At 39.5% G+C, this 44,129-nt stretch carries 41 protein-coding genes; 21 read left to right on the top strand and 20 right to left on the bottom strand.

What is annotated here, in order from left to right; translation table 11 throughout:
• Nucleotides 1–234 precede the first annotated feature (234 nt).
• The 12 genes from atpC (at nucleotide 235) to leuB (ending at nucleotide 13,857) form a co-directional block, all read left to right on the top strand.
• Nucleotides 235–483 carry an ATP synthase F1 subunit epsilon gene (gene atpC, locus VGE44_RS04090; RefSeq protein ID WP_331076479.1) on the top strand — a complete coding sequence of 83 codons (249 nt, stop codon included), beginning with the start codon at nucleotides 235–237 and terminating at the stop codon, nucleotides 481–483.
• A gap of 308 nt (nucleotides 484–791) precedes the next feature.
• Nucleotides 792–929: a hypothetical protein gene (locus tag VGE44_RS04085; RefSeq protein WP_331076478.1), complete on the top strand. Its 138-nt coding sequence runs from the start codon at nucleotides 792–794 to the stop codon at nucleotides 927–929.
• 110 nt (nucleotides 930–1,039) lie between these two features.
• Nucleotides 1,040–2,719: a dihydroxy-acid dehydratase gene (gene ilvD, locus VGE44_RS04080; protein ID WP_331076477.1), complete on the top strand. Its 1,680-nt coding sequence runs from the start codon at nucleotides 1,040–1,042 to the stop codon at nucleotides 2,717–2,719.
• 60 nt (nucleotides 2,720–2,779) lie between these two features.
• The gene (gene ilvB, locus VGE44_RS04075) at nucleotides 2,780–4,516 is read left to right on the top strand and encodes a biosynthetic-type acetolactate synthase large subunit (RefSeq protein WP_331076476.1); all 1,737 of its coding nucleotides are present in this window, start codon (nucleotides 2,780–2,782) and stop codon (nucleotides 4,514–4,516) included.
• 38 nt (nucleotides 4,517–4,554) lie between these two features.
• On the top strand, nucleotides 4,555–5,175 hold the full coding sequence (gene ilvN, locus VGE44_RS04070; protein ID WP_331076475.1) for an acetolactate synthase small subunit: 621 nt from the start codon (nucleotides 4,555–4,557) through the stop codon (nucleotides 5,173–5,175).
• Nucleotides 5,176–5,250: 75 nt separating this feature from the next.
• Complete coding sequence (ilvC, locus tag VGE44_RS04065; RefSeq protein WP_331076474.1) at nucleotides 5,251–6,306, top strand: ketol-acid reductoisomerase; 1,056 nt, start codon at nucleotides 5,251–5,253, stop codon at nucleotides 6,304–6,306.
• Nucleotides 6,307–6,418: 112 nt separating this feature from the next.
• Complete coding sequence (locus VGE44_RS04060; protein ID WP_331076473.1) at nucleotides 6,419–7,426, top strand: aconitase family protein; 1,008 nt, start codon at nucleotides 6,419–6,421, stop codon at nucleotides 7,424–7,426.
• 75 nt (nucleotides 7,427–7,501) lie between these two features.
• Nucleotides 7,502–9,010: a 2-isopropylmalate synthase gene (locus VGE44_RS04055; protein WP_331076472.1), complete on the top strand. Its 1,509-nt coding sequence runs from the start codon at nucleotides 7,502–7,504 to the stop codon at nucleotides 9,008–9,010.
• 114 nt (nucleotides 9,011–9,124) lie between these two features.
• On the top strand, nucleotides 9,125–10,522 hold the full coding sequence (gene leuC, locus VGE44_RS04050; protein ID WP_331076471.1) for a 3-isopropylmalate dehydratase large subunit: 1,398 nt from the start codon (nucleotides 9,125–9,127) through the stop codon (nucleotides 10,520–10,522).
• Nucleotides 10,523–10,551: 29 nt separating this feature from the next.
• Nucleotides 10,552–11,148: a 3-isopropylmalate dehydratase small subunit gene (leuD, locus tag VGE44_RS04045; protein ID WP_324488055.1), complete on the top strand. Its 597-nt coding sequence runs from the start codon at nucleotides 10,552–10,554 to the stop codon at nucleotides 11,146–11,148.
• A gap of 15 nt (nucleotides 11,149–11,163) precedes the next feature.
• Entirely contained in the window at nucleotides 11,164–12,681 is a 1,518-nt protein-coding gene (locus VGE44_RS04040; RefSeq protein ID WP_331076470.1) for an alpha-isopropylmalate synthase regulatory domain-containing protein, read from the top strand.
• A gap of 117 nt (nucleotides 12,682–12,798) precedes the next feature.
• A complete protein-coding gene (gene leuB / locus VGE44_RS04035; protein ID WP_331076469.1) occupies nucleotides 12,799–13,857 on the top strand; it encodes a 3-isopropylmalate dehydrogenase in 1,059 nt (352 codons plus the stop codon).
• 356 nt (nucleotides 13,858–14,213) lie between these two features.
• On the opposite strand, the gene VGE44_RS04030 is transcribed toward leuB, so the two are convergent.
• From VGE44_RS04030 to VGE44_RS04005, 6 genes are all read right to left on the bottom strand, one after another.
• Nucleotides 14,214–14,612, bottom strand: a complete 399-nt coding sequence (locus tag VGE44_RS04030; protein ID WP_331076468.1) for a GxxExxY protein — start codon at nucleotides 14,610–14,612, stop codon at nucleotides 14,214–14,216.
• Nucleotides 14,613–14,894: 282 nt separating this feature from the next.
• A complete protein-coding gene (locus VGE44_RS04025; protein ID WP_331076467.1) occupies nucleotides 14,895–15,890 on the bottom strand; it encodes an ABC transporter ATP-binding protein in 996 nt (331 codons plus the stop codon).
• A gap of 74 nt (nucleotides 15,891–15,964) precedes the next feature.
• Nucleotides 15,965–16,774, bottom strand: a complete 810-nt coding sequence (locus VGE44_RS04020; protein ID WP_331076466.1) for an outer membrane beta-barrel protein — start codon at nucleotides 16,772–16,774, stop codon at nucleotides 15,965–15,967.
• Between the two features lie 24 nt (nucleotides 16,775–16,798).
• The gene (locus VGE44_RS04015) at nucleotides 16,799–17,584 is read right to left on the bottom strand and encodes a hypothetical protein (protein ID WP_331076465.1); all 786 of its coding nucleotides are present in this window, start codon (nucleotides 17,582–17,584) and stop codon (nucleotides 16,799–16,801) included.
• Complete coding sequence (locus VGE44_RS04010; protein WP_331076480.1) at nucleotides 17,565–18,134, bottom strand: RNA polymerase sigma factor; 570 nt, start codon at nucleotides 18,132–18,134, stop codon at nucleotides 17,565–17,567. Before VGE44_RS04010 ends, VGE44_RS04015 begins: the two co-directional genes overlap by 20 nt.
• Before the next feature lie 187 nt (nucleotides 18,135–18,321).
• On the bottom strand, nucleotides 18,322–18,618 hold the full coding sequence (locus VGE44_RS04005) for a hypothetical protein (protein ID WP_331076464.1): 297 nt from the start codon (nucleotides 18,616–18,618) through the stop codon (nucleotides 18,322–18,324).
• 400 nt (nucleotides 18,619–19,018) lie between these two features.
• On the opposite strand from VGE44_RS04005, the gene VGE44_RS04000 reads away from it, so the two are divergent.
• From VGE44_RS04000 to VGE44_RS03985, 4 genes are all read left to right on the top strand, one after another.
• Nucleotides 19,019–19,912 (top strand): J domain-containing protein, encoded by an 894-nt coding sequence (locus VGE44_RS04000; protein WP_331076463.1) that lies wholly within the window; start codon nucleotides 19,019–19,021, stop codon nucleotides 19,910–19,912.
• Between the two features lie 4 nt (nucleotides 19,913–19,916).
• The gene (locus tag VGE44_RS03995) at nucleotides 19,917–20,225 is read left to right on the top strand and encodes a chaperone modulator CbpM (RefSeq protein ID WP_331076462.1); all 309 of its coding nucleotides are present in this window, start codon (nucleotides 19,917–19,919) and stop codon (nucleotides 20,223–20,225) included.
• Between the two features lie 104 nt (nucleotides 20,226–20,329).
• Nucleotides 20,330–20,566: a hypothetical protein gene (locus tag VGE44_RS03990; RefSeq protein WP_331076461.1), complete on the top strand. Its 237-nt coding sequence runs from the start codon at nucleotides 20,330–20,332 to the stop codon at nucleotides 20,564–20,566.
• Nucleotides 20,567–20,693: 127 nt separating this feature from the next.
• A complete protein-coding gene (locus VGE44_RS03985; RefSeq protein ID WP_331076460.1) occupies nucleotides 20,694–21,056 on the top strand; it encodes a DUF1304 domain-containing protein in 363 nt (120 codons plus the stop codon).
• Here VGE44_RS03985 and VGE44_RS03980 read toward each other — a convergent pair.
• The gene (locus tag VGE44_RS03980) at nucleotides 21,043–22,182 is read right to left on the bottom strand and encodes a hypothetical protein (protein WP_331076459.1); all 1,140 of its coding nucleotides are present in this window, start codon (nucleotides 22,180–22,182) and stop codon (nucleotides 21,043–21,045) included. The genes VGE44_RS03985 and VGE44_RS03980 overlap by 14 nt on opposite strands.
• Before the next feature lie 89 nt (nucleotides 22,183–22,271).
• Nucleotides 22,272–22,517, bottom strand: coding sequence for a hypothetical protein (locus tag VGE44_RS03975; protein ID WP_331076458.1), 246 nt, complete (start codon nucleotides 22,515–22,517; stop codon nucleotides 22,272–22,274).
• 451 nt (nucleotides 22,518–22,968) lie between these two features.
• Here VGE44_RS03975 and VGE44_RS03970 point away from each other — a divergent pair, with 451 nt between their 5' ends.
• From VGE44_RS03970 to VGE44_RS03955, 4 genes are all read left to right on the top strand, one after another.
• Complete coding sequence (locus tag VGE44_RS03970; protein ID WP_331076457.1) at nucleotides 22,969–24,264, top strand: ATP-binding protein; 1,296 nt, start codon at nucleotides 22,969–22,971, stop codon at nucleotides 24,262–24,264.
• Nucleotides 24,248–24,892, top strand: coding sequence for an RloB family protein (locus VGE44_RS03965; RefSeq protein WP_331076456.1), 645 nt, complete (start codon nucleotides 24,248–24,250; stop codon nucleotides 24,890–24,892). The genes VGE44_RS03970 and VGE44_RS03965 overlap by 17 nt, the downstream gene beginning before the upstream one ends.
• A 164-nt stretch (nucleotides 24,893–25,056) precedes the next feature.
• A complete protein-coding gene (locus VGE44_RS03960; protein ID WP_331076455.1) occupies nucleotides 25,057–26,943 on the top strand; it encodes a hypothetical protein in 1,887 nt (628 codons plus the stop codon).
• A 66-nt stretch (nucleotides 26,944–27,009) separates the two neighbouring features.
• On the top strand, nucleotides 27,010–29,214 hold the full coding sequence (locus VGE44_RS03955) for an AAA family ATPase (protein ID WP_331076454.1): 2,205 nt from the start codon (nucleotides 27,010–27,012) through the stop codon (nucleotides 29,212–29,214).
• Between the two features lie 137 nt (nucleotides 29,215–29,351).
• Here the strand turns inward: VGE44_RS03955 and VGE44_RS03950 are convergent, their stop codons facing one another.
• From VGE44_RS03950 to ispG, 12 genes are all read right to left on the bottom strand, one after another.
• On the bottom strand, nucleotides 29,352–29,765 hold the full coding sequence (locus VGE44_RS03950; RefSeq protein ID WP_331076453.1) for a hypothetical protein: 414 nt from the start codon (nucleotides 29,763–29,765) through the stop codon (nucleotides 29,352–29,354).
• A gap of 96 nt (nucleotides 29,766–29,861) precedes the next feature.
• On the bottom strand, nucleotides 29,862–30,401 hold the full coding sequence (locus tag VGE44_RS03945) for a CopD family protein (protein ID WP_331076452.1): 540 nt from the start codon (nucleotides 30,399–30,401) through the stop codon (nucleotides 29,862–29,864).
• A gap of 159 nt (nucleotides 30,402–30,560) precedes the next feature.
• Nucleotides 30,561–31,586: a uroporphyrinogen decarboxylase gene (gene hemE, locus VGE44_RS03940; protein ID WP_324488077.1), complete on the bottom strand. Its 1,026-nt coding sequence runs from the start codon at nucleotides 31,584–31,586 to the stop codon at nucleotides 30,561–30,563.
• A gap of 14 nt (nucleotides 31,587–31,600) precedes the next feature.
• A complete protein-coding gene (locus VGE44_RS03935) occupies nucleotides 31,601–32,116 on the bottom strand; it encodes a tetratricopeptide repeat protein (RefSeq protein WP_305364141.1) in 516 nt (171 codons plus the stop codon).
• Nucleotides 32,117–32,119: 3 nt separating this feature from the next.
• Nucleotides 32,120–32,824: a response regulator transcription factor gene (locus tag VGE44_RS03930; protein ID WP_305364142.1), complete on the bottom strand. Its 705-nt coding sequence runs from the start codon at nucleotides 32,822–32,824 to the stop codon at nucleotides 32,120–32,122.
• A complete protein-coding gene (locus tag VGE44_RS03925) occupies nucleotides 32,814–33,689 on the bottom strand; it encodes a HAMP domain-containing sensor histidine kinase (protein WP_331076451.1) in 876 nt (291 codons plus the stop codon). The genes VGE44_RS03930 and VGE44_RS03925 overlap by 11 nt, the downstream gene beginning before the upstream one ends.
• A 4-nt stretch (nucleotides 33,690–33,693) precedes the next feature.
• Entirely contained in the window at nucleotides 33,694–35,073 is a 1,380-nt protein-coding gene (gene hemL, locus VGE44_RS03920) for a glutamate-1-semialdehyde 2,1-aminomutase (protein WP_331076450.1), read from the bottom strand.
• 252 nt (nucleotides 35,074–35,325) lie between these two features.
• Nucleotides 35,326–36,294 (bottom strand): porphobilinogen synthase, encoded by a 969-nt coding sequence (hemB, locus tag VGE44_RS03915; protein ID WP_331076449.1) that lies wholly within the window; start codon nucleotides 36,292–36,294, stop codon nucleotides 35,326–35,328.
• A 36-nt stretch (nucleotides 36,295–36,330) separates the two neighbouring features.
• On the bottom strand, nucleotides 36,331–37,947 hold the full coding sequence (gene hemC / locus VGE44_RS03910) for a hydroxymethylbilane synthase (RefSeq protein WP_331076448.1): 1,617 nt from the start codon (nucleotides 37,945–37,947) through the stop codon (nucleotides 36,331–36,333).
• 72 nt (nucleotides 37,948–38,019) lie between these two features.
• Nucleotides 38,020–39,246 (bottom strand): glutamyl-tRNA reductase, encoded by a 1,227-nt coding sequence (gene hemA, locus VGE44_RS03905; protein WP_331076447.1) that lies wholly within the window; start codon nucleotides 39,244–39,246, stop codon nucleotides 38,020–38,022.
• Between the two features lie 155 nt (nucleotides 39,247–39,401).
• Nucleotides 39,402–39,902, bottom strand: coding sequence for a signal peptidase II (gene lspA / locus VGE44_RS03900; protein ID WP_331076446.1), 501 nt, complete (start codon nucleotides 39,900–39,902; stop codon nucleotides 39,402–39,404).
• Nucleotides 39,895–42,003 carry a (E)-4-hydroxy-3-methylbut-2-enyl-diphosphate synthase gene (gene ispG / locus VGE44_RS03895; protein ID WP_331076445.1) on the bottom strand — a complete coding sequence of 703 codons (2,109 nt, stop codon included), beginning with the start codon at nucleotides 42,001–42,003 and terminating at the stop codon, nucleotides 39,895–39,897. Before ispG ends, lspA begins: the two co-directional genes overlap by 8 nt.
• Nucleotides 42,004–42,719: 716 nt before the next feature.
• On the opposite strand from ispG, the gene VGE44_RS03890 reads away from it, so the two are divergent.
• Nucleotides 42,720–43,982, top strand: coding sequence for a dienelactone hydrolase family protein (locus tag VGE44_RS03890; RefSeq protein ID WP_331076444.1), 1,263 nt, complete (start codon nucleotides 42,720–42,722; stop codon nucleotides 43,980–43,982).
• The last annotated feature ends 147 nt before the right edge of the window (nucleotides 43,983–44,129 follow it).

Here is a 44,129-nt window from a genome sequence, read left to right as displayed (position 1 = left end):
TTGACATCAAAGATACCATCAAAGGTTTCAACATGATTATGGACGGAGAAGTGGATGAGTATCCTGAAGCTGCGTTCAACCTGGTAGGTACTATCGAAGATGCAATCGAAAAAGGTAAAAAATTATTAGCTGAAGCAAACGCATAGATGTTATAAGCTATGAGATATGAGATATGAGACCTAAACGCTCTATCTCTTAGCTCATAGCCCGTAGCTAATAGCCCATAGCAGAAATATGAAACTAGAAATATTAACCCCTGATAAAAAAGTCTTTGAAGGCGAAGTAAGGTCTGTGACCGTACCGGGAACCATGGGTTCTTTCGAAGTACTTAAAGATCACGCGCCGGTAATTTCAACTCTGGAAGATGGCAAAGTGATCATCCGTACTGAAAAGGATGAAGAAACTATTTTTATCAAAGGCGGTGTTATTGAAGTACTCGATAATAATATCATGGTACTTGCCGAAGGAACACAGAATTCCTGATAGTAACATCAAAAAGAAGGCCCCTCTGATCAACAGATCGAGGGGCTTTTTTCATGCCAATAATTTTGATTTTTTTTCGGCTCTTGCCGGATTTCAGGCAGAAATCAGACAGTTTGATCTTAATAAAATTTTCATGAACCGAAAACCCAAAACCGTTTTGGTATATTTACACAAAATTTATTAAAGCTATTTATAAATAATACAGAATTTAATATCGATATATCAATATTAATAATATTTTATTCTAATTTAAAAAAAATGCATTGCCTATTGATACTTAAATCCGAAGACCTTAAATTGAGATTTAAATGAAACAGGAAATTATAAACGTTTGTATAATGAATGGCGCTTTGAATCTTAATTTTAATAAACTGACTATTCCGGGTATCCTTTCCCTCGTTTATATTCTGAATTATATTCTGCTCGTCCCTGCTCTTAAGGTGTAAAATCTTTTAAAATCAAATAAAAAGACCAGCGCCTTCCTTAACAGAAAGGCTTTTTTTTTTAGATAAAATATAGTCAAAAAAATAGAAATTAAGATACAAGAATCTGAACAATGGAACTTAATAAATACAGCAAAACAATCACCCAGGATCCAACACAACCAGCCTCACAGGCTATGTTGTACGGGATCGGATTGACAAGAGAAGATCTGGCCAAGGCACAGGTAGGCATTGTAAGTATGGGCTATGATGGCAATACCTGCAATATGCACCTGAACGAACTTGCCGCAGTAGTCAAGAAAGGCGTCTGGAATAATGATCTTGTGGGTTTGATGTTTCATACCATTGGTATCAGTGATGGTATAACAAATGGTACAGAAGGAATGCGTTACTCTCTGGTTTCCAGAGATTTGATCGCCGACTCTATCGAAACTGTCTGCGGCGGACACTATTATGACGGGCTTATTGCATTACCCGGTTGTGATAAGAATATGCCGGGAGCTATCATGGCGATGGGCCGCTTGAACAGACCGGCAATCATGGTTTATGGTGGAAGTATCCATTCGGGGAATTATAAAGGACAATCACTGAATATTGTTTCGGCCTTTGAAGCATTAGGTCAGAAAATGGCCGGTAACCTTGCAGAAGAAGATTTTCAGGGAGTTATAGAACGGGCTTGTCCGGGTGCAGGTGCATGCGGTGGTATGTATACTGCAAATACGATGGCATCAGCAATCGAAGCCATGGGAATGAGTTTACCTTACAGCTCTACCTATCTCGCATTGAGTGAAGAGAAAAAACAGGAATGCCTTGATGCCGGTAAATACATCAGGATATTGCTGGAAAAAGACATCAAGCCAAGGGATATCATGACAGAAAAGGCATTTCATAATGCCATAGTAACGGTAATGGTTCTGGGTGGTTCAACCAATGCAGTTCTGCATTTGATTGCGATGGCTAAATCGGTTGGAATCAAACTTGATCTTGAATATTTCCAGAAGGTTAGTGATGAAACTTCAGTTATCGCTGATCTAAAACCAAGCGGCAAATATATGATGGAAGACGTACATGCGATTGGCGGATTACCATCGGTTTTAAAATATCTGTTACAAAAAGGATTACTGCATGGTGATTGCCTGACCGTTACAGGAAAAACACTGGCAGAAAATGTAGCCGAAGCTGCTGATCTTAATTTTGAAAATCAGGATGTAATCTATCCTTATGAAAATCCGATTAAGAAAACAGGGCATTTACAAATGCTTTACGGCAACCTTGCACCACAGGGTTCTGTTGCTAAAATCAGCGGTAAAGAAGGTGAATCATTCACTGGTCCGGCGCGTGTATTTGACGGCGAATTTGAACTGATCCATGGCATCAGCAGTGGAAAAGTAAAGGCAGGTGATGTGGTTGTAATCAGGAATGTTGGACCTAAAGGAGCACCTGGCATGCCTGAAATGCTTAAACCAACCTCTGCGATCTTCGGAGCCGGCTTAGGTGCATCAGTTGCACTTATTACAGATGGACGTTTCTCAGGAGGAACTCATGGTTTTGTAGTTGGACATATTACCCCAGAGGCTTTTGAAGGCGGAAATATTGGTCTTGTGAAGGATGATGATATCATTCAGATCGACGCGAACAAAAACTCCATCGATGTGATGATTACAGCCGAAGAAATGGAACACAGAAGAAAACTCTGGCAGCAGCCGGCACCTCCTGTTAAGAATGGGGTGTTATTTAAATATTTTAAACAGGTAAAGAACGCCAGCGAAGGCTGCGTTACTGACGAAGAATAATGAAATGATCAGATGAACTGATTCATCTGATCGTTGATACAAACACATAAATAAATTATTATGGAAATTGAGCAGCAGGCATTGAGTAATCCTACAGGAGTTGAAACGATTGAAATTTCGGGTTCTGTTGCCGTTCTCGAAGCATTGATCGCCGAAGGAACCGAAGTAATATTCGGATACCCGGGTGGGGCAATTATGCCGATCTATGATGCATTGTACGATTACAAGGAAAAATTAGACCATATTCTGGTAAGACATGAGCAGGGCGGAATTCACGCCGGCCAGGGTTTTGCAAGAACTTCTGGCAAAGTAGGTGTGGTATTTGCTACCAGCGGTCCCGGTGCTACCAACCTGGTCACCGGATTAGCAGATGCTATGATCGACAGTACCCCACTGGTTTGTATCACCGGACAGGTATTTGCTCATCTTCTGGGTACTGACGCATTTCAGGAGACAGATGTGATCAATATCACCACTCCTGTCACAAAATGGAATTATCAGATCACTGATGCTACAGAAATCCCTGAAGTACTCAGCAAGGCTTTCTATATCGCGAGAAGCGGAAGACCAGGGCCTGTTTTGATTGATATCACAAAGAATGCTCAGATACAGAAATTTGATTATAGTGGTTATACCCCATGCAATCATATTCGTAGCTACCGGCCTAAGCCACTCATCCGCAATGAATATATAGAACAGGCGGCAGCCCTGATCAATCAGGCAAAAAAGCCATTTGTATTATGGGGGCAGGGAGTAATTTTGGGTGAGGCTGAATTGGAATTCAAAGCTTTCGTTGAAAAGAGTGGAATCCCCTCTGCCTGGACCATTCTGGGAGCCGGGGCTATCCCAACAGATCACCCATTGAATGTGGGAATGTTGGGTATGCATGGAAATTATGGACCTAACGTTCTGACCAATGAATGCGATGTAATGATTGCCATTGGAATGAGATTTGACGACCGGGTAACCGGCCGCCTTGATAAGTATGCCAAACAGGCAAAGATCATCCATCTGGATATCGACCCTTCAGAAATAGATAAAAACGTACAGACAACTGTTCCGGTTTGGGGCGATTGTAAAGAGACCTTACCTGCCTTAACAGCGCTTATTCAGCAGAAGACCTATCCTGAATGGCTGCAGAAATTCAAAGATTTCGGGCAGAAAGAAATCGAAGCGGTAATTAATGATGAACTACATCCGGCTTCCGGTGAACTGACTATGGGTGAAGTAATCAGTCATTTGAATGAATTAACTAATGGCGAAGCAATTATCGTTACCGACGTAGGCCAGCACCAGATGGTAGCCTGCAGGTATGCAAAACTGAACAAAACCAGAAGTAATGTAACCAGCGGTGGACTTGGAACTATGGGATTTGCCTTACCGGCAGCCATAGGGGCAAAATTTGGTGCACCTGAGCGTACAGTTGTTGCTGTTATCGGCGATGGTGGCTTTCAGATGACTCTTCAGGAATTGGGTACAATTATGCAAAGTAATATCGACGTGAAGATCCTGATTCTGAACAACAGATTCCTTGGCATGGTAAGGCAATGGCAGGAACTCTTTAATCAGCACCGTTATTCTTTCGTTGACATAGAAAGTCCTGATTTTGTTGCACTTGCTGCTGCCTACAGAATTAAGGGAAAGAGTATTTCAGAGCGTGGGGAGATTTCCTCTTCATTAAAAGAAATGCTTGAACACAAAGGTTCTTTCCTGCTTGAAGTGATGGTTACCAAGGAGAATAATGTCTTCCCGATGGTACCACAGGGATGTAGTGTGAGTGAGATCAGATTGAAATAATTATCAGCATTCAAACTGATCTGAAAAAAAGAGAAATTATGAGCAATCAAAACAATACAGAAAAAACGGAAGGTAAACAGGAATTCACAATTACTGTTTATACTGAGAACCAGATCGGGCTCCTTAACCGGATTGCGATCATCTTTACCCGTCGCAAAATAAATATACATAGTCTGAATACCTCCCCTTCTGAGATTGAGAGTATTCATCGCTTTAATATTGTGGTTCATGAAACCGAGGATGTGGTGAGAAAGCTTTCAAGGCAAATAGAGAAACAGGTTGAAGTTCTGAAAGTATACTTCAATACTAATGAAGATATTATCTGGCAGGAAATGGCTCTTTACAAAGTACCTACAGATATTATTGCAGAAAAAGCAAGTGTGGAGCGTTTACTTCGTGAAAATGGCGCCAGAGCAGTGGTAATCCGTAAGGACTATACAGTGTTTGAAACTACTGGCCACCGCGAAGAAACCGATGCCCTGATCAGGATACTTCAACCGTTCGGACTGATTGAGTTTGTTCGCAGTGCACGCGTAGCCATTATCAAGAACAGTGATGGCTTTAACCGCAAACTCCGTGAATTTGAAAAAGCAGAACCTGGCGACGATGTAGTTGAAAATGAGTACCTGAATAAAGGTCAGCGGATATTCACCATGTAAGCTCAATAAAAAGACAATTATTAATCAAAATCATTTAAATAAAAAACAAAAAGTAAAAAGTAAAAACAAAACAATATGGCAAAGATCAATTTCGGTGGAGTTACAGAAGAGGTAGTAACCCGCGAAGAATTCCCCTTAGACAAGGCTCGTGAAGTTCTGAAGGATGAAACTGTAGCAATTATCGGTTATGGTGTTCAGGGTCCGGGACAAGCATTAAACCTGCGCGACAATGGCATCAGAGTAATTATCGGACAGCGTAAAGATTCAAAAACCTGGGATAAAGCTATTGCTGACGGATGGGTTCCTGGCGAAACTTTGTTCGAAATTGAAGAAGCTGCCGAAAAAGGCACAATCATTCAATATCTGTTATCAGATGCCGGACAGATTGCACTTTGGCCAACAATCAAAAAATACCTTACTCCAGGAAAAGCACTTTATTTTTCTCATGGATTTGGTATCACTTACAAAGAGCAAACAGGTATTGTCCCTCCTGCTGATGTAGACGTGATCCTGGTTGCTCCTAAAGGATCAGGTACATCATTACGCCGTCTGTTTTTAGCTGGTAAAGGTTTGAATTCATCATTCGCTATCCACCAGGATGCTACAGGAAAAGGCAGAACACGTGCAATTGCATTAGGAATTGGTGTTGGATCAGGATACCTGTTCGAAACTGATTTCCGTAAAGAAGTTTACTCTGACTTAACCGGTGAGCGTGGAACTTTGATGGGTGCAATCGCAGGTATATTCGAAGCACAGTACAATACGCTTCGCAGAAACGGTCACTCTCCTTCTGAAGCATTCAACGAAACTGTCGAAGAACTTACTCAGAGTCTGATGCCATTGGTAGCCGAAAACGGTATGGACTGGATGTATGCAAACTGCTCAACTACAGCACAACGCGGTGCTTTAGACTGGAAAGGACGTTTCCGTGACGCCACCCAGCCGGTATTTGATGAATTATATGATAGCGTAGCATCAGGTAAAGAAGCTGAGCGTACAATTAAATTGAACAGCCAGCCTGATTACCGTGTAAAACTTGAAGCAGAGCTTAAAACACTTCATGACAGTGAGATCTGGCAGGCAGGTCAGGCAGTAAGAAGTTTACGCCCTGAGAATCAACCTGAGAAGTAATAAGTTATAAGTATTAAGTTATAAGTATTAAGTTATAAGTAAAAGTTGTAAGTTATAAGTAAAAAGCCCTTGTGCAGAAACTTAAAACTTACAACTTATAACCTACAACTAAATGGCACATACACTGTTTGATAAGATCTGGAATAAACATGTAGTCAGCAGAAATGCGGGATTTCCGGATACCTTATATATTGATGTTCATCTCATCAATAAGATAACGAGTGCAAGAGCTTTTGAGGGTTTACGGAAACGAAATATACCGGTTTTCAGACCTGCTCAAACCCTGGTTCTGAAGGATCCGGCTTATAGCCAGCATCTGCCGGTATCAGACCTGTCACGATTTCAGCTTGACCTCTTCAACAGGAATTGTCTTGATTTCGGATTGGAAAAGTTTGAACAGAATCTTGTTGATCAGACCGATATTTTGATCGCATCTCCGGGACAGTGCCTGGTTTTCGATCAGCATCATACGGATGATCTGGGTGCTTTTGGGGTATTATCTATCAATGTCAATGAATTATTGGTAGAACAGGTATTGGCAACTCAATGTTTGCTGATAAACAAGCCTAAGAGAATGAAGGTAGAAGTGAACGGGAGATTGGCTAAAGGGCTTGGGGCAAAGGATATTAATCATTTTCTGCTTTCAGAAATATCTGCAACAGAGGCAAATGGTTATTTTATTGAATATTCAGGAGATACCATCCTTCATCTGGATATGGAGGGGCGGATGGCTATCTGTAATATGAGCAGGGAGATTGGGGCTCTTGGCGGACTGATTGGTCCTGATGAAACCACTTTTGAATACCTGCGCAGCAATGGAATTATGCCGGAAAGTGAAGAAGAAACTCTTTCATTCTGGCAAAGTCTGTATTCTGATGAGGCTTCAGTTTTTGACGAAGTACTTGAGTTCGATGCAGAAGATATTGGCCCGGGGAATTATGGTATTGGTCTTTCGAGGCTAATCCAGTCTAAACCGGCAAATGAAAGATCAGAAATGATCACCCATGATGGAGCAGCAATAATTGCAGGTTATAACGATACTGATTATCTGTTAAGCCATCTGGATAGTATTGAAAATTTCGAAAGCACAACGATATATAAAGTTTACGATGGGGTATAATCCCCATATTTAAGATCAGAGCCTCTGAATTCAGGCAAAAAATGGAGCAAAATGCTCTGTTAAAGAAAAAAAAATATGTTACACGACCCAAACCGAATCTATATTTTTGACACCACCTTACGAGATGGAGAACAGGTACCCGGATGTCAGTTATCTACCGTTGAAAAGATCGAAATAGGCAAAGCCCTCGAAAAACTAGGCGTAGATATCATTGAAGCCGGTTTTCCGATTTCAAGTCCCGGTGATTTTCAAAGTGTGGTTGAACTCTCGAAAGCTGTTCGTGAGCCGGTAATTTGTGCATTAACACGTGCAAATAAGGGGGATATTGATTCGGCTGCTGAAGCCCTGAAGTTTGCTAAGCGACCAAGGATTCATACAGGCATCGGTTCATCGGATAACCACATTAAATATAAATTCAATAGTACCAGAGAAGCAATTCTTGAGCGTGCCATTGAGGCTGTGAAGTATGCCAAAAGCTTTGTTGAAGATATAGAATTCTATGCAGAAGATGCAGGAAGAGCTGATAATGTATTTCTGGCGCAAATGGTCGAAGCGGTTATTGCAGCAGGAGCCACAGTAGTAAATATCCCCGACACAAACGGCTATTGCCTGCCTGAACAATATGGTGAAAAGATCCGTTTCCTGAAAGAGAATGTAAAAAACATTGACCAGGCTATTATCTCAGTTCACTGTCACAATGATCTGGGGTTAGCTACCGCAAATAGTATTGCAGGTATTCAGAATGGAGCGCGGCAGGTAGAGTGTACGATCAATGGAATCGGCGAGCGTGCCGGAAACACGGCATTGGAAGAAATTGTAATGATTTTAAAAACTCATAAAAGCCTTAATTTCACTCATCAGGTAAATAGCCGGCACCTATACGAATTAAGTGGTATGGTGAGCCGCATGATGCGCATGCCTGTTCAGCCAAACAAAGCCATTGTTGGGAAGAATGCATTTGCACATAGCTCAGGTATTCATCAGGACGGTGTATTAAAACACCGTGAAACTTATGAAATCATCAATCCTGAAGATGTGGGTATTGACCAGTCTGAAATAATTCTTACTGCACGCAGCGGAAGACATGCCCTGAACCATCATCTTGAACGTTTGGGATATACTATTGAACGCATAGATCTTGATCAGGTTTATGATAAATTCCTGACCATGGCTGATGGTAAAAAAGAGATCAGGGATGATGATATTCTCCTGCTTATGGGCGATAAAGCTGAGTCAAATTATAAAGACGGTCTTTCTATCAAGAGCTTGCAGGTGAGCTGTGGTGATCAGGCAAGTCCGGAGGCAACTATTAAATTATTTTACAAGGGTGCTGTACATGAAGCTTTATCAGCAGGAAACGGGCCGGTAGATGCCACGATCAAAGCAATTGAAAAAATCATCGGCAGAAGCTTTAACATCAAAGAGTTTAATATCCATGCGATTCACAGCGGCAGTGATGATGTGAGTAAAGTGGATATGCTTGTAATAAATGAAGGTAAATCCTACAAAGGTTATGGTTTCAGTACAGATATAGTACGTGCTTCTGCAAATGCTTATCTGGATGCACTGAATAAGTTTGTTTAGGAGTTGTAAGTAGTAGGTTATAAGTTGTAAGTAATAAGTGATAAATCGGTTAATATCTAAATACTAAATACTGGGTACTATATATTAAGTACTGAGTACTAAATAAAAAAAAATATGAGCAATACATTGTTTGACAAAGTGTGGGATTCTCACGTGGTTCGTAAGATTGATGGTGGGCCTGATGTGTTATTTATTGACCGTCATATGGTTCATGAAGTTACAAGTCCGGTGGCCTTTCTTGGTCTTAAAAACAGAGGACTTAAGGTATTGTATCCAGAGCGTACATTTGCTACTGCAGATCACAATACCCCAACTATCAATCAGCATTTACCGGTTGCAGATCCTCTTTCAGCCAATCAGTTGAAAGCACTTGAATCTAATTCAAAAGAGCATGGCATAAGTTACTGGGGTTTAGGTCATCAGAAAAATGGTATCGTTCATGTGGTAGGTCCTGAGTATGGGATCACACAACCAGGTGCTACCATAGTTTGCGGTGATTCGCATACTTCAACTCATGGTGCCTTTGGTGCAATCGCTTTTGGTATTGGTACTTCTGAAGTTGAGATGGTTCTTACTACTCAGTGTATCATGCAGCCAAAGCCAATGAAGATGAGAATCAATATCAATGGCAAATTGGGTAAAGGGGTAACACCAAAAGACGTTGCATTATTTATCATTTCACAATTGACTACTTCGGGTGCTACAGGATATTTTGTAGAATATGCAGGTGAGGTATTCGAAAATATGAGCATGGAAGGCCGTATGACGGTGTGTAACCTGAGCATCGAAATGGGTGCCAGAGGTGGCATGATCGCACCTGATGAAACTACTATCAACTACGTGAAAGGCCGCGAATTCAGTCCGAAGGGCGAAGCATGGGACAGAGCACTGGCTTATTACAAAAGCCTTAAAACAGATGCTGATGCAATTTTTGATAAGGAATATACATTTGATGGATCTGCCATTGAACCGATGATCACCTACGGTACTAACCCTGGAATGGGGATGGGCATTTCGAATGCAATTCCTAAAGCAGATGAAGTTGAAGGCGGGGCTGCCACATTTGCCAAATCATTAAACTACATGGGTTTCCATGAAGGCGAGGCAATGATGGGAAAACCGGTTGATTATGTATTCATTGGCAGCTGTACGAACGGTAGAATTGAAGATTTCAGAGCTTTTGCTTCCATTGTAAAAGGAAGAAAAAAAGCAGACAATGTTACCGCATGGCTTGTTCCCGGATCACATATTGTTGAAAAACAAATTCAGGAAGAAGGATTATTGGATATTTTCACTGAAGCAGGATTTACTTTGCGTCAGCCTGGATGTTCTGCATGTCTGGCTATGAATGATGATAAAATACCTGCAGGAAAATATGCTGTAAGTACTTCGAACAGGAACTTTGAAGGACGTCAGGGACCGGGTTCAAGAACTATGCTGGCAAGTCCGCTGGTAGCAGCTGCTGCTGCAGTAACCGGAGTAGTAACTGATCCTAGAACATTAATCCAATAACTAGCGAAATTTCGCATAAGAATATAAAAATGGCTTACGATAAATTCAACATATTAAGGAGTTCTGCAGTTCCATTGTCAATTGAGAATGTGGATACTGATCAGATCATTCCTGCCCGCTTCTTAAAAGCAACAGAACGTGTAGGATTCGGGGATAACCTTTTCCGCGACTGGAGATATAATTCAGACAATAGTCCGAAAGCAGAGTTTGTATTAAATAACCCGCTTTACAGCGGCAAGATTCTGGTTGGAGGAAAGAACTTTGGTTCTGGTTCATCCAGAGAGCATGCTGCATGGGCAATCTATGATTATGGTTTCAGATGTGTGGTCTCCAGCTTCTTTGCAGATATTTTTAAAGGCAACTGCCTGAACATCGGAGTTTTACCGGTACAGGTTAGTCCTGAATTTGCTGACAAGATCTTCCAGGCAATTGAAGCAGATCCGAAAACAGAACTTGAAGTAAACTTGCCGGAGCAGACGATCAGCATTCTGTCTACCGGCGAAAAAGAATCATTTGACATCAGCTCATACAAGAAAAGTAATATGCTCAATGGCTTTGATGACATTGATTATCTGGTAAATATCAAGCCGGAAATACAAGAATTTGCATCCAACCTGCCGATATAACAAAAAACCATACAAATGGGAAAGAAGAAAATAGAAATAATGGATACAACACTCCGTGATGGTGAACAAACCTCAGGGGTGTCGTTTTCTATTTCGGAAAAACTTACCATCACTCAGCTTCTGCTGGAAGAACTCAGGGTTGACCGGGTTGAGGTGGCATCAGCCAGGGTGTCGGAAGGCGAGTTTGCTTCAGTAAAAGCCATTATGGATTGGGCAAATACCCATGGCCATACTGACAGGATTGAGGTACTTTCATTTGTAGACCAGGGAGTTTCCATTGAATGGATGGCAAAAGCAGGTGTAAAAGTGCAGAACCTGTTAACCAAAGGATCTTTAAATCACCTGAAACATCAGCTGAAAAAGACTCCTGAACAGCACTTTGCTGAAATTGCTGATATCTTTAAATTGGCCGCAAAACATGGTATTTCAAGTAATGTTTACCTTGAAGACTGGAGTAATGGCATGCGCAATTCTCCGGAATATGTTTTTCAGTATCTTGACTTTCTTTCAGGCCAGCCAATAAAAAGAGTTCTGCTACCCGATACGCTTGGCGTTCTGACACCTTCTGAAACCTTCGAATATATTTCGCAGATCAAAGCCAGGTATCCGAAAATCCATTTCGACTTCCATGCGCACAACGATTATGACCTCGCCAATGCCAATATTCTCGAGGCCATCAAAGCTGGGGCCGACGGCTTGCATTTGACTGTAAATGGTATGGGTGAAAGGGCAGGTAATGCCTCCATGGCGAGTGCGGTTGCTGCAATCAATGATTTTATGCCGGAAGTTGAGATCAATATTAATGAAGAAGCAATTTACACAGTAAGTAAACTGGTAGAAACTTTTTCAGGAATCAGAATCCCCTCAAACAAGCCTATTGTTGGTGAAAACGTGTTCACGCAAACTGCCGGTATTCATGCCGACGGAGACAGTAAGAACAACCTTTATTTTAATGACCTGCTACCGGAACGTTTTGGAAGAAAACGCACCTATGCCTTAGGAAAAACCTCGGGCAAAGCCAATATTGAAAAGAATCTTCAGGAATTAGGGCTGAAACTGAGTGATCAGGATCTGAAAAAAGTAACACAGCGTGTTATCGAACTGGGTGATATGAAAGAAACGGTAACAAAGGAAGACCTTCCCTACATCATTTCTGATGTCCTGAACAGTCCTTCAACTACCGATAAGGTTATTGTTGATTCCTATGTATTAACCCATTCAAAAGGACTAAGACCATCGGCAACAATTTCTGTACGTATTGACGGGGAGCTGTTTGAAGAGAATTCTCAGGGTGATGGACAATTTGATGCCTTTATGAAAGCCCTGGGTAAGGTCTATGAAAAAAAGAAGGCATGTCTTCCTAAATTAATAGACTATGCGGTAAGAATTGCACCGGGAAGTAATTCGGATGCCTTATGTGAAACGATTATTACCTGGGAAACACCAACTAAGAAATTCATTACCCGCGGCCTTGATTCAGACCAGACTGTATGCGCGATCAAAGCGACTCAGAAAATGCTTAATATAATTTAGTTGGTTGGTTGTTGGTTGTTAGTAGATTGGTATTAACATGTACAATTATCCTAATAGTAAAATTTCAACGTTATCAAAACTTAATACTTATAACTTACTACTTATAACTTTAAAAAAATGAAATTAAATATCGCCCTTTTAGCCGGAGATGGAATAGGACCTGAAGTAATTGACCAGGCTGTAAAAGTTTGTAATGCCATTGCAAAAAAGTTCGATCATGAAATCAACTGGACATCTGCATTAACAGGTGCCTGTGCTATTGATGCAGTGGGCGAACCTTACCCTGATTCAACCCATGAGGTATGTATGGCTGCTGATGCTGTCCTCTTTGGTGCGATCGGTGATCCGAAATATGACAATGACCCAAAAGCTCCTGTTCGTCCGGAGCAGGGCTTGCTTAAGATGCGTAAAAAACTGGGTCTGTTCGCAAACGTTCGCCCAACTTTTACCTTTCCTTCATTAATTGATAACTCGCCCCTGAAGAGAGAACGTATCGAAGGAACAGATCTGATCATTCTGCGTGAGTTAACAGGTGGAATTTACTTTGGTGAGCGCGGCAGAAAAGACAATGGCAATACTGCCTTTGATACCTGTACCTATACCCGTGATGAAATCATCCGACTGGCAAAGCTAGGCTTTGAAATGGCCATGAAGCGCTCTAAGAAATTATGCTGCGTAGATAAAGCAAACGTACTTGAAAGTTCACGTCTATGGCGCGAGACTGTTCAGGATATGGAAAAAGATTATCCGGAAGTTACTGTGAGTTATGAATTTGTAGATGCTGTGGCAATGCGTCTTGTTCAATGGCCAAGTTCATATGATGTAATGATCACTGAAAACCTTTTTGGGGATATTCTAACGGATGAGGCATCAGTTATTTCAGGATCAATGGGATTGATGCCATCTGCATCGATAGGCCTGCACACGTCCTTATTTGAGCCTATACACGGTTCGTATCCTCAGGCAGCAGGAAAAGATATTGCCAATCCACTGGCAACTGTTCTTTCAGCGGCTATGATGTTTGAAGATGCATTCGGATTGAAGAAAGAGGCAGAACTGATTAGGGCGGTGGTCAATAAATCACTCGAAGAAGGAATAGTAACTGAGGATATTGCGGGTAAAAATAAAGCGTATAAAACTTCAGAGGTTGGAGATTGGTTGGCCAATAAGATATAGGATTAGGATGGATTAGGATTATAGGATTTTAGGATTAAAGGATTGGAGATTAAGTACCATTTACTTTAATCCTAGCTCCTTTCGTAATCCTACCATCCTTTAATCCTATTACTTTTTTAATCCTATCATCCTCCAATCCTATTAATCCCAGCCCCTTTCTTAATCCTATCATCCTCCAATCCTATTAATCCTAGCTCCTTTCTTAATCCTATCATCCTCCCATCCTATTAATCCTAGCCCCTTTCTTAATCCTATCATCCTCCAATCCTATTAATCCTAGCCCCTTTCTTAATCCTACCATCCTCCAATCCTATTAATCCTAGCTCCCTTCTTAATCCTATCATCCTTTAATCCTATTAATTCTTTTTATAGTTTTTATTCTCCGCATGATTAAGATTATAAACCCGCTTAAATTCAAGGCTTTTTGCACCAAAATTTATCAATAATCCAATAGGCAAATTATAGGCCTGGCAATAATTCATCGCCTGCGCCAGGTGCACATCTTCCATTCTTACCAGGGCTTTCAATTCCAGCATAATAAGCTCTTCTACAAAAAAATCAACCCTCCTTGTCCCAAGCTTTATTCCTTCATAATAGATGTCCATGACCATTTCTTGTTTATAACGCAGACCTGATCTTTCTAATTCAATCGCTAATACCCTCTGATAAATGACCTCCTGAAAACCATTCCCAAGAACCCCATGGACTTTCATCGAGCAGGCAATAATTTCATGAGTAAGCTCTTCATATTTCATCTAAATTGATTTAATAAAGAAACTTACACAACCCCACTCCACTAAAATTATAGTAACAAAAAAATCCTCCAATCCTATAATCCTATTACTCCTTCAACCCTGTAATCCTAAAATCCTATAATCCTACTAATCCTAATCAAACTCAAAATAACGGCTGAATACAAAAGGCTGACAGGGTTCAGAACCCTGTCAGCCTTTCATTAAAATTATAGTAACAAAAAAATCCTATCATCCTATTACTCCTTCAACCCTGTAATCCTACAATCCTATAATCCTACAATCCTAGTCAAATTCAAGGTAGCGTCCTATTTGCACCTGCACCTTATCCCCCTTCTCATAACTCCCCGGTTTCTGATTAATCGCGATCAGTTCAATCCCATTCCTTTCCAGTAAAAGGTCTTCATAGAACCCTTTAAAAAATACCTCCTTAACCACATAGCTTCTACTGCTCCAGCCACTTTTGAGTTGTACCCATTCCGGATAGATCATCACAGTGTTTAGTTTAGTTTTTATACCTAAAACCCTCGCCTCTTCGGCAGGAAGCACAAAGGCGTTTCCTAATAGCTTTGCTGTATAAATATGTGAAGGATCAGCATAAATATCTTCCGGCCTGCCCGATTCAATAAGTTTACCCTCTTTCAGAATAATCATCCTATTGGCAAGGGTAAGCCCATCCACAGGATCATGAGAAACCATGATGATAGTGATACCTAATTGATCACATAAATGCTTTAAATCTGTCCGAAACTGGGTTTTCAGCAAGGCATCCAACTGACTGAAGGGTTCATCAAGCAGTAACACTTCAGGTTCAGTAATAATTGCACGGGCCAGAGCCACACGCTGCTGCTCTCCACCGCTCAGTTCAACAATCTTCTTATTTGCAAGATGCTCAATGCCAAGAAGTTTCATCATATCCAGAGCTTTTTGCTTCTTAGCCTTCAAATCTTCATTAGAAAGCATGCTCTCAATATTTTCATACACCCTGGCATAAATATTCAGATTAAAATCCTGGCTCAGCATTTTCATTGAATCGTGGCCGGGGATTAATTTTTCATGTGGTCCCTCAAGATGCCGGCCCTTAAAAAATACCTCTCCCGAATCCGGAGCAAGCAGGCCGTAGATGATTTTAAGCAGAGTACTTTTACCGCTTCCACTCTCACCTACTATGGCTACAAAATCTCCCTTCTTAATTGAGAAATCAATATCACTAACACCGGCTCTGGCATCTTCAGTATAATGCAGACTTACTTTTTCAAGGGAAATAAGAATATTTGACATGGAATCAAATATATAAAAAAAGCCCCGCCTCATGTTCTAAAAACAAAGACGGGGCCTCCTTATTGAATGGTTTTTTAGAATCCGAACATCAGTCCGAAGGAAAGATTTTTAAAGTCTTTAGGTCCTTGCCCATCCGCAAAAACATCATTACCATAATATTTTACATAAACTCCCATTCCACCATATCCCAGGCGGGCAAAGGCTCCGTAGCGGAATGGATTCAAGTTATAATCATCCTTGAACTTATCCTTTCCATTTTCACTGCTAACCTGTTTAACTTTACCATTCAGAAGGAATCCTATTTCCGGCCCGATGACAAAATTCAGCTTATCACCCTTCTTATCATCATTTGTGCGGAATTGAAATGATAATGGGATTCGCAGATACTGACTCGAGAAGCGGTTCTTCTTATAGTCAACAGCATCAGTGACATAAGTCAGGGTGGATTTATCCTGTTGAATTGTAATATTTTGTTTCAGACGCATGTGATTCCAGTCGAGCCCTGCACCAGTGTAGATTTTAAAGTGATTACTGAAACGATATCCCATCTGGAAGAACTCGAAACCAAAATTGCTGCTTTTCCAGGTCTCGCGTTCAAGGAAAGAGTTAGCAGGCGACAAGGTATAGCTTCCCTTATCGGTATAGGTACTCAAACCCAAATCAAAACGAGCAGCAATGAACTGAAATGTGATCTTAGAAGCCGGTTTTGAATCTTTTTCATCATTTTTATCATCATCATTATCGTCACCAATTTTGATGGATATACTTGCTTTATTCTTATCCAGCGTATCCCGGGTAATCGTCAAAAGTGTATCCTTTGTGCTCTGTGCAAATCCACCTGCCGCAAACATTGACAAGAGGCAGTAAACTAATAATCTTTTCATTTTTGTAATTGTAAACGGGTTAATCTATTTTTTGCCTTTAATTTTTACTAATCCTAAATTGATACCTGAAACTTCAGATCCTTCATCACTATCCTTGAATTCGATGAGCTTATCTTCACGTTTATCAACCTTTGCAATAACAAAGTTGACCAGGCTTCCTATGCTTCTGATCTTCTTTTGCCCCCTGATCTCTGATTCATCAGGAATGATCTTGTCTTCAGAAAAATCAGCTATAGCCATCATATCGGGTTGAGTCACATCCAGTGCCGACTGATCTCCTGAATATCTGTTAGGAACCTTAATGGCTTTCTTTGGCTGTACCTGATTGACCTTTTTAACCGGCTCAGCTGCAATTAAGACAGGCTCAGCTGCGGGTACTTTAATTTCAGGCTCATCAACAGGAGTTTTCTGAACCATAGGGTACTCGCTTGATTTTACTTCAGAAGCATTTACCCGGCTAAAATCGGGGAGATCCGTTTTTTCTGTTTGAGTACCACTAAACGGCTCTTTGATTGAAACGGGCGGTTCACTTAGCTCAGCACGCGAGGAACTATCCTCAATATTCTGAGCTATTTCAGTACTTCCCTGCAACTTGATCACTTCCTGCGGACGGAAATACAACAAGCCGGCAGATATCAATATTACAATACTGGCAGCAGCCATCCAGAATGAAGGAAAAGCTGATTTCCTCCTTTTCTGATCCATAGTACCGGTAATTTTTTCCCAAACTGCAGCCGAAGGCTCGATCTCGAGCTCCCCAAAACGCTGTTGGAATAATTTATCCAGTTCTTTATCCGATATTGGATGCATAATTTAAGCCCTCCATTTTAATTATTTTATCTTTTAATATTGCTCTGGCCCTCGACAATTGTGATTTCGAAGCGCCTTCAGATATTCCTAATTCCTTTGCAATTTCCTTATGTGAATAACCTTCAATTGCATACATATTGAAGACGATCCGGTAACCATTTGAAAGCTGCTGAACCAGCTTCATCAAATCATTCAATTCCAGCTTACCCATATCAAAAGTTGATTGCGGCTGATCGTAAACTTCATCTATATCTACCACGTTTAAACTTCTCAGATTCTTACGATACGTTTCGATCGCCGTATTAACCATAATTCTTCTGATCCACCCCTCAAATGAGCCATCACTTCTGAACTCGGAAACTTTTTGAAATACTTTAATAAAACCCATTTGCAGAATATCCTCTGCCTCAAAAGTGTCTTTCGCATATCGCATACAGACCCCCATCATTTTGGAAGCAAGTGCTTTGTAAAGGCTCTCCTGTGCTTTTCGATCACCTTTTTTGCACCCGTCCAGCAAACTATCTATTGTAAATGTCCGGTCCAAATTCATATGCTTTAAAGGTAAGATGATTGGAAGTAGCATTTAGTTGCATCAGGAAGAAAAAAAAAATGCAAAAATTTTAATTTAAGGAAAGTTCCCATGGATGTAGAGCTAATGGGTCATTGAGGTACAATGTGAAGATGTGAGAGGATTTGGGTTAAATGGTACTGTGATAAGGCCGACCAGAGGGGAATTTTTATATTTTCACTGACTTTAAACCTGCAGTACTTGTACCTATAATGACAGGATTGTTCATAAGCTTTGGCCTAAGCACAAAATCTCCGTTAACTTTTTTTTCCGCCTCAGCTGGTGCGGTACGCAAAGGCAAGGCCATAGCACTAACTTCAATAGCATCAGGTGCAGCGGCGGCATTTATTCGTTTATGTCTATTGGTTTTTAAGGTACTCATGGTCTCGTCGTACCTCCTCGGCATGTTTCTTTTCTGCTGAAGGAAAAGAAAAAGAGAATAATTATGAGTTAAAAATAAGGTCATTACTTCCAAATTTTCAATTTTCACCCGACACTACTGATTAGTGATTTAACTTATAAAAAAGATTCTTTGGTCTTGTAAAATTTCTATTGATTTATTGGAAAGCCTGGCCTATACCCGTCGGCTAGTTCAGTCCGGCTCTTCGCTTTAGTTTTTGCCAGAACAATTGTTGTAGAGATGCTCACAAGTATTGGCAAAAAGCTATCGCTTCGATCCGGTTTAGGTGGGTAAAGTACTGCTGCTATTATTGTTTGTTGAAAGGCATACTTCTTTCTCATCGGATATGCCCGAGAATACGATTCCGGCCCCTGCCCCAATCGACTGTCATGGCGGGCTTGACCCACCACTCCAACACTCCAAACTTATCCGTATTTTTATAATATAATTTTGATTAATATTATACATGGCATTCATCGACTACTACCAGGCACTCGGAATAACTAAATCTGCAACAGATAAAGAAATCAAAGCGGCCTATCGAAAAATGGCCCGGAAATATCATCCTGATGTAAACCCTAATGATAAGGATGCACAAAAGAAATTTCAGGAGATCAATGAGGCAAACGAAGTTTTAAGTGATCCTGAAAAACGTAAAAAATACGATCAGTACGGTAAAGACTGGAAACATGCTGACCAGTTCCAATCACAAGGAGAAGGCAGACCATCCGGCGGCAGGAGTAGTACCGGACAGCAAGGTTATACAGGTTCATTCAGCGATCAGGACTTCTCAGATTTCTTCAGTTCTATGTTCGGAAAATCATCAGGGCAAAGCAGACAGGCAAATTTTAAAGGACAGGATTTCAACGCTGAACTTCGTCTCAATTTAAGAGATGTCTACACCACCCAAAAACAAACCATTACTGTTAATGGTAAAAATATCAGACTCACCATCCCTGCCGGAATTGAGAACGGGCAAACGATCAAAATAAAAGGTCATGGAGGCCCCGGAATTAACGGTGGCCCAAACGGAGATCTTTTTATCACCTTCTCCATTCCCAACGATCCTGAATTCAAACGCGTCGGAAATGACCTGTACAAAAATGTAGAGATTGATCTTTATACTGCGGTGCTTGGTGCTGAAATCACGGTTGATACGATGAGCGGCAAGGTCAAACTACCTGTGAAACCTGAAACCCAAAACGGCACTAAGGTAAAACTCAAAGGGAAGGGTTTTCCGGTTTATAAAAATGAGAATCAGTTTGGCGACTTATATATCACCTATACAGTGAAGATACCTTCAAACCTCAGCGAAAAGGAGAAGGAATTATTTAAGGAATTATCAAATCTTAGAAAATAAGGCCATGGCTAAGGCAAACTTAATTTCTGCAAGTGAATTCTGTGTTTACCATAATATTGAATTCTCATTCATCAGCAATTTGAAGGAATTTGGATTGGTTGAAATTGTACAAGTTCAGCAGACGGATTATATCCCTGAAGACCAACTGGAAAAGCTGGAAAGAATGATCAGACTGCACAGGGAACTGGAGATCAATCCCGAAGGACTTGATACCATTGACCATCTGCTTGAGCGAATGAGCCGTTTACAGGAGGAAGTGATCATGCTGAAGAACCGGCTGCGTCTTTATGAGGATAATGAGTATATTGATTAATCATAAAATAATTAGGGTCCAGGGAAAATTGAAATAGTAGAAGTAATGATCTTATTTATATCTAATAATTTCTCTCTTTTCTTTTCCTGCAGCAGAAAAGAAACATGCCGAGGAGGTACGACGAGACCATGAGTACCTTAAAAACCAATAGACATAAACGAATAAATGCCGCCGCTGCACCTGATGCTATTAAAGTTATTGCTTTGGCTTGGTCTGTGCCTACCGCACCAGCTGAGGCGGAAAAAAACGTTAACGGAGATTTTGTGCTGAGGCCAAAGCTTATGAACGATCCTGTCACTATAGGTAAAAATACTGCAGGTTTCAAGTCAGTGAAAATATAAAAATTGATATTATATTGAAGGGGGCTTGCTTTTTATCCGCCGATAAAAACAAAAATATAGGACATAAATGGCTTTTTTTTCTGAAATTCTATTTTAAACGGACACTAGTGTCCATAAAATTTTCATTATGACATTAATCGCCAAAATACTAATCGCTTTTGTTGCTCTTGAGCACCTGTATATTCTCTGGCTCGAAATGTTTGCCTGGACAACTGCCGGGAGAAGAACATTTAAATCGATGTCGGCAGATATGTTTGAGAAAACGAAGTCTATGGCCGCTAATCAGGGACTCTATAATGGTTTCCTTGCTGCGGGACTGATCTGGTCACTCATCATTCAGGATGAAGTATGGTCGAAGAATGTAGCTATGTTTTTCCTTGGTTGTGTTTTAGTTGCAGGAATCTATGGAGCAATCAGCGTACAGAAATCGATATTTTTCGTTCAGGGCATTCCTGCACTTATTGCATTAGCAGCTGTTATTTTCCTTTAGCTTTATGTAGTCTGAACTCCTGTTTATACATCAGGAAGGAGGAATTTGAGAATTCGATCTTCCTTGAACCTGCAGGACGGTTCAGATCCATCAATGGCTCGAAACGAAAATCCATATAAAGATTCGGGAGCAGTTTCTGTTGATAGGAATACCGGAGAATAAATAATTTTCTACGTTTTTCAGTATACCCGGCATGAACAATATGCTGGGAAACACTCTGATACAAAGGCATTCCATTGGATGAAATAAAGGAATTCCCTTTCCATAAGGTTCCCATTAATGATCCGAATTTTTGGGTATCAAAACCTGCATTCAAATACCAGCCATAACCGCTGGAATAAGGCTGAAGATCAGTAAATGAAAGATCATTAAAAGAAATCAGGTAATTCTCGGTCCTGAGATTTTTGATCCATCCTGAAAATGGAAGCTTTAATTTAAAACCAAGAGCCGAATTAACCAGGGTTTGCAATGGGTCATCGGCAAGATCGATCTGACCACCCTGGTGAAATACAGTTAACTGTACCGGCACGGACAGACTCATGCTTGAGTTTTTGATCAGATTAAGCTCTGCCGAGAGTCCGCCAAGAATTTGCTCCTGCACCGGACTCGGTTTATAGATCATTTTCTTCCAGTTAATGAATGCATCCAGAAATAAATTTCTGCCATTGATGATGAACTGGGTGCCGTATTCAACCGGCTCGGTTATCTTTTTTTCAAAGTCATAGATCGGATCAAGCATGCGATGATGCGTATTGCCTTCGAGTACCCCATTCACCAAAGTGGAATTTCCATGCTGATATTTTACACTGAATAAGGGATAAGTTCTGTAAATGCCTCTGCCCCCAAAATCCTTACGAAGATGTACACCTGCCGTTACCGCTAATCTGGGATGGGCATAGTAAACGAGTTGTGGCTCCAGCTGTGCTCCAAACAAGGTATATCCATCCTGTATTTTATTGAAATACTCATAATTACGCATGTAATTGAAATTATGAACACTCAGGTAAAGCTCACCGGTCCGGGCACTGTCCGGTCGGACACGGTACTCCAGACTATCATTTAATATCTGCGCTTCTGAGGAATAAAATAAAACACTAAGTATGAATAAGAATAGAATTTTCTTCATTGGAAAGATCCGGGCCATTTAACAGGAGCAAATTACTATAAAAATACAGATTCCGAATTGAAAAACAGCTCGCCGGCCATACCTGAGAATCATTTTGGTATCGCAGTATAGGCACAATCCTGCTTTGTAGCTAAAGTCTCCATTTGTATAGCCATATACTTTAGCAATACCCCGAATAAGCCTCTTTCTGAAAAGGTGTTTGTTTTCTTTAGCAATACAAATTTTAAACGCAGTTTATACACAGCTTGCTCGTATGTTAGTCGGATACAATTGTCATAGGTCCGACCAATATCCGAATAACATCCGTCGAATATCCGTCGAACAAGTAGTATCATTAATAATTCGTGGCCTTAGTTTTATGCTTGTGGAGCTGAATTTGATGGTATTGTGTACAGGCGGTTTGACTGACAATTTTCCCTTTGCTTCTATTTAAAATTGAACGAGCGATGTTAATTGCTTATAATTTTCAATTTGGATTAGGTAATTGGGTTGAGAATGGGGATATTTAATAAAGCGTGCTAAAATAGCCTCAAGTCAGCTCATTTGGGTGGCTTGGGAGAGTTTTATAGCGTGTATAAATAAGTAAGCGGAAACCCAGACGCGACCATTCATGCTTACCAGTGAAAAATTTCGATATGCTTGTTATTGATTATTTACAATCTAAGATATAGAAAAATCATTTTTTACGACAAAATTGCAATTAATTTACATATTTTGGCACAATTGTTTCTATATTTATTTTTTTAGTTCCATTTTTGCAAATCAATTACATAAAGACAGGTAATAATGATAATAAACTTTAGTGTGCAAAACTTCGGCTCAATAAAGGAAAAGCAAACACTTTCCTTCGAAGCAGATAGATCAGACCATCTGGAAGAACATTATATAATTAACACAAACAGCAATTTGAGGTTACTTAAATTAGCGTTAATCTACGGTGCGAATGCTTCGGGCAAAACAACTATTTTAAAAGCGTTAGACTTTTTAAGACAGCTTGTGTTAGAACCCGTCGAAAAGAAAACGGATACGCTCAATTTTTATCCATTCCTATTCGATCCCCAAACGCCTAAACAAAACTCGATTATTTCCATCGACTTCATTCAAAATGAAGTTAGATATTCTTATGAAGTTGAGTTTAATAAAAATGCAATTTCAAAAGAAGAGCTGCATTTTTTTAATCCTAATAAAGCAAATGTTTTTAAACGTAGTACGGATTTAGACAAGCAATTTTCTGAAATCACCTTTGGAAATAAAATTAAGAAAGATAAAACATTTGAAAAAACATTAGAATCTAATACGCTCTGGAATAATAGTGTATTAGGCGGATTTCTTAAAACTAATATTGAATCAAAAGAGTTAAAAGAGGTTATTGATTGGTTTGCTACGCATTTGAAGCGTTTAATACTAACAAACACCCAACTTGATAATTCAATTACAAGAAATGTTGCAAACTCAGAAATAAATAAGTTTGATATTTTAAATGTTCTGAAAAAAGCAGATTTTAATATTTCTGACATAATACTTAAAGAAGATAAAGAAATGCCAGAAAGTGTGCTAAAAATTTTAACCGCCTTGGATTTACCTAAAGAAGAAATTGACAAATTAATAAATACCCCATTAAAAAAAATAGAATTTGAACATACTGTAGATAAAATAAAGTATACTCTACCTATTTCACAAGAATCTCAAGGAACTCAGAGATATTACGGCTTTTCTGGATTATTAAGCTTATTGGTGAGGAAATCTATAATTATCCCAATTGATGAGCTGGAATCGTCTCTACATCCAGAACTTTTTACTCACTTTCTTCTGTCTTTTTTAATCAATTCAAAAAAATCTCAAATTATTGCAACGACTCACAACCGAGAAATTTTAAACAATAAAGATATTTTCAGAAATGATTCTATTTGGTTTACAGACAAATCAGAAACTTGTGCTACCGAACTATACTCTTTATCTGATTTTGACAGTTCAATTGTTAGAGATACAAGTAATATATTTAACGCATACAAAGCTGGTAAATTAGGCGGCACTCCTAACTTAGGCGATTACTATATTGACTTTAATGATGAGGATAAATAGACCTATTTCTTTAAAGATCAGGCCAACTTTCGCGATTGTCGTAGATGGTGATTGTGAAGTCTGGTATTTACAAATGTTGAAAAGGAATGAAAGGTCAATCCTTGTTAATATCGAACCAAAAATTCCTCAAAGAAAAAGGCTATCTGAACAATTTGAAATTGTAATAAAACTTTCAGAAGATTACACGAAAGTATTTTGGATTGTTGACTTTGATGTAATCGCTCTTGAAACTAGAAATGCCAAAATTGGAAGTAAGTCTGCACTTCAATCGTTTTTAGAATATAGAAAAACTATTGCCGAAAAATATAAAAACATTATAATAATTGTAAATAACCCTTGCCTTGAGTTTTGGCTATTACTCCACTTTGAGGAAACTTCAAAATACTTTGAGACTTGTGAAGGAGCGGAAAGGCAATTAAAAAAATATTTAAAAGATTACGAAAAAACTCAAAAATATTATACAAAGCAGGATAAGGATATCTATTTAAGACTAAAAACAAATCTGGTAGACGCGTTAAAAAATTCAAAAGCCTTAAAACTGTTTGATACCACAAACCCGAATAAAGGAATGTCTGAAATGCATTTTTTTTTCGAGGCATCTGAGTTTGGACAATTATTCAGAAAATGATTTTGCATTAATGAAAAGAAGGGCTTCCGCTAACAACGGCTTCAAACTATAGCGCTCACTGCTATTTGAAACTATCTGATTTCTAACTACTTTAGTGCATAAGGCCGGGCGAAGTGCAGCTAAGTGCTACAGCTTTAAGCCGAAAACCGTTTGGCGTAATTCATATGGACACTCAAGACGTAATATATAGTAAGATTATTGAAATAATGCTGGAAAAAAGTGTCGACTTTTTTGCCAACCTTTTTGGCAAGCCCAAAAATGAATTAGTAGAACCTAGTGCTAATTTAAAAACAGGGCTTTCTGTTCACTTTAATAAGTCCTATTTATTCTCACAAAATATATCTCTTTTTAAGCATTCAGATAGTTTAGATTTAAAAAATAACTCAATACCTCTAAAAATCGGGAATCAAGACAGAAGATTTTATTCTTTAAATCTAAAAAAGACCCTAGATGAAACTGAATTATTAGCGGATGACAACCACCATATATTGCTTGGTGACCCAGGTGCTGGCAAAACAACAACTTTAAAAAGATTAGTAAGTAAATCTTATGAGTTACTTTTTTCAAACTCGTCTGAAACTTATAAATATTCATTTCCAATTGTTGTCAGGCTATCTGAAATAAAAGCAACAGAAACCTTGCTAATTCATCTTTGTCATCAATTAGGCATAGAGTATGAAACAATTAGGAAAGAAATTCCATTTACAGAAACAAAAGAAATATACGAGGAATATTATGATACAGAAAGAAATGAGACTTTTACAAGAAAGAAACAAGTGGATGTACAAAAAACAAGAATTACCTATGAATATAAAATTGGTACTTATCCTTTAAAATATGCAATTGGGGAATACTTAAATGAAATGAATTGTGTTATTTTTTTAGATGGTCTTGACGAAATAAATTATCAAATTAAAGATGCAGTTTTCTCGGAAATAAAAGAAATATCAAACGGCATTAGGAAATCTAAAATTGTTTTAACTTCTAGGTACCTTCAGGAGATTCCTTCTTTTAAGAGATTCAATATAAATGAAATAAACCCTCTGAGTGATATTCAAAAAAAAGAAATAGCAAAATTTTGGATTACAGACATTGACTCATTTTTTATTAAACTTAAAGAGCTTCCTTATCAGGACATTTCTGACCGACCTTTGTTTTTAACTTTTTTACTAAGACTTTTTAAGGCTAACAACGATGAACTTCCTGAACAAGCTGTCGATGTTTATAGGCAAATAATCTTACTAGCTATTAGAGAGTGGGACTACGATAAAGAACAAGAAATTAGGCGATATTCTAAATACCAAACATTTAATACATACAAAAAAGAGGACTTTCTATCAGAATTAGCATTTGAATTAACTTACACTCAAAATGTAAAAAAAATATTTACACGCAATCAACTAACAATTGCCTATTTAAATATTTACAAAGGATATCCTGAACTTGGCTTTGAAGACAAAACAGACATTTTAAGAGACATAGAATCTCAAAATGGGTTAATTATAGAATCAACAGGCGAGAATTTCGAATTTAGTCACCTTTCGCTTCAAGAATACCTTTGTGCTAAATATATTCTGTCCATACCCATATCTCGAAAACACATAGAGTTATTAAATACTACCCCAGCCCCATTAGCTATTGCAAATGTTTTATCATCAAAACCAGAAGAATGGTTTGCTGTACTATTTCTAAATAATATTGGAGAAATAAGGAATTCATACCAACTCAATGATGATAAGCTTTACGAATACATAGATAGGTTAATCATTGAGAAAATTGTTTTCACAAAGCCACTAAAGGAGTTGGGATTAGCGATATTATATCTATTTCTAAAATTCGGAAATTCAAAAGTCCAAAGCAAACTACTAGAGTTTTCAAAGATTAATTATGTCTATGAGTCAGTACAAAAATGCCTATATCTTTATAATATAGAAACAACAAAAAATGACTGTACGTTTACTTTAAAAAAGCCTGTGAACTCAGACTTCCCTATAAATTGTATTGAAAAAGGGACTATAGAGTTAAAAAAGATAAAATCACTGATAAGTTAAACTACGCCCAACAGCACATTTGCAAAACGTTAGCAGTAAGCCAATCTAAAATCAAACTCACAACATATGATCGAAAATATTACTCTTAAAGGTATTGCAACTTATAAGTCCGAGGTCGAAATAAAAAACCTCAAACCGATCAACTTTATATATGGTGCTAACGGTTGTGGCAAGACTACCTTAACTAAATTTATTGATGAGCCAGCATTACTTGGATTCGAAAACTGTTCATTGAAGTGGCGAGGTGATTTTAGCTTAAAAACTCTCGTTTATAATAAAGATTTTAGAGACCGCAATTTTTATAATGGACAAATTGCTGGCGTTTTCACTTTAGGTGAAGCAACAACTGAGGAAATAGAGAAAATTGTGGAAATGCAAAAACAACTTGGTGAAATAAAAGAAAATGGTGCAGGCAAAAAGAAATCTCTAGATAAACTAGTAATTGAAAATGATGATGCTGAAAATGAATTTAAAGAACTTTTATGGTCAGAGATTTACAAAAATAACGAGATAAAATTTAAAGACGCATTTGCCGGCTTCATGAAGAAAGATACTTTTAAAACCAAAATACTAACGGAATTTAATAACCGATCCAATCATATTCGTCTTCTCGAGGATTTAACAAAAACGGCTAAAACAATATTTGGCAAACAACCTCGAGAAATCCCCATTTTAAAAAAACTCGAAACCAGTAAAATTCAAGAAATCGAAAATAAACCTATTTGGAAGAAGAAAGTTCTTGGAAAAGCTGATGTAGAGATTGCAACTCTTATTCAAAGGCTAAATCTAAATGACTGGGTTAACGAAGGTCGCAATTACCTAGAAGATAATCTTACATGTCCATTTTGTCAACAGGAAACAATAACGGAAAATTTCAGAAAACAGCTTGAGGATTATTTCGACGAAACTTTTGTTAGTGATACGAACTTCATCAAAACTTATACAAGTGAATATCTTCGAGATTCAGAGACACTAATAAATTATCTTTTGTCGGTTGAGCAAACCGAAAAATCAAATCCAGACAACAAACTTGACCTGGAAAGTTTTGCTGCACTTTCGAAAACATTAGATACACAACTTAAGGCAAACAAAGAATTATTACATAACAAACAGAAAGAACCAAGCAGAAGCATTGAGCTTCAACAAACATATGAGCAAGTTCAAAGTTTAAACAAACTAATTGATTCAGCAAATGAAGAAATAGTCACTCATAATAAGATTGCAGATAACTATGTGTCTGAAAGAAACACTCTTATAAGCGACATTTGGCAATATTTAGTTCATGAGCATGCAACTGCTATCGATCTATACGATAAGAAATTAAAAGGTCTGGAGGCAGGAATAGTTAATTTATCCAATGCAAGGCAAAAGTTGTTGGACGATCATAATAAATTAAAAATCGAAATTAGTGAAGCAAATAAAAATGTAACTAGTGTTCAACCTTCCATCGATGAAATCAATCGAATATTAAAATCGTACGGATATACAAACTTTGAAATAGTTCCTTCCCCACAAGATAAGAATCAATATCAAATACTTCGAGAAGATGGAACTATTGCTGAGTCAACTTTAAGCGAAGGTGAAGTAACTTTTATTACGTTTTTATATTTTCTTCAACTCGCAAAAGGAGGGATTTCGGAAGACTCAATTAGCGAAGATCGAGTTCTAATTGTCGACGATCCAATTTGCTCATTAGATAGTAATGTATTATTTGTTGTAAGCTCGCTTTTAAAACAGATTATAAAATCAATAAGGACGAATGAGGGAAATATTAAGCAGATTATTGTACTCACACACAATGTCTACTTTCACAAAGAAGTCTCATTCATTGATGGCAGAACTCAAGAAATTGGGAATACGAACTTTTGGATTCTGCGAAAAAATGACAACATAACTTCTATTCAAGAATTCGGTTTGAAAAACCCTATTCATAATTCCTATGAACTTCTGTGGAGAGAGTTACAAAATCGAACAATAACGTCCGGTATTGCCATTCAAAATACCATGCGTCGAATAATTGAAAACTACTTCAAAATATTAGGTAAATATGGTGACGATGACCTAATTGAAAAATTTGAAAGCAATGAGGAACGTGAAATTTGTAGATCATTAATTTGTTGGATTAATGAAGGCTCACATAGTATACCGGATGATCTATTTATTGAACATCACGAAACTGTAACAGAGAAATATTTCACTGTATTCAAAGATATATTCACTAAAATGGGTCATCTAGAACATTATAATATGATGATGAAAGATGCGGCTTAAGGTCTACTGCTAACAGCGTATATGAGAATTAGCGGGTTTGTGCTGGATGACAGTTTCTTGATTCAAAATCGTCAACTTCTTGTGGCTGCCGACCATTATATCGAACTCACTTTAAAGCTAGATGACACCCTTTATCCCTATTCCTTCTCATAAGTACTCACAAACCCATCCGCCGCAATATGTCCATAATACAGCCTTAATTTACCTCCGGAAATTTTAAAGTAAGGATCAATTACATTCTGATCACTTTGAAAATCTATTTTATAAGATAATTTTTCACCGTTTACTTCAGTTTCTTCTTCAATAATGGTATAGGTGCCATTTATAGCAGCATTAGTTCCGTATTTTTGCTGAAACTTATTTCCATCAAATTTCAGAATATTACCATTTCCGGGTTCATAATCAGAGGGGGAATTTGCCGGCCGGTAACCACCCTCTATATGCCTTAATTCCCAGGTACCCTCGAGCTTTGATTGTAGTCTTTCTTCTTTATCACAGCTTACAAATACGATCACTGTAAAGATTAGTGCAATTTTCAGGGAGATTTTCATAACCGTGGTTTTCACATAAGACGTAGGAAAGGAACAATATGCTACACGTCCTGTTTGTTTATCTAAAAGGAAATAAGAATGTAAATTGAGGAGGATCTATTTACCCTTCAATCGATAATACTTGTAGACCTTAACTGCAGTCATGATGACAGCGCTGAAGGCTATCAGTCCTGTTAAGCCATAGATCCAATCTACAGCACTTTTCAAAATCACTGTAAAGACAATGGCAACCAGAAAGATCGTTGCGAGTTCGTTCCAGAACCTTAGTTGAGTGGAAGTCCAGCTGAAAACACCACGTTTCAGCTTGTTTATAATATTCTGGCAGATAAAATGATAGATCAGCAGGCCCAGCACAAAAGCCAGTTTAACCAGCATCCAGTTCATGCTTAATAAAGCAGGATTAAGCCAGATCATGCCAATTCCGGCCAGTACTGAAAGCACCATGGCAGGCGTGGTTATGATATACCACAGCTTATGCTGCATGATCTCAAACTGCTTCTGAAGTGTTATGCGTTCCTGCTCAGGCCTTTCATTCGCCTCAACATGATAAATAAACAGACGTACAATGTAAAAGAGCCCCGCCATCCAGCTGACCACGAAGATGATATGAATTGCCTTGAGGTAGAGGTACGTCATTGTTGATTAGGTTTTAGGCATTAGGTGTTAGGCCCAATTAGACCGATATATAAATCCATTAATATTTAAATAATCATCGTACTCTTAACACCTGATGTCCTTCCTAAGCCCCAACCCCTAATACCTTAAGCCTAATACCTAAAGCCTAAAGCCTAACCCCTAATACCTAAACTCCTTAACTACCTCCACCGCATACTTCACATTATCAAAAGGAATATCCGGCATAATACCATGACCAAGGTTAAAAATAAAGCCATCCTCACCGCGCATGCGCTCGAATAAACGATGGATCCGTTCTTTGATCACGTGCTTTTCGGCATACAGAATATGCGGATCAAGATTTCCCTGAACGGCCATCCCGGCAGGAAGTTTCTTTTTGATATCCAGCAGGTCGGCATTCCAGTCGATCGAAACCACATCCGGTTTTGCTTCGGCCATAATTGGCGCAAAAACTGAACTTCCTTTACAAAAAGATATTACAGGAATATCCTTTCTGTTCAGGCCTTCAATGATTTGTTTATTGTACCGGTGTGAAAATTCATTATAATCATCCCATGATAATGCCAGAGCCCAGCTGTCAAACAACTGAACTGCATTTACACCGGCAGCGATCTGAAGGTTCAGGTAATCAACGGTTACTTTCGCAATCTTTGCAAGCAATTTATGAGCAAGCTCAGGATGATTGTGCAGCATCAGCTTGGTCAGTTTAAAATCCTTTGATGATCCGCCTTCTACCAGATAGCTCATTACTGTGAATGGTGCCCCGGCAAAACCGATCAGCGGAATCTTTCCATCCAGCCTTTGCTGAATAACTTTAATTGCATCCGCCACATACTGGAGCTTATCATCAACATCTGTAAGCAGTTTGTCTACATCAGCCTGATTACGAACCGGATTTGCAAATTTAGGGCCAACACCCTGGGTAAAACTAAGATCACCTCCCATTGCCTCGCCAGTCACCAGAATATCCGAGAACAGAATAGCCGCATCAATACCCAAAAGATCAACAGGCAGCATGGTAACATCTGCAGCAATCTCAGGGGTTTTACACATCTCCAGAAAGGAGTATTTATTTTTTATTTCCCAGTATTCGGGCATGAATCTACCGGCCTGACGCATCATCCATACCGGAGGCCGTTCTGTACTTTTTGAAAATGCTGCCCTCAGGAACAGACTATCTTGGATATTTTTCTCGCTCACTATGCTTTTTTAATTTCTGATTCTATTTTTTCTACAATATTTTTTACCCGGGAACTGATCTTAAATGTTTTAGCCCGCTCTACATAAGCCGCCGCCCGTTCATAATCTTTTTTACGAAGATTGATATTGGCCAGATGAACCAGCACAATAGCCTTGTCATTCTGGTTACGTAAAGGAAACCTGGTCGCAATTTGAAAATGCTTCTCAGCTTCTTCATAATTATGCCTGTGCAGCTCTACATTTCCATAAATGAATTCGTAAAAGCCTCGACGGTGCCTTCCCAGGCGATCAGGATCCTCAATTTCTTTGAGTAATTCCTCAGCACCATCATAATTCTTAGCGTGGAATTCACGGGCTGCCATCACGACGGTACCTTCGCGGAAATAACCCCAGATCAGGAGCCCAATCCCGAGGCCGATAACAGCAGCTATCTCATAAACCTGTTTGCTGATAGTCCAGCCCAACAGGATCACAGCGATCCCGATAACCCATAAACGGGCCTTCTTAGTTAACATTTCTTAATGCTTATCAGTAAATTTATATCCAACACCCCTGATAGAATGAAAATAGGTTGGATTTTTCTGATCAGGTTCGAAATATTTACGGAAAGTCAGGATGAAATTGTCGATCGTCCTTGTTGATGGATAAACATCATAATTCCAAACGGTTTCCAGAATCTGCTCTCTCGATACCGCCTCATTACGACGCTCGATCAAAAGTTTTAGCAGCATGGTTTCTTTCTTGGTCAGAGGAGTTACTGTACCATCATCAGTCTTTAATTCAAAGGAGTTAAAGTAAATCGTTTTATCACCGATCTTATAGGAATTCAATTCCTTAAGCTCATCACCTTTCAGGCTACGCTTTACCAATATTCCTACTCTTAGAATCAGCTCCTCGAGGTTGAAAGGCTTGGTCAGATAGTCATCTGCACCCTTTTTCAATCCCAGTACACGATCCTCACTGGTGTTCTTTGCAGTCAGAAACATTATTGGCACCTCTGTGTTTTCAAGCCTGATAGTCTCAGCAACCTGAAATCCGTCGATCTCCGGAATCATTACATCAAGAATGATCAGATTGAACCGTTCTTCCTTGAAAATTTTGAGTGCCTTTTTACCATCTGTCGCGGTGGATACTTTGTACCCTTCCATCTCCAGATTTAGTTTGATAGCTTCCAGAAGATGCTCTTCGTCTTCTACGAGTAGAATTCTTTGTTTAGTTAGCATTTGCGTTGAATGTTACTTCGAAAATTGTTCCCGAAGGCTGGTTATTTTTTACTTTTATTGATGCCTGATGCTTATCAAGAACCTGTTTTACAATGAATAATCCAAGCCCCGTACCCTTTGTTTTGCGAGTATCTTCGCTTCCTACCCTGTAAAACTTATCAAAAATACGTGATTTTTCCTGATCATTAATACCTATACCTGAATCGGCCACAATAAATTGAATATGCCCGTTACTGCGTCTCAGACTAACATGCACTTCAGCACAAGGCGGGGAATATTTTACCGCATTTTCGATCAGGTTTGTCACCACAGATGTCAAAGCAAATTTATCTCCCTTCAGCATAATTCCCTGCTGTACAGAAAGCTTGATAATTTGTGAACTGCAGGTATGGATCTGAAGCCTGCCGGCTACAGAATTAACCAGCTCAGAAAGGTTGAAACTCTCTTTAGGGAATGTGTAGGAGTTGCTCTCGATCTTGGTTGCCAAAAGCATATTCTCAACAAGATCATCCAGTCGCTCAATATCCTTTAATGAATTGGTTATGAACGACTTTTGCTGAGCCGGATCGAGTTCCCGCTTCAGGATAGTCTGCAGGTACAGTTTTATAGATGCCAATGGTGATTTCAATTCGTGAGTAACCGATAAGAGGAAGTTCTTTTGCTGATGGTGCAGCTTTCTCTCCTGATCTATTGCCTTTTGCAAATAATATGCCCCTACAAAAAAGATGAAAAGGAAAACAGCGGTTTCACCAAGAACCATTCCCTTACTGTTAGGATTGGCGATGAGCAATAATCTGCCCCACCATATTAACTGAAAGATGGCATAAATGATCAGACAATAAAATATCACCATTGGCCTTCTCATAGTCCTATGCTCTTGCTCCTCTGAAAACAATGTCGAGACTCTCAAAAATAGCACGTTTTGCCTTTTCGAGATCTACTTTTGAATGAACAGATGATACAAATCCAACCTCATAGCCCGATGGTCCGAAATAAATACCCCTGTTCAGCAGTTCCCGGTGCATTACCTTGAATTTCTCCATGCTTGATGCATCAATTTCCTCTGCAGCACTGATCTTTTCCTGATCAGTAAATGCGAACCAGAAAATCGAACCAATGGTAAACACTTTGAATTTATAATTTCTTGCAGTCGCAAAACGCTGGATCGACTCTGTAAAATCCAGGGTCTTATTATTCAAATCCTTATAAAAACCAGACTTTGAAAGTTCAGTCAATTGAGCAATACCGGCAGCCATTGCAACCGGATTTCCGGAAAGCGTACCAGCCTGATATACAGGACCATCCGGAGATATCATCTCCATAATTTCTACTGATGAACCGTACATACCTACAGGTAAACCACCTCCAATTATTTTACCATAGGTGATGATATCCGGCTGGATGCCATAAAACCCTGCAGCTCCTTCAAAGCCTATCCTGAAACCGGAAATAACCTCATCAAAAATCAGCAGTGATTTATTCTTTGAACATATCTTACGCAAAAATTCAAGGAATTCCTGGGTCTGAAGCAGCAAGCCATTGTTGGCAGGAACAGGTTCAATGATCACCGCAGCGATCTGCCCTTCAAATTGTTCAAAAGCTTCGTTAACAGCCTGTTCATTATTCAATGGAACAACTATGGTTTCATCTGCAAAAGCTTTTGGGATCCCTGCGGATGAGGTTTCACCAAATGTTACCAGTCCGGAGCCTGCCTTAACAAGCAATGAATCAGAATGCCCATGATAACAACCTTCAAATTTGATGATCTTATCACGTTTGGTATAGCCACGGGCAAGACGAATCGCCGACATTACTGCTTCTGTTCCTGAGCTGGTAAAGCGGATTTTACGGATGTACTTATTATTCTTCAGGATAAGCTCGGCCAATTGATTTTCAAGCGCTGTAGGTGCACCAAAACTCATCCCGTTCTGCATGGCCTCGATCACTTTTTCGCGAACCACCGGATGATTATGCCCAAGAATCAGCGGACCCCATGAAGCACAAAAATCTATGAACTGATTCCCATCAGCATCCCATATATTACAACCATCACCCTTTTGGATAAATAATGGTGTTCCATGAACCGATTTAAAAGCTCTTACAGGTGAGTTTACTCCACCCGGGAAATAGTTTTTTGATTTTTCATACAATTCGGCAGACTTCTCCCTTGAAATATCAGGCTTTCCAACTGTATTTACCGGAGTATCTTCATCCGAACCTGAAAACATCTTTTTTAGTGATCCTAACATCCTTTTTTAATTGATAATTGATAGTTGACAGTTGACAATTATGAATTCGTATAATTTAAAAAATGTCAATTTATATCAATCAATTTTGTATTTCCTAATATTAAATTTTATCTGAAACTAACTAAAACCATGCCTTGATGTTTAGTAGTCAGTTATCTGTGATATAGTACTAAATGTTAAATGTAGCAGTCATATTAATTGTCCACTGTCAATTGTTAATTGTCAACTGTCAATTGTCAACTGTCAATTGACCTACATCCAGCCCTTCTCCATTATCTCCCTCGCATGATACGTAATAATAATATTTGCTCCGGCTCTGCTGAATGCATACATATTTTCCATAATTACTTTCTGCTCATCGATCCAGCCTTTGGCTCCTGCGGCCTTCACCATTGAGTATTCTCCTGAAACATTATAACATGCCACCGGAAGGTCAGTACTCTCTCTCAGGCTCTTAATGACATCAAGATAGGCCAATGCAGGCTTAACCATCAGAATATCCGCACCTTCCTGCTCATCCAGAGCAGATTCCCGCATTGTTTCGCGGGGGTTACGAAAATCCATCTGATAGGCCTTTCTGTCGCCTTTTCCTGGCGCTGAATCGGCTGCCTCTCTGAATGGCCCGTAATAAGCTGAAGCAAATTTTATACTATAGCTCATTATTGCCGTATTTTCCAGGTTGTGCTGGTCCAGCTTTTCGCGGATACCCAATATCCTGCCGTCCATCATATCACTAGGTGCGATCATATCAGCACCGGCCTGTGCATGGCTCAGGGCCATTTTTGCCAATACATCAACGGTCTTGTCATTCTGAACATAATCATGCTGCAGAATACCGCAATGCCCGTGTGTGGTGTAGGCACAGGTACATACATCTGTAACTACGTACAGATCATCGGCAAACTCTTTTTTCAATTCCCTGACTGCATTTGCAACCACCGAATGTTTATCATAGGATGAACTTGCGTCCTCAGTTTTCTCTTCCCCTACTCCAAAAAGCAATACCTTATTAATTCCAAGTGAAAGCGATTTTTCGACATCTTTCAGCAAGGTATCAACAGAAAAATGACTCACTCCGGGCATAGCGTCGATACCATGCACTACATTTTTACCCGGCACCACAAAATACGGATAGATAAACATATCCTTTGACAGCCTGGTCTCTGCAACCATTTCACGCAAAATGGGTGATTTCCTTAATCTTCTTGGACGGATTAACATATGATCCTTCGATTTATAAAATTTGTTCAACCGGATTTAATAATCCAGCGCAAATACAGCTTCAGCTAAGCCCATTTCATCCGGTGAAAAAGGCAGGGTATATTTCACTCCCATTTCATCAAATTTCTGACCGGTTGTTTTTCCAATACAAATAACCTGCTGATCCGGCTCCAGTAAATTCTCTGCAAAATAAGAATCCACATTCGATGGACTTGTAAAAATCAGCACTTCGGCAAAGGATTGGGCTACATCTTCCTCACTAACCGTTTCATATACAGTTAGTTCAATTATTTTCGTATCACCGGACAATGCTTTTTGTATAGTCTTCAGTGAGCCCTTTGCACTCGGGAACAGAACATTAGTTCCGTTTGCCAGCTTTGCAAATTCTGTGGCAATATCTTTGGTATCAATTCCTTCTTCCTCTCCATTAAAATCAGCAACTTTTCCATGCAGCCTGAGTGCATCTTCAGATCCTCTGCCCAGTACCCCGAATTTGACTTTTTTGGGGAGCTGCGGATCAAGTTTAAAGAAGTATTCAATTGCATTCTTACTGCTGAAGAACACCCAGTCAATATTTCTCAGAATAAATGGGTCGAGATGATGGATGGATGGAAATGTTCTGATTAAAGAACGGTCTTCAATTTCAATCTGATGTTTACTGAGAGCCTTTCTCAAATAGCTGCTTTCCGAAAGTTCGCGGCTGATAAATACATTAGCCGGGAATTTGCGGTCGGGAGCAAATTTGGATACTATTTTTTCTGCCAGTCCTTTGGTGGTTTTAGATTGCATAAAGAGCCGGTCTGGAAAATCTGTTCCGTCTGATGCCTTTGCTGTCCATACCTGAAATAATGAACCATCTTTGCGGCAATAACATCCCAGAGGCAATTGACATCCTCCATCAAACATATTCAGAACCTTGCGTTCCACTGCAATCTGTTCGGCAACAAGCTCATTATTGAGTGGCTGCAGCAAATCAAAAAGGGCTTTATCACTTTCTCTGATCTGTACAGCTAAAACCCCCTGTGCAGGTGCCGGGATCAATTCAGTTGGCTCAAGTTCTTCAACATGGAATTCTTCGCTGAGATCGTAGCCCAGCCTGATCACGCCGGCCTTGGCTAGCATGATCGCATCATAATTCTCATCACGTAATTTTTGCAGGCGGGTTTGAACATTCCCCCTGAGATCTTCGATCTCGAAATCCGGACGCACAGCCAATAACTGAGATTTACGACGGTTTGAGGAGGTCCCAACCAAACCCCCGAACTTAACAGACAGTTTTTGCTGAATATCGACGCAATCCTTTAAAATAACCAATAACTCTGCCGGATCTTCGCGCTCAGAAACGGCTGCAATGATCAGACCTTCAGGATTGGTAGTTGGAAGATCTTTATGTGAGTGAACGGCAAGATCAATGGTTCCGTTCAGTAATTCTTCTTCAAGCTCCTTGGTAAAAAAACCCTTGCCTTCGAGTTTATCAAAGCTTAGATTTAATATTTTGTCGCCCTGAGTCTTAATAATTTTAAGCTCTGAGTCATGCCCAATTTCTGCAAGACGATCCTTAATAAAATTTGCCTGCCATAATGCAAGCTCACTTCCGCGCGTTCCAATAACAATTTTTGATTTTTTATTATCCTCGGGCAAATGATCAGACATGATTATAAATTTATTCCGGATTATTTTTTTTGAATTTTAAAAATAGCCAAAATGATTGGGATCAACTGAAAATCAGCTATTTTTTATCAGAATATCTTTGGCCATAACCATAGGAACACTGATGTATTTTTTTTCCATATAATTCATTACACGGGCTAATACTTCACGGGAATTATCATCCATCCCTTCAATCTCACTAGCAAAGATCTTGTTCAATGCATTTTCCTTAATCTCTTTGATTCGCTGTGGAACTTCCTGCATCGCAATCTCCACCCGACGCTGTTTTAAAACAGGCTTGAACTCTTCAATGTTCTGGTCAATGATTCGTTCTGCATTGACAAGCTCATCATATCTTTCCTTTAAATTACTGTTTGCAATTTCCTGCAGACTGTGAACTTCGATAAAGGTAACAGGATTTTTTTCAAGAACTTCAGGACAGGTATCATTTGGAACAGCCAGATCAACTATTACTTTTCTGGAAGTATCTCCATTTAAAAGCGATTGGTAAATTTCATTGGTAATAATTGGTTCGGTAGCACTGGTACAGGTAATTATCGCATCGAAGCCCCCTTTATAGGTTTTTAAGTCTTCGAGACCATAAGCTTTACCTCCCAATTCTGAAGCAAGTATTTCAGCATTCTCAATACTGCGGTTAAAGACCGCAAAGTTTGAATATTTATGTTTTTTAAGGTATTTGGCAATGTTACGGTTGGTTTCTCCTGCCCCAACGATCAGAATTCTTGCGTTGGTACACATTTTAAGCTCCCGTAGTTTGCGGTAAGCTAAAGAAACAACTGAAATTGGCTTGCGTGCAATTCCGGTATGGGTATAAACTTCCTTTGCTGTTTTCACAACCCGGCTCATGATCAGGCGTAAATAATCACCGGTAAACCCGGAAGCACGACAGGTTTCATAAGCCTTACGTACCTGAGCGAGAATCTCCTTTTCACCAACAACCAGGCTTTCAAGTGAACATGAAATCCGGAGTAAATGATTGAGTGCTTCTACATCTTCATAAACTACTACCTGATTGACAAAGGTATCAACCTGATCTTCGGAAACAGGAAGGTTAAGTGTCTGAATAAAGTCCTTGACAAAAGAAGAATCAAGATTTTGATCAGCAGTAAATACAAATTCTACGCGATTACAGGTACCCAGATAAAATATTTCAGGTATATCAAACTTTGCTTTGACACTTTCAAGACTACTTTCTAAACACTCATTACAGATTACAAACTTACCTAAATCTTTGAGGTCGACGTACTTATGAGTAAAGGCAATAACTTTTAAATACTTCAAGTTGCTAATCCTAATTAAAAAACCAATACAAATGTAACCTTTAAGCGATTTTCATTCTGTCACGCCTTTGTAAACACATACGTTTAGAAAGATTATAAATAACGCACCCGTGCATAAAAACCGAGGAAATAAGGGCCGAAGCTAAAGAATTAAACTTATTGTAATGTCAGGGATTCCTCCTTTTTATGGAAGAATTGTCCGGTTATAATTATAAACATTCCGATCATAATTGAAACATCAGCCAGGTTAAAAATTCCAGTCTGAAACAGTCCCAGATCGAGATGCAGAAAATCAGTAACTGAACCATGTACAATACGATCATAAAGATTACCGGTTCCACCGCCTATGACAAAACACCATCCTGCAATCTGCATATTTGACATATCCCTTTTGGCCAGAACCATATATAAACCATAAGCAAGAAAAATAACAGGAAACACAGAAAGCAGAATGATACGAATTAAGTCCGGGAGAGCACTGCCTGCACTTAAAAATGCCCCGGTATTTTCGACTTTAGTAAGTGTGAACCAATTCCCGAAAATGCTAATCAGCTCGTTGTGGCCGACTTCATTTCTGACTATTATTTTTGAGACCTGATCAAAGCCAAGGTTCAGCATGATAATCAAAATGATTATCGCATTACTTATTTTATTCATGCTCGGGCTCCAGCCAGTTTCCATCATCCCGAATAATCCCGATCAGTTCATCGAGTGCATTTTCTGTATTTACATTCTTCTTGACTACTTCTTTCCCCCGGTAAAGTGTAATCTTACCCGGGCCGGTGCCCACGTAGCCATAGTCGGCATCAGCCATTTCACCCGGACCGTTAACAATACATCCCATGATTCCTATTTTAAGCCCTTTGAGATGATCTGTACGGCTTCGTATCATTTGGGTGGTAATCTGCAGATCGAAAAGGGTTCTTCCGCAACTCGGACAGGAAATATATTCGGTCTTGGAAATCCTGGAACGGGTAGCCTGCAATATTCCAAAGGAGGTTGAAAGTATTGTTTTAGCAGAAATATCGGGAGCATCTGCCCAAATTCCATCACCAAAACCATCCAGCATTAATCCACCGAAGTCAGTTGCAGAATACAATTGAAAGTTCTCGCTGTTGGTTGTTGGTTGTTGGTTGTTGGTTGCCGGAGAGTCTGTTAATGAAAACTTAGAGTTTTCCTCCGTAGGATCGGTTTCACCTGATACCTGATACCTGATATCTGATACCCGATATGACCGCTTAATTATCACAGGCATTTCAAGCCCCAGTTCCACCAGTTTGAAAAAGGCCTGACGCTGATCCTGCAATCCACAAATTGACTGAGTTTCAAGTACAAAAACAAGGGTATTATCCAGAGGGATCTCATTGAAAATATCAGATCCGATATCTGAACCGGAGATTGCAACCAGGTTCAGTGAAGTATCACGTAAATCTGCCGCAACATATTCTTTCAGAGAATAGTAAGGATGGCAATTGCTCTTATTTTGAAGCCCTTTCCAGGTAGAATAATTGTAAAGCTGCTTCAGATTTCCCGGGAAATTAAAAGATGGAAGTTCATCAGCCAGATAAACAAAATCAGTGGATTGCTCCGCCATATTATACTTATCAAGCAGGGCAGAATAGAGGTATCCCACTTCCGATAAAATTGCCGGATCTTTAAGATTCTTCTTCGAAATATCGATTACTACCCTTGGAACCTGATGGCCGCCAATGAAGGTATTAAGTTCAGAGGTATGGCGCTTCTGGTATTCGTAAGGGTTATGAGTTGTCTGTTGTCTGTTATCTGTTGCCTGGCTGGATTCCTCTGATAACCCGATAGTAATCGGTTGATTACTGTTAACAGCTAACTCTCTCCACTTATATCTATCAGCTAAGGCAATTGCAACCGGTGCTTCAAACTCAGGATCTTCGGTCAGGGATACACGAATGGTATCACCCAGCCCATCCTCAAGCAAAGCACCAATTCCCACTGCAGATTTGATCCGACCATCTTCGCCATCACCGGCTTCGGTTACACCAAGGTGCAGCGGGTAATTCATTCCCTCTTTCACCATAGTTTCTACAAGCAGACGGTATGCCTGTACCATGACCTGAGGATTGCTCGATTTCATCGAAATAACGAGGTTATAATAGTTCAAATCCTCGCACATCCGCATAAATTCCATTGCCGACTCGACCATACCCCGGGGAGTATCTCCATAATGGCTCATGATACGGTCTGAAAGTGAACCATGATTGGTTCCTATCCTCATTGCAGTCCCGTATTCTTTACAAACCTTTACCAGAGGGGCAAATTTCTTGTAAATCCTTTCAAGTTCTGCCTGATATTCAGCGCTCGTGTATTCAAAATTTTCAAAACGCTTTTTATCTGCATAATTACCCGGGTTGATTCTAACTTTTTCAACGATCCGGGCTGCTTCTTCGGCAGCATTGGGAGTAAAATGTATATCGGCAATAAGAGGTACGTCATACCCCCTTGCCTTTAATTCCTTTTTTATGTTCGCGAGGTTTTTAGCTTCCTTCACACTTGGAGCAGTAATCCGCACATATTCGCAGCCCGCATCAACCATCCGAATTGATTGCTCAACCGTACCAGGAGTATCCATGGTATCTGTGGTGGTCATACTCTGGATCCGTATCGGATTATGAGCGCCCATCGGAATATGACCGATCGTTACCTCGCGGGTCAGAAATCTGGAATAGGTATTTAAAGAATTACAATACTTGCCATCAAGGGCAATTAAAGCGCTTTTAGTCATCAAGAAGAATCAAAATTTTACAAAAATACATATTATCGGGGGAATCCTCGAAATGGAAAATTTCCTATGGTTGGTGATAACATCAAGCACAGGTAAATATTTTAATTGAAAACTGAACCCAGCATGATCTTACCGCGGATTGGTTAGTAAAAAGCACTAAGTAAACTGCACCGATTCCAGCGAAGGCTGGAATCTCCCTATATATAAATCCCGGTTTGTCATTCCAGCGAAAGCTGGAACCTCAATTTATTTACATCTCCATTTGTCAGCAAAAGCGGGAACCAGATTTAACCAGACTCTTAAATAATGTCATTGCCTTTCCTGTGATTGGTGTTGCAGATGCTTGGTGATAACATCAAACTTTAACTATCGGTTGACAAGGGTTGTTAGGGGGTAAGGAGATTCCACATCCGCTGATAAGAAATTAGAAGCTGGGTTTTAGTAGGTTCTCGCTTTCGCGAGAATGAAAAGCGTTCTTAGGGGGTAAAGAGATTCCAGCTTTCACTCATCTGACTTTCAAAGAGGTGCTGGTGGAGGTTCCCAATTCGTGGGAACCGATTGCTATCGGTTGACAAGTGTGGTTAGGAATAAGGAGATTCCAGCCTCCGCTGGAATCGAAATGCGAACCGTATGCTAAATCCCTGCGTCTGGTGTTATCCCACAATTATGAATAAATCTGCCGGAAAAGTATTATATTCATTTAAAACATATTCAAATTGAAAAGAAGAAATTTTCTGAAAACATCCGCAATCGGCTCTGCTGTTATAGCTTCATCGGGCTTATTATCCTTTCAGCCGGGAATGGCTAACATACAACCCAGCATTCCCTCTATCAAAAATCCGTTAAACCTTTATGGTTCCTTAGAACCGGTTCTCGAAGGGATCCGTGCAAACAATCCTATGGATCTGACGCTTGCAAACTGGAGAAAAAAGAATCCAAAGGGTACTTATAAAAAATGGCAGGCTGCAGCCAGAAAATGTCTGCTTGAGGGATTGCACTATAACCCCGGACCATTAAACCTGGCACCACAGGTGATTCAGAAAGAAGACAGGGGCACCCACACTTTCGAAAAGATACATTTTAATACTACTCCATGGCATCGGCTCGAGGCTTACCTCCTATTGCCAAAAGGAATTAAAAAACCGGTTCCGGGTATCGTTGCGCTGCATGAATGGGGAGGCCCAATGGGCTTTGGCAAAGACCGGATCGCCAATGGCGGAAAAGACCATGAGTTATTGGTGGCCCATCGCAAGGAATATTATGAAGGAGCCTATTTAACAGAAGAACTGGTCAACAGAGGTTATGCAGTCATTGTTATAGACGCGCATCATTTTGGAAACCGCGTTCCCAAAGGCATTAATGGAATACCTGTTAACTTTGATCCTTTTTCATTATCAGCAGAAGAATACAAACAGTTTGATACCAGAATCCGTGATCTTTTATATTATGGTGTCAGGCAGTTAAATTGGGCAGGGACTACCTGGGCAGGCATAAACTACTTTGACGATTCAAGATGTATTGATTATTTGGCTACCCGGCCGGAAGTGGATATGAATAGAATCGGTGTGACAGGCTTATCTGGCGGCGGATGGAGAACCAATATCCTTGCGGCACTCGATACACGGATAAAGGCATCAGTAAGCGTTGGATGGATGACTACCGGCGACACACAGCAGCATTATAACCTAAGCGGTGCAGTTGGAAGTTTTTGTTTATTGCCAGGTGTGCTGAACAGGATGGATATTCCGGATCTTGCAGCTATGAGTGCCCCTAATGCCTGTATGATCGTTGTGGGCGAAGAAGATCCACTCTTTCCTGAAGAAGGAAAAATGAAGGCCAAAGCAGAAATTCAGTCAGCTTTCGACTGGGCTGGCAAAGGCGATAACACTTCATTTTATTCTCCTAAAACAGTACATAATTATAATCGGGATATCCAGGAAAAAGCATATGCATGGCTGGAAAAACATCTTCAAGGATAAAGAGGGTTCTATCCTTAATTATTGAAAATGGTGCAGGAATCCATTTTATAGATAAAATGAGTGGAGATCCTATGAAGTGTAGAGCATAATAAATACAAGGCATGCCCTCAAGCGACAAATAGACCAAATAACTCATTGGCAAGTTAC

Source organism: Daejeonella sp., from assembly GCF_036405355.1.
GTDB lineage: Bacteria > Bacteroidota > Bacteroidia > Sphingobacteriales > Sphingobacteriaceae > Daejeonella.
Note: the sequence above shows the minus strand (reverse complement) of the source record. Positions and strands in the feature narration are given on the sequence as shown.

What these genes read in the sequence shown, in the direction of transcription:
- VGE44_RS03960 (WP_331076455.1), top strand. Translation starts at nt 25,057, where the DNA reads ATGGACACTCAAGACGTAATATATAGTAAGATTATTGAAATAATGCTG.
- VGE44_RS04015 (WP_331076465.1), bottom strand. Translation starts at nt 17,584, where the DNA reads ATGCATCCAATATCGGATAAAGAACTGGATAAATTATTCCAACAGCGT.
- ilvC (WP_331076474.1), top strand. Translation starts at nt 5,251, where the DNA reads ATGGCAAAGATCAATTTCGGTGGAGTTACAGAAGAGGTAGTAACCCGC.
- VGE44_RS04020 (WP_331076466.1), bottom strand. Translation starts at nt 16,774, where the DNA reads ATGAAAAGATTATTAGTTTACTGCCTCTTGTCAATGTTTGCGGCAGGT.
- VGE44_RS03935 (WP_305364141.1), bottom strand. Translation starts at nt 32,116, where the DNA reads ATGTTAACTAAGAAGGCCCGTTTATGGGTTATCGGGATCGCTGTGATC.
- VGE44_RS03950 (WP_331076453.1), bottom strand. Translation starts at nt 29,765, where the DNA reads ATGAAAATCTCCCTGAAAATTGCACTAATCTTTACAGTGATCGTATTT.
- leuB (WP_331076469.1), top strand. Translation starts at nt 12,799, where the DNA reads ATGAAATTAAATATCGCCCTTTTAGCCGGAGATGGAATAGGACCTGAA.
- lspA (WP_331076446.1), bottom strand. Translation starts at nt 39,902, where the DNA reads ATGAATAAAATAAGTAATGCGATAATCATTTTGATTATCATGCTGAAC.
- VGE44_RS03980 (WP_331076459.1), bottom strand. Translation starts at nt 22,182, where the DNA reads ATGAAGAAAATTCTATTCTTATTCATACTTAGTGTTTTATTTTATTCC.
- hemB (WP_331076449.1), bottom strand. Translation starts at nt 36,294, where the DNA reads ATGTTAATCCGTCCAAGAAGATTAAGGAAATCACCCATTTTGCGTGAA.
- VGE44_RS04060 (WP_331076473.1), top strand. Translation starts at nt 6,419, where the DNA reads ATGGCACATACACTGTTTGATAAGATCTGGAATAAACATGTAGTCAGC.
- leuC (WP_331076471.1), top strand. Translation starts at nt 9,125, where the DNA reads ATGAGCAATACATTGTTTGACAAAGTGTGGGATTCTCACGTGGTTCGT.
- VGE44_RS03925 (WP_331076451.1), bottom strand. Translation starts at nt 33,689, where the DNA reads ATGAGAAGGCCAATGGTGATATTTTATTGTCTGATCATTTATGCCATC.
- VGE44_RS03955 (WP_331076454.1), top strand. Translation starts at nt 27,010, where the DNA reads ATGATCGAAAATATTACTCTTAAAGGTATTGCAACTTATAAGTCCGAG.
- VGE44_RS03970 (WP_331076457.1), top strand. Translation starts at nt 22,969, where the DNA reads ATGATAATAAACTTTAGTGTGCAAAACTTCGGCTCAATAAAGGAAAAG.
- ilvD (WP_331076477.1), top strand. Translation starts at nt 1,040, where the DNA reads ATGGAACTTAATAAATACAGCAAAACAATCACCCAGGATCCAACACAA.
- VGE44_RS03945 (WP_331076452.1), bottom strand. Translation starts at nt 30,401, where the DNA reads ATGACGTACCTCTACCTCAAGGCAATTCATATCATCTTCGTGGTCAGC.
- VGE44_RS03930 (WP_305364142.1), bottom strand. Translation starts at nt 32,824, where the DNA reads ATGCTAACTAAACAAAGAATTCTACTCGTAGAAGACGAAGAGCATCTT.
- VGE44_RS03995 (WP_331076462.1), top strand. Translation starts at nt 19,917, where the DNA reads ATGGCTAAGGCAAACTTAATTTCTGCAAGTGAATTCTGTGTTTACCAT.
- ilvN (WP_331076475.1), top strand. Translation starts at nt 4,555, where the DNA reads ATGAGCAATCAAAACAATACAGAAAAAACGGAAGGTAAACAGGAATTC.
- hemC (WP_331076448.1), bottom strand. Translation starts at nt 37,947, where the DNA reads ATGTCTGATCATTTGCCCGAGGATAATAAAAAATCAAAAATTGTTATT.
- hemL (WP_331076450.1), bottom strand. Translation starts at nt 35,073, where the DNA reads ATGTTAGGATCACTAAAAAAGATGTTTTCAGGTTCGGATGAAGATACT.
- VGE44_RS04000 (WP_331076463.1), top strand. Translation starts at nt 19,019, where the DNA reads ATGGCATTCATCGACTACTACCAGGCACTCGGAATAACTAAATCTGCA.
- VGE44_RS04085 (WP_331076478.1), top strand. Translation starts at nt 792, where the DNA reads ATGAAACAGGAAATTATAAACGTTTGTATAATGAATGGCGCTTTGAAT.
- VGE44_RS04010 (WP_331076480.1), bottom strand. Translation starts at nt 18,134, where the DNA reads ATGAATTTGGACCGGACATTTACAATAGATAGTTTGCTGGACGGGTGC.
- VGE44_RS04025 (WP_331076467.1), bottom strand. Translation starts at nt 15,890, where the DNA reads ATGTCAAATATTCTTATTTCCCTTGAAAAAGTAAGTCTGCATTATACT.
- VGE44_RS03965 (WP_331076456.1), top strand. Translation starts at nt 24,248, where the DNA reads ATGATGAGGATAAATAGACCTATTTCTTTAAAGATCAGGCCAACTTTC.
- VGE44_RS04005 (WP_331076464.1), bottom strand. Translation starts at nt 18,618, where the DNA reads ATGACCTTATTTTTAACTCATAATTATTCTCTTTTTCTTTTCCTTCAG.
- ispG (WP_331076445.1), bottom strand. Translation starts at nt 42,003, where the DNA reads ATGACTAAAAGCGCTTTAATTGCCCTTGATGGCAAGTATTGTAATTCT.
- ilvB (WP_331076476.1), top strand. Translation starts at nt 2,780, where the DNA reads ATGGAAATTGAGCAGCAGGCATTGAGTAATCCTACAGGAGTTGAAACG.
- VGE44_RS03990 (WP_331076461.1), top strand. Translation starts at nt 20,330, where the DNA reads ATGCCGAGGAGGTACGACGAGACCATGAGTACCTTAAAAACCAATAGA.
- VGE44_RS03985 (WP_331076460.1), top strand. Translation starts at nt 20,694, where the DNA reads ATGACATTAATCGCCAAAATACTAATCGCTTTTGTTGCTCTTGAGCAC.
- leuD (WP_324488055.1), top strand. Translation starts at nt 10,552, where the DNA reads ATGGCTTACGATAAATTCAACATATTAAGGAGTTCTGCAGTTCCATTG.
- VGE44_RS03975 (WP_331076458.1), bottom strand. Translation starts at nt 22,517, where the DNA reads ATGATACTACTTGTTCGACGGATATTCGACGGATGTTATTCGGATATT.
- atpC (WP_331076479.1), top strand. Translation starts at nt 235, where the DNA reads ATGAAACTAGAAATATTAACCCCTGATAAAAAAGTCTTTGAAGGCGAA.
- VGE44_RS04055 (WP_331076472.1), top strand. Translation starts at nt 7,502, where the DNA reads ATGTTACACGACCCAAACCGAATCTATATTTTTGACACCACCTTACGA.
- VGE44_RS04030 (WP_331076468.1), bottom strand. Translation starts at nt 14,612, where the DNA reads ATGAAATATGAAGAGCTTACTCATGAAATTATTGCCTGCTCGATGAAA.
- VGE44_RS04040 (WP_331076470.1), top strand. Translation starts at nt 11,164, where the DNA reads ATGGGAAAGAAGAAAATAGAAATAATGGATACAACACTCCGTGATGGT.